Annotated in this window: 32 protein-coding genes (1 of these 32 cut by a window edge); 14 read left to right on the top strand and 18 right to left on the bottom strand. The window is 75.8% G+C overall.

All coding sequences use genetic code 11. From position 1 onward, the window contains the following. The first annotated feature begins 115 nt into the window (after window positions 1-115). The 5 genes from ACZ6EJ_RS12420 (at window position 116) to ACZ6EJ_RS12400 (ending at window position 5,307) form a co-directional block, all read left to right on the top strand. Complete coding sequence (locus ACZ6EJ_RS12420; protein ID WP_469266650.1) at window positions 116-577, top strand: single-stranded DNA-binding protein; 462 nt, start codon at window positions 116-118, stop codon at window positions 575-577. Window positions 578-766: 189 nt separating this feature from the next. Further along, window positions 767-2,323: a TQXA domain-containing protein gene (locus tag ACZ6EJ_RS12415; protein WP_469266648.1), complete on the top strand. Its 1,557-nt coding sequence runs from the start codon at window positions 767-769 to the stop codon at window positions 2,321-2,323. Between the two features lie 199 nt (window positions 2,324-2,522). Next, window positions 2,523-4,187, top strand: coding sequence for an energy-dependent translational throttle protein EttA (ettA, locus tag ACZ6EJ_RS12410; protein ID WP_469266646.1), 1,665 nt, complete (start codon window positions 2,523-2,525; stop codon window positions 4,185-4,187). Window positions 4,188-4,192: 5 nt separating this feature from the next. Beyond that, entirely contained in the window at window positions 4,193-4,615 is a 423-nt protein-coding gene (locus ACZ6EJ_RS12405) for an acyl-CoA thioesterase (RefSeq protein WP_469266644.1), read from the top strand. Beyond that, window positions 4,612-5,307 carry a DUF8010 domain-containing protein gene (locus ACZ6EJ_RS12400; RefSeq protein ID WP_469266642.1) on the top strand — a complete coding sequence of 232 codons (696 nt, stop codon included), beginning with the start codon at window positions 4,612-4,614 and terminating at the stop codon, window positions 5,305-5,307. The genes ACZ6EJ_RS12405 and ACZ6EJ_RS12400 overlap by 4 nt, the downstream gene beginning before the upstream one ends. A gap of 12 nt (window positions 5,308-5,319) precedes the next feature. Here the strand turns inward: ACZ6EJ_RS12400 and ACZ6EJ_RS12395 are convergent, their stop codons facing one another. From ACZ6EJ_RS12395 to ACZ6EJ_RS12380, 4 genes are all read right to left on the bottom strand, one after another. Further along, window positions 5,320-6,321: an ABC transporter ATP-binding protein gene (locus tag ACZ6EJ_RS12395; RefSeq protein ID WP_469266641.1), complete on the bottom strand. Its 1,002-nt coding sequence runs from the start codon at window positions 6,319-6,321 to the stop codon at window positions 5,320-5,322. Beyond that, a complete protein-coding gene (locus ACZ6EJ_RS12390; protein WP_469266640.1) occupies window positions 6,318-9,125 on the bottom strand; it encodes an ABC transporter permease in 2,808 nt (935 codons plus the stop codon). The genes ACZ6EJ_RS12395 and ACZ6EJ_RS12390 overlap by 4 nt, the downstream gene beginning before the upstream one ends. 1 nt (window position 9,126) lies before the next feature. Next, window positions 9,127-12,408, bottom strand: coding sequence for an FtsX-like permease family protein (locus ACZ6EJ_RS12385; protein ID WP_469266638.1), 3,282 nt, complete (start codon window positions 12,406-12,408; stop codon window positions 9,127-9,129). A gap of 211 nt (window positions 12,409-12,619) precedes the next feature. Further along, window positions 12,620-13,108 (bottom strand): MarR family winged helix-turn-helix transcriptional regulator, encoded by a 489-nt coding sequence (locus ACZ6EJ_RS12380; RefSeq protein WP_469266636.1) that lies wholly within the window; start codon window positions 13,106-13,108, stop codon window positions 12,620-12,622. A gap of 162 nt (window positions 13,109-13,270) precedes the next feature. Here ACZ6EJ_RS12380 and ACZ6EJ_RS12375 point away from each other — a divergent pair, with 162 nt between their 5' ends. Continuing rightward, window positions 13,271-13,696, top strand: a complete 426-nt coding sequence (locus ACZ6EJ_RS12375; protein WP_469266635.1) for a Rid family hydrolase — start codon at window positions 13,271-13,273, stop codon at window positions 13,694-13,696. Between the two features lie 236 nt (window positions 13,697-13,932). Here ACZ6EJ_RS12375 and ACZ6EJ_RS12370 read toward each other — a convergent pair whose 3' ends face one another. Together ACZ6EJ_RS12370 and ACZ6EJ_RS12365 are read right to left on the bottom strand one after the other, a co-directional pair. Continuing rightward, window positions 13,933-14,577 carry a LysE family translocator gene (locus tag ACZ6EJ_RS12370; protein WP_469266633.1) on the bottom strand — a complete coding sequence of 215 codons (645 nt, stop codon included), beginning with the start codon at window positions 14,575-14,577 and terminating at the stop codon, window positions 13,933-13,935. A gap of 184 nt (window positions 14,578-14,761) precedes the next feature. Then, on the bottom strand, window positions 14,762-15,163 hold the full coding sequence (locus tag ACZ6EJ_RS12365) for a globin (protein WP_469266631.1): 402 nt from the start codon (window positions 15,161-15,163) through the stop codon (window positions 14,762-14,764). Between the two features lie 100 nt (window positions 15,164-15,263). Here ACZ6EJ_RS12365 and ACZ6EJ_RS12360 point away from each other — a divergent pair, with 100 nt between their 5' ends. Then, window positions 15,264-16,286 carry a methyltransferase domain-containing protein gene (locus ACZ6EJ_RS12360; RefSeq protein WP_469266629.1) on the top strand — a complete coding sequence of 341 codons (1,023 nt, stop codon included), beginning with the start codon at window positions 15,264-15,266 and terminating at the stop codon, window positions 16,284-16,286. Here ACZ6EJ_RS12360 and ACZ6EJ_RS12355 read toward each other — a convergent pair. From ACZ6EJ_RS12355 to ACZ6EJ_RS12310, 10 genes are all read right to left on the bottom strand, one after another. Next, window positions 16,267-17,880, bottom strand: a complete 1,614-nt coding sequence (locus ACZ6EJ_RS12355; RefSeq protein WP_469266628.1) for an FHA domain-containing protein — start codon at window positions 17,878-17,880, stop codon at window positions 16,267-16,269. The two genes, ACZ6EJ_RS12360 and ACZ6EJ_RS12355, sit on opposite strands and share 20 nt — an antisense overlap. Before the next feature lie 337 nt (window positions 17,881-18,217). Next, window positions 18,218-19,549 (bottom strand): PP2C family serine/threonine-protein phosphatase, encoded by a 1,332-nt coding sequence (locus ACZ6EJ_RS12350; RefSeq protein WP_469266627.1) that lies wholly within the window; start codon window positions 19,547-19,549, stop codon window positions 18,218-18,220. Between the two features lie 2 nt (window positions 19,550-19,551). After that, on the bottom strand, window positions 19,552-19,791 hold the full coding sequence (locus ACZ6EJ_RS12345; RefSeq protein ID WP_469266654.1) for a tetratricopeptide repeat protein: 240 nt from the start codon (window positions 19,789-19,791) through the stop codon (window positions 19,552-19,554). Between the two features lie 275 nt (window positions 19,792-20,066). Next, a complete protein-coding gene (locus tag ACZ6EJ_RS12340) occupies window positions 20,067-21,377 on the bottom strand; it encodes a hypothetical protein (RefSeq protein WP_469266626.1) in 1,311 nt (436 codons plus the stop codon). A gap of 854 nt (window positions 21,378-22,231) precedes the next feature. After that, a complete protein-coding gene (locus ACZ6EJ_RS12335) occupies window positions 22,232-23,206 on the bottom strand; it encodes an N-acetylglucosamine kinase (protein WP_469266625.1) in 975 nt (324 codons plus the stop codon). Next, window positions 23,197-24,462: a 6-phospho-beta-glucosidase gene (locus ACZ6EJ_RS12330; protein ID WP_469266624.1), complete on the bottom strand. Its 1,266-nt coding sequence runs from the start codon at window positions 24,460-24,462 to the stop codon at window positions 23,197-23,199. Before ACZ6EJ_RS12330 ends, ACZ6EJ_RS12335 begins: the two co-directional genes overlap by 10 nt. 1 nt (window position 24,463) lies before the next feature. Then, window positions 24,464-25,369, bottom strand: a complete 906-nt coding sequence (locus ACZ6EJ_RS12325) for a carbohydrate ABC transporter permease (RefSeq protein WP_469266622.1) — start codon at window positions 25,367-25,369, stop codon at window positions 24,464-24,466. A 3-nt stretch (window positions 25,370-25,372) separates the two neighbouring features. Beyond that, entirely contained in the window at window positions 25,373-26,314 is a 942-nt protein-coding gene (locus ACZ6EJ_RS12320; RefSeq protein ID WP_469266621.1) for a carbohydrate ABC transporter permease, read from the bottom strand. Between the two features lie 7 nt (window positions 26,315-26,321). Next, window positions 26,322-27,653, bottom strand: coding sequence for an ABC transporter substrate-binding protein (locus ACZ6EJ_RS12315; protein WP_469266620.1), 1,332 nt, complete (start codon window positions 27,651-27,653; stop codon window positions 26,322-26,324). 56 nt (window positions 27,654-27,709) lie between these two features. After that, the gene (locus ACZ6EJ_RS12310; protein WP_469266619.1) at window positions 27,710-28,942 is read right to left on the bottom strand and encodes an ROK family transcriptional regulator; all 1,233 of its coding nucleotides are present in this window, start codon (window positions 28,940-28,942) and stop codon (window positions 27,710-27,712) included. A gap of 282 nt (window positions 28,943-29,224) precedes the next feature. Between ACZ6EJ_RS12310 and ACZ6EJ_RS12305 the strand changes: the two genes are divergently transcribed. Next, window positions 29,225-30,574, top strand: coding sequence for a hypothetical protein (locus ACZ6EJ_RS12305; RefSeq protein WP_469266618.1), 1,350 nt, complete (start codon window positions 29,225-29,227; stop codon window positions 30,572-30,574). Between the two features lie 195 nt (window positions 30,575-30,769). Here ACZ6EJ_RS12305 and ACZ6EJ_RS12300 read toward each other — a convergent pair whose 3' ends face one another. Beyond that, complete coding sequence (locus ACZ6EJ_RS12300; protein WP_469266616.1) at window positions 30,770-31,834, bottom strand: mechanosensitive ion channel family protein; 1,065 nt, start codon at window positions 31,832-31,834, stop codon at window positions 30,770-30,772. 311 nt (window positions 31,835-32,145) lie between these two features. On the opposite strand from ACZ6EJ_RS12300, the gene ACZ6EJ_RS12295 reads away from it, so the two are divergent. After that, on the top strand, window positions 32,146-32,682 hold the full coding sequence (locus tag ACZ6EJ_RS12295; protein ID WP_469266614.1) for an HNH endonuclease: 537 nt from the start codon (window positions 32,146-32,148) through the stop codon (window positions 32,680-32,682). Between the two features lie 162 nt (window positions 32,683-32,844). Here ACZ6EJ_RS12295 and ACZ6EJ_RS12290 read toward each other — a convergent pair whose 3' ends face one another. Next, entirely contained in the window at window positions 32,845-35,895 is a 3,051-nt protein-coding gene (locus ACZ6EJ_RS12290) for a beta-N-acetylglucosaminidase domain-containing protein (RefSeq protein ID WP_469266612.1), read from the bottom strand. Window positions 35,896-36,262: 367 nt separating this feature from the next. On the opposite strand from ACZ6EJ_RS12290, the gene ACZ6EJ_RS12285 reads away from it, so the two are divergent. The 5 genes from ACZ6EJ_RS12285 to alc all read left to right on the top strand — a co-directional run. Beyond that, window positions 36,263-36,574: a hypothetical protein gene (locus ACZ6EJ_RS12285; protein WP_469266610.1), complete on the top strand. Its 312-nt coding sequence runs from the start codon at window positions 36,263-36,265 to the stop codon at window positions 36,572-36,574. Then, window positions 36,575-39,316 (top strand): 4-alpha-glucanotransferase, encoded by a 2,742-nt coding sequence (malQ, locus tag ACZ6EJ_RS12280; RefSeq protein ID WP_469266608.1) that lies wholly within the window; start codon window positions 36,575-36,577, stop codon window positions 39,314-39,316. A 20-nt stretch (window positions 39,317-39,336) separates the two neighbouring features. Next, window positions 39,337-39,567 (top strand): hypothetical protein, encoded by a 231-nt coding sequence (locus ACZ6EJ_RS12275; protein WP_469266606.1) that lies wholly within the window; start codon window positions 39,337-39,339, stop codon window positions 39,565-39,567. Between the two features lie 130 nt (window positions 39,568-39,697). Further along, window positions 39,698-40,618 (top strand): LysR substrate-binding domain-containing protein, encoded by a 921-nt coding sequence (locus ACZ6EJ_RS12270; protein WP_469266605.1) that lies wholly within the window; start codon window positions 39,698-39,700, stop codon window positions 40,616-40,618. Window positions 40,619-40,927: 309 nt separating this feature from the next. Next, window positions 40,928-42,027 carry the 5' portion of an allantoicase gene (alc, locus tag ACZ6EJ_RS12265; protein ID WP_469266604.1) on the top strand. Its footprint extends 55 nt past the window's final position, so 1,100 of the gene's 1,155 nt are visible here — the first part of the coding sequence; the start codon lies at window positions 40,928-40,930; its stop codon lies beyond the right edge, outside the window.

Below are 42,027 nucleotides of genomic sequence, written 5' to 3'. Positions count from 1 at the left end.
CCCCCCCCCCCCCCCCCCCCCCCCCCCCCCCCCCCCCCCCCCCCCCCCCCCCCCCCCCCCCCCCCCCCCCCCCCCCCCCCCCCCCCCCCCGCGACGAGGAAATGGGGGACAGGAAATGAACGAGACCCTGGTGACACTGGTGGGAAACGCCGCCACGGCGGTGGAGTTCCGGGAGACGGCCACCGGAGGAATGGCGCGATTCCGTCTCGCCGTGACGCCCCGGCGCTGGGACCGGGGGAAACAGCTCTGGGCCGACGGGTACACCAGCTTCTACACGGTCTGGGCCTGGCGGACGCTCGCCGCCAATCTGGCCGGCTCGGTCGCGGTGGGGGAACCCCTGGTCGTGCACGGCCGGTTGAAAGTGCGCGAGGAGGAACAGGACGGCCGGCGGCGGACGTTCGTCGACGTCGAGGCCGTCACCGTCGGCCACGACCTCGGTCGGGGGACGGCCGCCTTCCGGCGCGGGGCCAGAATGGAGCCCGATCTGACCGCGCGTCCGGAACGCGTCACCGACGGCGACGCCGAGCCTCTGCGGAAACAGCCGGATCACGCCGAAAAAATGGCGTCGGTGTCCTGAAAGCACTGGTCGTGGGCGGTGTCATGCGATAACGATTCCGATTCGGAATGGTTGTCCCAGGGCCCTGCGGGGGACGGTCCTTCGCCCGTTCCCTAGGATTCCCAGTGCTCATAGGTCACTTGGGTCTGCCGGCGAGGCATTCCCCCGCACGCGCACCACGGGCGACAGCCTCGCCCCGAGGGGAATTCTGTGTTTTCTGCGTCTTCGGCGTCCACCGCACCGTCCGCCACGACAGGGGCGGCCCCCGTCCGCGGCAGAGGGACGGGACCGGCGGGGCGCGGGGACGACGGGACGGCCCGGCGGCGCGGCGGCGGTCGGAGACCCGCCCTCCGCCCGGTCGCCGCGCTGCTGCTCTCCGGGGTCGCGGCGGCGACCGCGCTCGCCGGCGCGGGCCCGGCCGCCGCCGACGACCCCGGCCGGCACCAGGGCGGGGCGGCCGCGGTCCTCGACGGGCTGAAGACGTTCGACAGCGCCGTGCTCCGCGTTCCGGGCGAGGGCGGCGCGCCTGACCGGACCCAGGAGCTGCCCGCCGGGCTGTTCGAGATGACCGTGGACGGCGGCGGCAAGCTCAAGACCTACGGCATCGACCTCCACAACCCCACCCAGGTCCAGGCGAGGTACCTGGAGACCCCCTGGGCCGAGACCTCGCTGCACGGCAACCGGGACGCGGGCCGCGTCCGCTGGATCCTCCAGCACTCCTACCCCCGCGTCGACGACCTCGCCGCCCTCGCCGAGGCCGCCGGGACGGGCCCGCTGACCGAGCGGACCGCCGCCGCCGGCACCCAGGTCGCCATCTGGCGCTATACGGACGGGGCCGACGTCACCGCCAGGGACAAGCAGGCGGAGAAGCTCGCCGACTGGCTGCACCGCGAAGCACGCGACACGGCCGAGCCCCGCGCCTCCCTCACCCTGGAACCGACGGCCGTCTCCGGCCGGACGGGGCAGCGCCTCGGCCCCGTGACCGTGCGGACCGGCGCCGACCAGGTCTCGGTGTCGCCCCCGGTGGACGCGGCGGCCAGCGGCATCGCGATCACGGACGAGAAGGGCGCGCCCGTCACGGCCGCGTCCGACGGCGACCGCCTCTACTTCACCCTGCCCAAGGGCATCGCCGACGGCTCCGCCGCCCTGGCGGTCCAGGGCGCCACCCCGATCCCGGTCGGCCGGGTCTTCGCCGGGGTGAGCCGCACCCAGGCGCAGATCCTGGCCGGGTCGAGCGAGTCCACCGTCACCGCGCGGGCCACCGCCACCTGGGCCGCGAAGGGCCCCGCCCCGGCGGTGACCGCACGGAAGAACTGCGCCAGGAGCGGGGTGGACGTCACGGCCGCCAACCGGGGCGACGCGCCGTTCACCTTCGAGCTGGCCGGCGCCGAGCACACCGTCCCCGCCGGGGCCGCCCGCACGGTGGCGGTCCCCGTCGCCGAGGACCAGGCGTACGACTTCACCATCACGGGCCCGTACGGCTTCCGGAAGACCTTCACCGGGCTGCTGGACTGCGCCACCACGGGCAGCACCCTGCCCGACCGGACCGGCGAGGGCCTCGGCAACGACGTCACCGCGCAGAGCGCCCGGCAGTCCGTCCCGGCCACGACAGGGGCGGTCACCGGGGGCCTGGAGGGCGACCTCGCGGAGACCGGCGGCTCCAGCGTCACCTCGATGATCACCACCCTCGCGGTGGGCCTGCTGGTCGTCGGCGGCGCCACGCTGGTCCTCCTCCGCCGCAGGCCCCCGCACACCCCGGCCGACTGAACGGGCCGCGTCGACGCGAGCCCAGCCCCGGCCCGCCCCCGCCCGCCGGCCTCCCCGGCCCGCCCCGGTCCCAGGGGAGAAGCCGGGCGAGAGAGGGGCGTAGGGGGCATCATCCCCGGACGGGTTTCCTTCCGGGGATGGACGTCAGGCAAGATGGGGTGTATCTGCCCACACCTCTATTGCTGCCGGACGGTTTCTCTTGGCTGAGTTCATCTACACCATGCGCAAGACGCGCAAGGCGCACGGCGACAAGGTGATCCTTGATGACGTCACCTTGAACTTCCTGCCCGGCGCGAAGATCGGTGTCGTGGGGCCCAACGGCGCCGGCAAGTCCACGGTGCTGAAGATCATGGCGGGCCTGGAGCAGCCGTCCAACGGCGACGCGTTCCTGTCGCCGGGGTACAGCGTCGGCATCCTCATGCAGGAGCCGAAGCTGGACGAGGAGAAGACGGTCCTGGAGAACGTCCAGGACGGAGCCGCCGAGATCATGGGCAAGCTCAAGCGCTTCAACGAGGTCGCCGAGCTGATGGCGACCGACTACTCCGACGCGCTGATGGAGGAGATGGGCAAGCTCCAGGAGGACCTGGACCACGCCAACGCGTGGGACCTGGACGCCCAGCTCGAGCAGGCCATGGACGCCCTGGGCTGCCCGCCCGGCGACTGGCCGGTCACCAACCTCTCCGGTGGCGAGAAGCGCCGCGTGGCGCTCTGCAAGCTCCTCATCGAGGCCCCGGACCTGCTCCTCCTCGACGAGCCCACCAACCACCTCGACGCCGAGTCGGTGAACTGGCTGGAGCAGCACCTCTCGAAGTACCCGGGCGCCGTGGTCGCCGTCACCCACGACCGGTACTTCCTGAACAACGTCGCCGAGTGGATCCTCGAACTGGACCGCGGCCGCGCGATCCCGTACGAGGGCAACTACTCCACGTACCTGGACCGCAAGGCCACCCGCCTCAAGGTCGAGGGCCGCAAGGACGAGAAGCGCCAGAAGCGGCTCAAGGAAGAGCTGGAGTGGGTCCGCTCCAACGCCAAGGGCCGCCAGACCAAGTCCAAGGCCCGCCTCGCGCGGTACGAGGAGATGGCGGCCGAGGCGGACAAGATGCGGAAGCTGGACTTCGAGGAGATCCAGATCCCGCCGGGCCCGCGCCTCGGGTCCATCGTCGTCGAGGTGGAGAACCTCTCCAAGGCCTTCGGCGACAAGGTCCTCATCGACAACCTGTCGTTCACGCTGCCGCGCAACGGCATCGTCGGCGTCATCGGTCCGAACGGCGCGGGCAAGACCACGCTGTTCAAGATGATCCAGGGCCTGGAGACGCCGGACTCCGGCTCGATCAAGGTCGGCGAGACGGTCAAGATCTCCTACGTCGACCAGTCCCGCGCCAACATCGACCCGAAGAAGACCCTCTGGGCCGTCGTCTCGGACGAGCTGGACTACATCAACGTCGGCCAGGTCGAGATGCCCTCGCGCGCCTACGTCTCGGCGTTCGGCTTCAAGGGCCCCGACCAGCAGAAGCCGGCCGGCGTCCTCTCCGGCGGCGAGCGCAACCGCCTCAACCTGGCGCTGACGCTCAAGGAGGGCGGCAACCTGCTGCTCCTCGACGAGCCCACCAACGACCTCGACGTCGAGACCCTGTCGTCGCTGGAGAACGCCCTCCTGGAGTTCCCCGGCGCCGCGGTGGTCATCTCCCACGACCGGTGGTTCCTGGACCGGGTCGCCACGCACATCCTCGCCTACGAGGGCGACTCGTCGTGGTACTGGTTCGAGGGCAACTTCGAGTCGTACGAGAAGAACAAGGTCGAGCGCCTCGGCGCGGACGCGGCCCGCCCGCACCGCGCCACGTACAAGAAGCTCACGCGGGGCTGATCGTCTTGGCTCGCCACCTCTACCGCTGCCCCCTGCGCTGGTCGGACATGGACGCCTTCGGCCACGTCAACAACGTGGTCTTCCTCCGCTACCTGGAGGAGGCGCGCATCGACTTCATGTTCCGGCTGGCGCCGGGGGACGGCTCCCCGTCGTTCGCGGGCGGGTCCGTCGTGGCCCGGCACGAGATCGACTACGTGCGTCCGCTGGTCCACCGGCACGAGCCGGTGACCGTCGAGTCCTGGGTCACGAGGATCGGCGCCGCGTCGCTGACGATCGCCTACGAGATCAAGGACGACGACCAGGTGTACGTACGGGCCTCCACGGTCGTCGTCCCCTTCGACCTGGCGGCCGGGCGGCCCCGGCGGATCTCCGCCGAGGAGAAGCTCTTCCTCCAGGAGTACCTGGCAGAGGAGCCCGCCGCGGCATGACCGTGCCCGTGCAGCCGCTGCGGTTCGCCGACGCGGGGGAGGCGGCGGACCTCGCCGCCTTCCTCGGCCGGCTCCTCCACTACGACCGGGCCGCCGCGGTCCGCGTGCAGGCGGGCGGCGGCGACGCGCTGGCCGTGTTCGGCCGCCCGCCCTCCTTCGAGGTCCTGGCCATCCGCACGGCCCGCCTGGACGGACCCCGGACGCTCGACGTCACGGTGTCGGCCGGGGAGCTGCTGGAGTCCCTGGACGTCCCCGGCCCGGAGGGCGACGGCGGCGGACTGCCCGCCGAGGTCACCGGGCCGCCCTGGACCGGTGTCCTGCCCCCTCGGGGCCCGTGGCGGGAGCAGGCGGGGCTGCCCCGGCCGGACGCCCTGCGCTCCGCGCTCGCCGACGCCGTCACCGAGTTCCGCACCCGCGACGAGGCCCTGCCCGCGGACCGGCGCACCCGTGCCGAACGGGACCGCATCGGCCGGGAGATCTGGTCCCGTCCGCTCGGCACGACGGACCTGCCCCTGCGCGCCGTGCACGCCGCCCAGTCCCTGGGCTTCCTGCGCGCCGCCCCCGACTTCCCCGTCACGCTGCTCTCGGCGGGGGGCTGGCTGCGCCTGCGGACCCCGTTCGGCTCGATCGCCCTGCGCCGCGACCCGGCCGCGGGGCTGGGCGCGCTGGGCCTGACCGTCGAGCGCGGCTGAACCGGACCGCCGTCACGGTCCGGCGGAGGTCTCGGGCGGCCGGTGGGCGTCCGGCCAGACGCCGATGTGGTCCCGTTCCAGCTCCAGCAGCACCCGGTGCTCCATGCCCAGCGCCCGCGTGTGGTCCGCGGGCAGTTGGAGCCGGCCGGCGCGGTCGAGCATCGCGTACTCCCTGACCACCTGCGACTCCCGGCCCGTCGCCGCGTCCACCTCCGTGCGGCGCAGCACCTCGGAGGACGTACGGCCGTCGCGGATGGCGACCGTACGGCGCACCTCGTCCGCCACCGCCTGGTCGTGGGTGACGATCACGATCGAGGTGCCCAACTCCTCGTTGGCGCGGCGGAACGCGGCGAAGACCTGCTCCCCGGTGGCCGAGTCCAGCTCACCGGTCGGCTCGTCGGCCAGGAGGACGGACGGGGAGTTGGCGAGCGCCACCGCGATGGCGACCCGCTGCTGCTGGCCGCCGGACAACTGTCCCGGCCGCCGGTCGCGGCAGTCCGCGATGGAGAGCATGGCGAGCAACGACTCGGCGCGGGCGGCCCGTTCGCGCTTGCGGACGCCGCCGCGCAACTGCATGGGCAGGGTGATGTTCTGGATCGCGGTGAGATACGGCAGCAGGTTCCGGGCGGTCTGCTGCCAGACGAAGCCGACCACCTCGCGGCGGTAGCGCAGCCGTTCTCCGGGGCCCATCGACAGCAGGTCGAAGCCGGCCACCCGCGCCGATCCGGCCGTGGGGACGTCCAACCCCGCCAGAATGTTCATCAGCGTCGACTTGCCGCTGCCCGACGCCCCGACCAGGGCCATCAACTCGCCCTCGGACACCAGCAGATCGAGGCCCTGGAGGGCCTGCACCTCCACGCCGTCCGCGGTGAAGACGCGCACCACCCGGTCGCAGGCGATCAGCGCGTCGTGCCCGTACGAGGGGCGGTCGCGGCGGGCGGCCGCGCGCCGCTCCAGCTCGGCCAGCGTCGCTCCGGTCGCGGGGGCTCCGGAGGGTTCGGCGGACGGGGTCATCGGGGGTCTCCTGCTCTGAGTTCGGTGATCGATCCGCGGCGGCTCGCCCACCACGCCTGGACGCACGCGACGGCGGCGGCGAGCGCGACGACCCCGGCGGCCGGGAGCCCCAGCGACCAGAGGTCGGTGCGGAGCGGGACGGGGGCGGTGCCCGACCCGGCGACGCCCGCGAGCGCGAGCGGGACCAGATCGACGCCGGGGGAGAGCAGGGCGATGGTCGCCCAGCCGGTGAACAGGCCGCCCACCGCGGCCAGCAGCGCCTGCGGCATCGCCTCGAACCCCAGCAACCGCCTGCCCTGCCCGGTGGTCAGCCCCATCGTCCGCAGCCGCGCCAGCAGCGCCCGGCGCTCCGGCGCGGTCTGGAGCAGCGAGAGCACCACGGCCAGCAGCGCGTACCCCGCGCCCGCCGCGACGGCCGCGCGGTAGATCCGCTCGGCGCCCGCCTGCACGGGGGTGTCCACGTACCGCCGGCGCTCCTCGGACCGCAGCCGCACGAGGGGGCTCCCGCCGCCGCGGGCGGCCGCCGCCCGCAGTTCGCCGGGGTCCGGGGCGCCGGTCAGGAGCAGCGTGGTGGGCTCCCCGTGGTCGAGGGCGGCGGAGTCGACGATCAGGAAGTCCGTCGGGGAGACGGAGGCCGCCCGCGTGGTCACGCCCACCACCCGCACCCGGAAGTCCCCGGACAGCGTCTCGACGGCCTGCGGCTTCCCGCCCAGACGGGCGGCCACCGCCGGGCTGGCGATGGCGGGCACCACGCGTGCGGGGTCCGGCTCCGCGCCGGGGGCCGGGGCGTGCGCGGGGCCGGCGGCCCGCAGCCGGGCGGCCGGGAACGCGGGCAGCCCGGTGGCGCGCGCCAGCCGGGCGTACGAGGCGGGGTCGACGCCCACCAGGGCCGCGGTCCGCACGTCCGCGCCGCCCCCGCCCGCCCCGGCGGCCGGTTCCGGCAGGCTCACGCTGAACTCGACCCGCACGGGGGCCGCGTCCGCCACGCCGTCCAGGTCGCGCACCGTACGGACCAGGGCGTCGGGCAGCGTCACCCGGTCCCCCCGGCCGCTGATCCGGGCGTCCGCACCGACCGCCGCGAGCGCCGCTTCGTCGCGGGCGTCCCCGATGCCGGCGATCACCGACCCGCCGAACGCCGCGGTGGCCAACGCCAGCAGCAGGGCGAGCAGCGGCAGCGCCCCGCCGGCGGACGAGCGGCCCGCGCGGGCCAGCGCCAGGAAGCCGATCGCCCCCCGCGTGCGGGCCGCGAAGCGCGCGGCGAGCCGCAGGGGCAGCGGGTGGAGCCGGACGAGGGCGAGGGCCGCGATCAGGGCCACCAGCACGGGCGCCGCACTGACCAGCAGGTCGCCGCCGGTCTCGGCCGACGTCCCGCGCCGCAGCAGGGCCGTCACCGCGCCGACCGCGAGCACCAGGAGCGTCAGTTCGCCGACGGTGCGCCGGCGGGAGGGCCGGGCGCTCACCATGTCCTCGCGCGCGCCGTGCGAGGAGGGCCGTGCGTGCCGGAGCACGGTGCGCAAGGGGAGGGCGAGGCAGACCAGCAGGGCGGTGCCGCTCGCCGCCAGCGCCCCCGGCCACCACCGGCCGCCCTCCACGGCCAGCACCGCGAGCAGCAGCCCGAGCCCGGCCGCCGGCGCCACCGTCACCGCCGTCTCGGCGAGCAGCCGTCCGCCGATGCCGCGCAGGGACCCGCCGCGCGCACGGAGCAGGGCCAGTTCGGCGCGGCGGCGGGCCGCGATCAGCGCACCCGTCATCAGCAGGACGGCGGCGGCGACGGAGCCGATGCCGAGGGCGGCGACCGCGATCACCGGGTCGATCGCGTCGCGCATCCGCGCGTCGGCCGCCACGATGTGCCCGAGTCCGGTGTGGACCGTCGCGGTGTCCCCGGCGATCTCCCGCACCCTGAGCAGTCCGGGGCCGCTCTCCAGCGAGGCGACGACGGCCCCCAGCCGGTCGCTGTGGGGGCCGGTCAGCCGGGTGGGGTCGGGCGGCAGCCGCCAGTGGAGGGCCGGTTCGGCGGCCGTGCTCAGCAGCACCGGCCCGGCGTTCTCGGCCAGCAGGACCGTGCCGGTCCAGTAGTGGACGGGGAAGGGGCTCGTGGGGTCCGGCACCAGGGAGGGGGTGCGCAGCAGCGGCTCGGCCGACCAGTAGCTCTCCCGCGGGTCGCGTGGGGCCACGATGCCGGTGATCGTCACGGTGATGGGCCCCCCGGTCGCCGCGGGCACCGCGAGCCTCGCGCCGACCCCGACCTTCAGCTCGGCGGCCGTCTCCTCGGTGACCGCGCCCTGCACCGCACGCGTGTCGGAGGTGACCTCGTCGGGGGTGGCGGGCCAGGCGCCCGCGCTGAGCGTGGCGTGCTGCTCCAGCCCCGTCTGCACCGCGTAGGTGAGCTGGGGCATGAGCGCGTCGGGCCTCGGCAGCCAGGGCTCGGGCGCGGGGACCGGCTTCGTGGTGCTGACGCCGTACGCGGCGGAGGAGGCGTCGGCGCGCAGCGGGGCCGGGAGCGCCTTCAGCAGGTGGCCGCCGACGCGTTCCAGTGCCGGGGCGCGCACCGCCGAGTCCCGCTCGCTCCGCGGCAGCTCGAGGCCGGGGCGCGGGCGGGAGACCTCCACGGCGCTGCGTCCGGCGTCGGCTGTCGCGATGGCGTGCCGCAGCCCCTTGGTCTCGTACGCGTCCACGGCGCGCGGGAACGCGGCGGCGAGGAACGCGGTCACCAGCACCAGCGCGGCGAGGGCCGCCGCCGTGCCGGGCGCGGTGCGCAGCCGGGTGCGGACCCAGGGGGCGCAGGCGCGCTCGTCGTCGCTCATGTCAGTGGTCCCCCTGGTGGCGCAGCGATGTGGCCGGGTCGCCGCGGCGGAGCGCGAGCGTCGCGACGATCACGAGCGGCAGGGCGGCTACGCCGGCCAGCAGCGCGGCGACCTCCCCGGCGGGCAGCTCCACCAGCACCGGAGGCACGGGCCGGTCCGCCTGCCCGGTCAGCACGACGAGCGGGACGACGGCCCGTGTCAGCACGGTGCCGATGGCCGCCCCGATCAGCAGGGCGACGGCGATGAGCACGCCCTGCTCGGCGGCGATCATGCGGGCGAGCGTCCGGCGCGGTGCGCCGAGCGCCCGCAGGACGCCCAGTTCGGCCGAGCGCTCCCGCCGGGAGCCGGCGGCGTTGACGGCGAAGCCGACCGCGGCGAGCGCGGCGGCGACCACCGCGACGGCCGGGAGCGCGGACTGCGGGCCCGCGCCCAGCGGGTCGTCGACCAACGCGCGGGCGGCCTCGTCGCGGACCAGGACCTGCGCGGGGTCGATGTCGGGCAGGGCCCGTACGGCGGCGGCCGCCTTCGCCGCGTCGCCCGGAGCGGTGCTCAGCCACCATTCGGTCGCCTCGATCGTGGCGGTGGGCCGGTGGGCCAGGACCCGGGCGACGGCCCTGAGGTCGAGCAGCAGCGCGCCGCCGTCCGCCGAGGGGTCGGACGCCCCGGCCGTGGTCGGCAGCCGCCGGACGGCCTTGACGAGGGTCGCCCGGACCGTGTTCCCGGCCAGCGTGAGGTCGACCTGCCGGCCCAGTCCGGCGCCGGTGCTCCTCAGGTACGCGTCCGTCGCCACCGCCCGCACGGCCTCGGGGCGGGGGCGGGCGGCGGTGATCCGCAGGGTGCTGGTGGCGAGCGCGTAGGACGCGCCGGTGTCCGCGCCGGTGTCGTACGTGAAGTCCGGCAGCCCCGAGGAGCCGTTGCGCACCGGCGGCTTCCCCGGCCGGCCCTCGCCGAACGCTCCGAGCGTCATGGCGGCGTCCCAGCGCACCGAGGCGGGCGCGGGCACCGGGCGCGCTCCGCCGGACGCGGTGGCCACCCGGACCCCGGCCACCGAGATCCGGCGCCGCTCCGCGTCGCGCGCGGGCGGCGCGGCGTCCACCTCGAAGCCGGTCAGCGCGAGGCCCGCCGCCGCCGGCACCGGGAGCGACACGGGCACCGGGCCGCCGTCGACGGGGACGGGGCCGGCCAGCATCCGGTGCGGGAGCCCGTACCGGTCCTCCAGGAGCACGGTGACCGTCGGCGGGTCCTGCTCCGGGGCGTCGGCCCCGGTGCGCCGCGGCGGCACCGAGGCGATCCGCAGCTCCATCTCCAGCCGGCCGCCGCCCGCCGGGAGGACGAGCCCCGCGCGCGGGGCGGGCCTCGGCGCTATGGCGTCGAAGACCTCCCGGCGGGGCCCGTCGGCGAGGTCGGGGCGCAGCAGCATCCCCTCGTCCGCGTGCGCGGTGTCCAGGGCGAGGACGGCGGCCTTGCGCCCGCCGGAGACCTCCACGTCGGTGCGGTGGGCCGGGGCGGCCTGCCGTACGCCGTCCAGCGCGGCGTACGCCCCGGACGCCGCCGGGCCGTTGCCGGGGCCGCCCACGACGCGGACCGAGGCCCCGGAGCCGAAGTCCGCCTGGTCGGCCTGCGAACGGTTCCAGGACGCGCTCTGGCCGATCGCCAACATGCCCATGGCGACGGACAGGACCAGCAGCAGCACCGGTCCCGCGCCGCGCAGCGGGCGCCGGCCGAACTGCCAGCCCGCCAGCGCGGCGGGCAGCCCGCGGCCCCGGGCGGCGCGCCGTTCGGCGAGCTTCGCGGCGGGCGGCAGCAGCCGCAGCGTGAGGACGGTCCCGGCGAGCAGGGCCAGCGCGGGGGCGGCGACCAGCAGCGGGTCGATCCCGAGGTCGCCGTCCCGGTCGCCGCTGACGGCCCCGCCGCCGGTCTTCGCGGTCTGCCGTTCGAGCTGCCAGTACGCCACCGCCGCGACCAGCAGCAGCCCGAGGTCCGCGCCCGCCCGGACCGCCGAGGGCAGGGGCGCGGCGCGGGCCCCGCGCCCGTCCGACCCGGCCGTCAGCGACGGGGCGACCACGGCGAGGGCGCAGGCCAGCGCGACGGCGGCGGAGACCAGCCACACGGTGCCGGTCGCGCCCGGTCCGGCGTCGAGCCCGAGCCGGGCCAGCGCGCCGCGGTCGGCCAACAGCCCGGTCAGCGGCCCGGCGAGGAGCGGGGCGACCAGCGCGGCGGGCGCGGCGAGCAGCAGCGCCTCGATCGCCGCGAACGAGGTGATCCGGCCCCGCGAACCGCCCCGCGCCCGCAGGAGTTCCCGCTCGCCGCCGCGCTCGCTGGTCAGCAACCGGGCCACGAGCAGCAGGGTGTACGCCGCCAGCACCACCAACTGCACCGCGACGATCGCCAGGGTCGAGCGGGAGACCAGCAGCGCCCGGTCGAGTCGGTCGAGCACGGGGGGCAGCGCGGTCCGCGCGGTGACGCCCGAGGCGAACACCGGTGCCGCCGCCAGGACGCCGGGGGCCTTGGCCGACGCCCGGCGCAGCCCCGGCATGGCGTCGGTGGTCAGCGCGGCGAAGTCGGCGGTGGCCAGCCAGGACGTCTCCCCCTCGCCGAGGCCGCCGGAGGCGAGGACGGCGGGGTCCGTGAGCAGCGGGCCGTAGGTCGTGAAGGCCGCCTTGCGGACGCCGCGCCCGCCGAGCGGGTCCATCTGCCAGTACGGGTCCGCCGGGTCGGCGGCCTCGTAGACCCCGGTGACCAGGACGGGCCGGGGCCGCTCGCGCAGCCGGTCGGTGAGGGTGAGCCGCGCGCCGGGCTCCAGCCGCAGCGCCTCGGCGGCGACGGCCGGCAGTGCGACCTCGACGGGTCCGGAGCGGTGCGCGGCCTCGGGCGCCCTGCCCCCGGTGATCCGTACGCGGGCCGGGTCCAGAGAGGCGAAGCGGGTGAGGTCCGGCTCGCCGCTCCGGGCGGCGGGGGCCCGGAGCCCGCGCGGCAGTGCGTACGAGCCCGAACTCTCCAGCTTCGCCACGGTCACGGGCAGCCCGTCGAAGGCGTCGCGGGCGGTCCGGCGGACGGTCTCGTCGGCTTCCGCGCGCCGGTCGCGGTCCACCGAGGCGGAGACGACGAGCGCGGCGGAGGCGGCCGATCGGTGGGTGAGGGCGTGCCGCAGGGACGCGTCCCCGACCGAGCCGGAGAACGCGGTCAGCGCGGCCAGGACGGAGGTGGTCAGCACGACGGCGAGGGCGGCGGCGAAGAGGAGGAGCCGGTGGGCCCGCACGCGCAGAAAGACGAAACCCGCCACCTGATTCCCCCACAGCCCCGAAAGCACCGCACCCGCACGCCCCCCGGCGTTCCGGTGATGCTGTCAGAGCGCGGGGTTTCTGGTAACCGCCCACCGCAGCACCTTGATGCGATTGTGATCGTTATGCGGTGTTGCAACGTCGGATGTCGACGTGGACAAGTCCCGGTCGATCAGGAACGGTCCAGGAAGGGCAGCGCTGGGTGAACGGCCGTCAGCGGAAGTCGTCGGGGACGATGCGCAGGCGTGCGGCGATACGGGCGAGGGCCTTCTGGTCGGTCGCGTCGAGGGAGTCGAGGACCATGCCGCGCACGGCGCGCAGGTGGGTGGGGGCCGCCTCGCGCACGACGCCGAACCCCGCTTCGGTGAGTACGGCGAGGGTGTAGCGGCCGTCGGCCGGGTCGGGTGTCCGGACGATCCAACCCCGCTGTTCGCAGCGTTTGACGACGTTGGACAGGCGGGAGAGGGACCCGCTGGCGAGGAAGGCGAGCTCGCCCATCCGCAGAGTGCGCCGCGGGGCCTCGGAGAGGTGGCTGAGCACGAGGTACTCGAACAGGCTGAGGCCGTGCTCCTGCCGCAGCGGCGACTCCAGCTTGCCGGGCAGCAGCAGGACGAGGGAGACCAGCCCGGTCCACGCCTCCTTCTCCCGCTCGTCGAGCCAGCGCGGCTCCTCGTCGTCCTCGTGTTCGCCCGTGCCGCTCATGGGCCCTCCCGTGCCGTTCATGGCTCTCCCGCACGCTCGTGGGTCCCGCGCCCCTCCGGCGCGGACGTCATCACTTTACGCGTGAAGTGATCGCCTGGTAGTTTCACTTCACGCGTGAACTCGCGGGGGAGCGCGCCCCCGGCGTCAGGAAGAGGGAGCACCATGAGCACCGTCACCTTCGGCATCGCTCCGGGTTTCGGCGAGAAACTGCACGAGGCCCTCGGCTACAGCGGGGCCGTCCGCGTCGGCGACCGGGTCGAGACCTCCGGCCAGGCGGGGGTGGACGACGACCTGGCCGTCCCCGAGTCGCTGGAGGACGAGATCGTCCGCGCCTTCGACAACGTGGAGCGCACGCTGGCCACGGTGGGCGCGTCGTGGAAGGACGTGATCCACGTCAACTCCTACCACAAGGTCGCACCCGGAGACGACGTCATCGGCGACGACCACAACAGGGTCATGGCCGAGCAGTTCCGCCGCCGCCTCGGCGGCCGCGCGCCGATCTGGACCGAGACCGGCGTCACGGTCCTCGGCCTCGCGGCCATGCGCGTGGAGATCCGCGTCACCGCCGTCGTCGGCTCCGGCGACTGACCCGTACAGCGCACGCGGGGCTCGGGGGCGGACGTCCCGCGCGATGGGGCCGGCCGCGTACCGGGCGGATGGAGGCTCCGGGCCCCGCCCCCCCGTGCCCGTCCGCGCCCAGCACCCGCGGGCGGCCGGCAGGGGGCGGCCGGGCGGATGCCGGCCGGACGCGGCCCCCGCGCCTCGCCGCGAATGCGTCCGGCCGGTCCCGGCGGCACCGGCCTCCCCGCCGCGCGGGGTGGGGGTCAGGTGGGGGTGGGTGTGCGGGAGAGGGCGGTGCGCAGGGCGAAGTAGCCGAGGAGGGTGCCGGATGCGAGTCGTTGGGTGGTCATCACGCGGGGGCGGGCGGCGAGGAAGCCGGACACGTGTGCCGCGCCCAGCATGACCAGTCCGTTCACCGTGACGCCCACGAGGATCTGGACGCCGCCGAGTTGGAGGAGTTGGGCCCAGGCCGGGCCTGCCTGGGGTTCCAGGAACTGGGGCAGGAGGGCGGCGTACAGGAGGGCGATCTTGGGGTTGAGCAGGTTGGTGAGGAGCCCCGTGGAGAACAGGCGGAGGTCGGAGATTGGAGGCAGGTCCGGGGCCGGGGCGAAGGGCGAGCGGCCGCCGGGCCTGAGCATGTCCCAGGCCAGGTAGGCCAGATAGGCGGCCCCCGCGAGCTTCACCGCCGTGAACGCCGGCGGCACCGCGGCGAACAACGCCGACAGGCCCGCGGCCGCCGCCAGGAGGTAGCACACGAACCCCGCGGCCGTCCCGCCCAGACTCACCCAACCCGCCCTGCGACCCTGCGTGATCGCACGGGAAGCGAGATGGATCATGTTCGGACCCGGAGTCAGCGCCATGCCCAGTTCGATCAGGGCCACTCCCCCCACTGCGGCCGCACTGATCACTGGTGGACCCCGATCGTCGGCCGGGCACCGTACCCGGCGCGGGCGCCGCCCGACGGCGACGGGCGGCCGCGACGCATCAGCGGTACGCGCGTCGCCCGCGTCAGGATACGGACCCGCCGTCCGGCGCCTCCGCGCCCCCGGCATCGGCGACCGCCCGCTCGCGTGCGTGCGTCGGCGGGACCGGTCAGTCGGCGGTGTTGACCATCGAGGCGGCGGCGTACGTCAGGTAGTCCCACAACTGCCGCTCGTGCTCGGGCGCGAGCCCCAGCTCGTCCAGCGCGACCCGCATATGGCCGAGCCAGGCGTCATGGGCCGCCCGGTCCACCGTGAACGGGGCGTGCCGCATCCGCAGCCGCGGATGGCCGCGGTGGTCGCTGTAGGTGCGCGGACCGCCCCAGTACTGCATCAGGAACAGGGCGAACCGCTCCTCGGCCGGACCCAGATCCTCCTCCGGGTACATCGGCCGCAGCAACGCGTCGCCCGCCACGCCCTCGTAGAAGCGGTGGACCAGGCGCCGGAACGTCGCCTCGCCGCCGACCTGCTCGTAGAAGGTCTGCTCCTGAAGTGTGCGCGGAATCTCTGTCACCCGTCCATGGTCGCAGACGCACCGGCCGAGTACGGGAGACCTACGACCGCCCCCCGGCCCGCCGCTCGCCTCCCGCGCCCCGCCGCAGGAGAGTGGAGACATGGGCGCAGACCGGAACGGACCCCCCGCCTCCGGGACGGAGGCCGAGGCCGCCGAGGCGCGGCGGGCCCTGGTGCGGGAGATGGCCGCACGGGGCGGGCTCACCGACCCCGCCTGGCGCACCGCCTTCACTCAGGTGCCGCGCCATCTGTTCGTGCCCTCCTACTACGTGCGCGGCGTCCGGGGCTACGAACGCCTCGGGCGGGAGGACCCCGACCCCGAGCGGCGGGCGCGCTGGCTGCGCGGGGCGTACGCGGACACCGCCCTCGCCACCCGGCTTGAGGACGGCGAGGTCGTCTCCTCCTCCAGCCAGCCGTCCCTGATGGCGCTGATGCTGGAAGCCCTCGACGTACGGGACGGGCACACGGTCCTGGAGATCGGCACCGGCCCCGGCTACAACGCGGCGCTGCTCGCCCACCGGCTCGGCGACGGGGCCGTGACCAGCGTCGACCTGGACCCGGAGATCACGGGGCCGGCCCGCCGCCGGCTCGCCGAGGCGGGACACCGCCCGACGGTGGCCACCGGCGACGGGGCGCACGGCTGCCCCGAGCGCGCCTCGTTCGACCGGATCATCGCCACCTGCGCCCTGCCGTCCGTACCGCCGGCCTGGCCGGAGCAGTGCCGGCCCGGCGGCCTCGTCCTGGCGCCGTACGCCACGGGGCTGGTCGCGCTCCGGGTCCGCGCGACCGCGCGGGGGCCGTGCGCCGAGGGGCGCTTCCTGCACACCCCCGCGTACTTCGTGCCCCTGCGCGGAGCGCTGCCGCTCCCGGCGGCCCTGCCGCACCTCGGCGGAGTGCCGCACCGGGTGGCCGGGAACGACCTCTTCCGGTTCCTGCTGACCCTGACGGCGGGCGTCCTCGACCCGCGTGCGGCCCTCTCCCTCTGGGAGCGCGAAGGACGCCCCCAGCGGGAGAGGTACGGCATCACGGCAAGCCGGGACCGGCAGTGGGCCTGGCTCGACGACCCGTGGGGGCCGTACACCTGGCCCCTGGGGGGTGCGCCGCTCAGTCCCGGCGGACCGTGATCGTCGTCCACGCCCCGACGTGCACCCGGTCGCCGTCCTGGAGGGGGACGGGGACGAAGGGCTGGATCGGGTCCTCCGCGCCGTTCAACGTGGTGCCGTTGGTGGAGTTCTGGTCGACGACCGCCCAACCGCCGTCCGGCTGCCGCACCAGCACCGCGTGCTGGTGCGAGACGCCCGGATCCTCCGGCGGCACGGACAGGTCGATGTCGGGGGACTCCCCGGTGCTGTGCCGGCGGCGACCGACGGTGATCTCCTGCCCGGTGAGCGGAAGGCGCTGCTCCGGGGAGTACGCCGGCAGGTTCAGCCCGGTCGCCTCGGGGCCGCTGCGCTCCATCATCGCGAGGAAGTAGTCGCGGTCCGGCGCGATGACGGCGGTCCAGGACGCGGGCTGCCGGGGGCCGCCCCCGCCGGGGGCGTCGGCGTGCCGCTGCTCCTGGCCGTACTCCTCACCGGGTCCCTGGTCCCGGTCGGGCCGCTGGTCCCGGTCCGGCTGCGGGAGTCGGGGCTGCGGCGGCTGGGCCTGGGCGGGCGGCGGCAGCATCCAGTCGTCCTCGCCGTCACCGCGGCCGCGTCGCCGCGGCGGCGCCAGCGGCGCCGACTGCTGGGCGGGTGGAGGGAACGGAGAGGACTGCTGGGCGGACGGCGGGAACGGAGAGGACTGCCGGGGCTCGAACGCGGGCGGCGCGGACTGCCGCTGCGGGTGCTCCTGCTGCTGGAAGGAGGGCGGCGGCGGGTCCTGCTGGAACTCCCGTCGGGGGGAGGGCGGCGGGTCCTGCGGGGCGTCCTGCCGGAAGGGCGACGGCGGGTCCTGCTGGAACGAGGGCGGCGGCGGGGGCCCCTGCGAGAACGAGGGCGGCGGGGGAGGGCCCTGCCGGAACGCGGGAGGCGGCGGCGGGCCGCCCCGGTCGGCGCCGCCCTGCGGGCCGCTCTGCTCGGGGGCGGGCGGCTCGGCGGGACGGTTCGCCTGCGCGGGGCGCTGACCCTGGTGGTCGAAGGCATCGCGCGGTTGGGGCTGGCCCTGGTGGTCGAACGCATCGCGCGGTTGGGGCTGGCCTTGGGGGGCGAACGCGTCACCCGGTTGGGGCTGGCCTTGGGGGGCGAACGCGTCACGCGGCTGGGGCGGACCCTGGTGGTCGAATGCGTCGCGCGGCTGGGGCGGGCCCTGGTGGTCGAACGCATCGCGCGGCCGGGGCGGGCCGTCGGGGGCGGACGGGCCGCCGCCCTGGCCGCCGGGGCCCTGGCGTACCTGGAAGCCGGGCGGCAGGTCGAGTCCGGGCACGGCCGCGCCGGGACCGCTCGGGTTGTTGCGCGGGGCGAGCGGGGTGTACGAGGTCGCCGTGCTGGTGATGAAGTTCCAGCGGCACTCCCCGCAGAACGAGGCCATCGCCTCACGCGGCGTACGGCACTGCGGGCAGAGTTCGGCCTGCGCGGTGGGCGGGCCGCCGTCGGAGTCCCGCGGATAGCCGTAGCCGGGCGCGGGCGGAGGCGGCGGGGGCCTGTCTCCTGCGGGCGCACCACCGGTGGCCATACGGTGTCCGCAGACCTCGCACCAGTCCTCGGAATCCGACGCGTGTCCGTTCGGGCAGATCGGCATGTCGGCGCTTCCCCCTCTCCTCTTCCGGCCGCGGGGGCCGTCGTGCTGTCGATCGCGGCTTCGTTGCTCAGCGAATGCCTGTGGTGACGTCGTCGGTGACGGCCTGGTGACCGCACCGGTTCCTTCGTGACGCGAACGGTCCCGGTGGAGCGCGTTTCGAGTGCTGTCCCGACCGCTTCCGCGACCCTCGCTTTCCGTCGCACAGTACCCGCCGTGCCCTCGGGGGCGTCGACCCCCTTCGCTACGGCGGCGCGACGCCCACCGGACACGCCCCACGGGCGTGGCACGGCGGACGGACCGGGGCGGCCCGGGGGCGGAGCGGAGGCGGCACGGCGGCTCACCCGGTGCCGGAGGCCGCCCCCGTCGCGGTGAACGGGAGCAGCGCCACGGTCACGTTGTCGTGGCCCCCGCCGTCCAGCGCGTGCCCGACGAGCACCCGAGCCCCGTGCAGCGGACGCTCCCCGGCGTCGGCCGGCACGGCGGCGGCCATCTCCTCTGCGGACTCCGCGTAGTTCCACAGGCCGTCCGTGCAGACGACCACCACGCCCGGCCCGTCCGGCTCGAACGCGGCGGTGTGCGGCTCCAGTTCGTAGGAGTCGGCCCCGAGCCAGCCGGTGATGGCGTGGGCGCGCTCGTCGGCGTACGCCTCCGCCTCGTCCATCAGGCCGGCCGCCACCATCTGCGCCGCCCAGGAGTCGTCCTCGGTCAGCCGGGCGGACGGGCCGCTGCGGTCCCGCGGCACCCAGTAGACCCGGCTGTCACCGACCCAGCCGACCACCAGCAGGCCGCCCGCCGTGATCGCGCCGACCAGGGTGCAGGCCGGGGCGTTCTGCCGGCGGCGCTCCTCCGGCTCGGCCTCCCCGGCCGGCTCCCGCGCCAGCGCGTTGACCGCCTCGGACGCGGCGACGATCGCCTCGCGCATCGCCTGCCGCGGGTGCGTGCCGCGCGGCAGCGACTCCAGCAGCGCCTCGTTGGCGGCGCTCGCCGCGGCCGCCGACGCCTCGTCGGGCCGGCTCGCGGAGGAGACGCCGTCGCAGACGATCGCGACGACGGCGGGCGAACCGTCCGGCAGCGCGGTCGCGGAGAGCGCGAAGGAGTCCTCGTTGCGGTGGTGGCGCAGCCCCCGGTCGCTGACGGCCGCCACCGCGTCGAGCTCCCGTTCCACGTGGTCGCGTTCGCGGGTCCGGGCGTGGCCGCACTCCTCGCAGGAGCCGCCGGGGCCCACCCGGCCCGAGCGGCAGGCCGCGCAGGCCCGCGCCCCGCCGCCGGGTGCGGCGGGGGGCGTGGCGGCGCGCTCCGGCGCACGGGGGGCGGGGGCCGCGAGCGGGTAGTCCCCGTCGGCGTCGGCCTCCGGGCCGCCCGGCGCCGCCCGGTCGTCGTGGCGCACCGGCTGCGCCCCGGCGAGCGGCCGGCCCGCGGAGTCCGTGCCGGGCAGGTCCTCCGCCCGGTGCGCGGGCGCGGGCGCGTCGAAGCCGGCGGCCTCCGGGGCCGCGGGCCACGGCACCGGGCCGGGGGGCGCGGGGGCGGCCGCCGAGGGCCGGGCGTCGGGGCGCGCCGGCACCACCGAGAGGTCGTAGCCGCAGGCTCGGCAGAGCAGGTCGCCCGGCTCCAGCGGTTCCTCGCAGCCGGGGCATCGGGTCACGGCGGGCTGCTGGTGGCTCTGAGACATCTTCACACCCACGTCCGGGGGCGGAAACGGTTGGCCCGCTCCACCAGTTCGGTCCTCTCCTCGCCCCGCCGCGCGGGTCGGGCGAGCATCCGGTACGAGCGCTCCGGCCCGGACCGCACTCCCCGCTCGTCCGGTCGGCGGCCGAGAGGGTCCTGCGCGTACGGGGCCGCGGCGGTGGGCCCGCCCGGCGTCGGAGCACCGGGACTACCGGAGGGTACCCAGTACAGCGCCGTCTCCCGCACCTCGACCGGTGACGGCACGCGGTGGACCGCGTCCGGGGCGGGGCCGGTCTGCCCCGGCGCGGCCCGCGGACCGGCCGAGGGGACCGGAGGAGACGTGTCCGCGCGGCCGCCGGGGACGGCGGGGCGGCTCCCGCCCCGCGCCGGGCCGGACCGGGCGCCGACGCGCCCGCGGCCGGCCGCCCGCGCCGGTCGGCGGTGCGCGGCGGCCCCACGCGCATCCCCGCCGCCCGTGCCCGCGCGGCCGCCCCCGCGTCCGGGGCGGTGGTGGCGCGGGCTCACCGCGGCTCACCCGGTCCGCGCGGTCCCAGCAGCTCCGCCGCCGCGTCCCGGTAGCGCTGGACGGCCTGTTCGGCGACGCGCAGGTCGCACGGGGCGCTCCACAGCATCCGGCGCGCCGCGTCGTACCGCTCGACCAGCAGCGGGTCGTCCGCCAAGCCGTGCCGGGCCGCCTTCGCCCGGTACGCGTCGAGCCGCCCGCGCAGCTCCGCGCGGACCGCCAGCGGAGCCGTCACCGAGGTCAACGACGCGCGGGCGCGCAGCAGTTCGTCCTCGGCCTCCCGCTCCAGCGCCTCCAGCAACGGCGAGAGCCGGTGCCACTGGGCGCGCCTGCGGTAGTCCGACGCGGCGGCCAGACGCTCCTGGAGGGCGGTCGGCGGCCCGCTGACGGGCGGCACCTCCGAGGCGGCGATCTTGGCCAGCACCTCGCCGCGCGCCGCCCGCGCCTCCGCGAGGGTCCGGTCGGCGCGGGAGAGCACGTCCCGCAGCCGCACCAGGCGCGCTTCGGCGTCCTGCCGGACCGACAGCACCGCCTCGATCTCCCGCCGCACGTCCTCCAGGGCGCGGGCGGCCCGGTCGTAGCGCGAGGTGTCGGGGCGGCCGCCGCCGGGCGCGGCGCTGCCGGGCCCCGGCGACCAGAACGCCAGCGGGTCGGAGATCACCCGCGCCCGCAGGGCGGTCAGCTCCTCGGTGATCTCCGCCAGGTCGTCCCCGGCCGGATGCTCACCGGGCCGCACCCCCACGGAGTGCGCCAGCGAACGCGTCCGGCGCAGCTCGGCCGCGAGCAGGTCGATCCGGGCGGGCAGCGCCGACCAGACGGCGTCGGCGGCCACCACCGTGTCCAAGGACCGGGCGTACAGCTCGTTCATCCGGGCGACCAGCTCCCGGAGCGAGAAGCGCTCGGGGAGCCGGGCCGGGCCGGCGGCCGGAGGCGGGGCCCCCGCGCCCGGCACGGTGACCGCCTCGCCGCGCAGCAGCTCGGTCAGCGCGGCGAGGTCGTCCGGGCTCGGGTGGCGTCGCCGGGAGCGGATCTCCCGAGCCTCGGACAGCGCCCTCGCGTAGGCGTCGAAGCACCCCCACAGCAGCGCGATCGAGCGCTCCGCCGCGGCCCAGCGCTCACGGGTGACGCCGGTCAGCTCCGCGCCCTCCAGCAGCCGGCGGCCCGCGTGGTCCTGGAGGGCGAGGAGCGAGGTCTCGACGGCCTCGTGCTCCGCGCCGAGCCGGGCCAGCGCACGGTCCGCCTCCTCCCGGTCCATGACCGGGCCGGCGGGCCTCCCCGCGAAGCCGGGGAAGGGGTCCGCGACGCTCATCGATCACCTCTCCGCTCTCCCCGCCGGGCCGGTCGGCCCGGCGGGATCTCCTGCCTCGGTCTGCTCGGTCCGTACGCGCCCCGCACCGGGGGGCCGTTCACCGCGGCGGCGCGGCGCCGGTCGGCCCGGCCGCCGACCGGGCGCGGTACGGCCGCCTCCCCCCGCAGCCCACCGCCCCCGCACCGGGCACCGGGCAGCACCGGGCCGACCCCGACGCCGACCGCGCGCGCCGGCCCCCTCACCCCGCGCCTCCCGCCGTACGCCGGGGCCCCGCGCCCTCCGCGCACGGCGGGCGGACGAAGCGGGCCCCGGACGAAGCGGCGGCCGTCCGGGGCGCTGGCGGGCACGGCCGGCAGCGCGCGGGCCGGGGCGCGGTCGGCACGGCGGCGGGCGGGCCGACCGGCCGTCGCACCGCCCTCCCCGCCCCGAGCGGCCGCGCGCCGGAGCAGCGCCGGGCGCCCGCGGCGCTCCGGCGGCGGGCCGGGACGCCGGAGGGCGCGGACGAGCCGCCGTTCGGCGCGTAGGTCACTCGACCCCCCCTCGGTCGCCGGCGGTCCGTTCCCCGGCCGTCCGGGGGGACTGGTGTCCGGCCAGAAGTATGGACGCGGGGACGGACGCCCGTACCGGGAACGCCCGGATACCGCGCCGCTCCCCGTGCCCGGTCGGCGCGGACGCGGCCGCGGGGGCGACCGGTCCGCCGGACCGTCCGGCGCACGCACCCTCCCGAGACCGACACGACTCCCCATCGGATACACGATCCGGGCCCCCGGTCGGTTCCCCGTGTCACTCGTACGAGGGGCGCCCCACCGCGTCGACGCGGTGGGGCGCCCCTCGGCTCCCGTGGTCCGTCGGCCTCAGACGTACTGCGCGCGCAGCCGCCGGTGGGCCTCCGGCGCCGCGCCCGTGCGGTCCAGGCCCAGCAGGGCCGCCCCCAGCACCGGCGGCTCGGAGACGACGCGCACCGACGCCTTCGGGGCGCGGGCCGCCAGCAGCTCGCCGATCCGGTCGTTCAACTGCGCATGGCGCGCGGCCAGCACGCTGCCGCCCAGCAGCACCGGGGCCTCCTCCTCCAGCAGGTCGAGACGGGCCAGGGCGACCGCCGCCATCACCGCCACCTCCTCGGCCAGCCGCTCCACCAGCGAGGCGGCCACCGGGTCCCCGGCGGCGGCCGTGGCGAACAGCACCGGCGTCAGCTCGTGCCGCCGCGACGACCCCACGGCGCCCCGGTGCAGCGCCTCGATGAGCGCGTACATCGAGGCGAGGCCGAAGTGGTCCGGCAGCGTGCGGGCCAGCTCGGTCGGCTCGCCGCGCCCGTCCTCGGCGCGCGCCGCGAACCACAGCGCCTCCTCGGCGAGCCCGCCCCCGCCGCCCCAGTCGCCGGATATCCGGCCGATCGCGGGGAAGCGCGCGGTCCGGCCGTCCGGGGTCATGCCCACGCAGTTGATCCCGGCCCCGCACACCACCGCCACGCCCCGAGGCTCGTCCACCCCGGCGCGCAGGATCGCGAAGGTGTCGTTGCGCACCTCCACGGAGGAGCCCCAGCCGCGGGCCTCCAAAGCCGCCGTCAACTCGGCCTCCTCGACCGGCAGGTCGGCGTTGGCCAGGCAGGCCGAGACGTGCCCGACGGCGCCGGGCGGACCCGGCAGCGCCGCGACCGCCCGCTCCAGAGCGGCCCCCAGGACGTCGAGCGCCGCCTCCACCCCCACCACGGGCGGTTGGAAACCGCCGCCGCGGGCCGTCGCCAGGACCGTGCCGTCCGCGCCGATCAGCGCCACGTCGGTCTTGCTGTTGCCCGCGTCGACGGCGACGACCGGTATGTTCACGCCCACGCGAGGTGCTCCCGGTTGTGCGCGATGAGCCGGTCGGTCAGGCCCTCGGCGTAGTCGTACTGGCCGATCAGCGGGTGGGCGAGCAGCGCCTTGAACACCCGGTCCCGGCCGCCGCGCAGGGCGGCTTCCAGGGCGAGGTCCTCGTACGCCGTCACGTTGGCGACCAGCCCCGCGTACAGGGGGTCGAGCGCGGGGACGGCCAGCGGCGCGACGCCGTCGTGGCCGACCCGCGCCTGGACCTCGATGACCGCGTCGTCGGGGAGGAACGGCAGGGTGCCGTTGTTGTACGTGTTGACCACCTGGACGGGCGAGCCGCCGCTGCCCAGCAGGGAGGCGGCGAGGTCCACGGCCGCCTCCGAGTAGAACGCGCCGCCGCGCTGGGCGAGCAGCTCGGGCTTCTCGTCGAGCGACGGGTCGCCGTACATCGCGAGCAGTTCCTTCTCCATCTCCGCGACCTCGGCGGCGCGGGACGGCTTGGCGCCCAGCTCCCGGACGACCTCGTCGTGGGCGTAGAAGTACCGCAGGTAGTAGGAGGGGACGACGCCGAGCCGGTCGACGATCCGCCGGGACATGCGCAGGTCGTCGGCGATGGCGTCGCCGTGCTCGGCCAGCAGCCTCGGCAGGACGTTCTCGCCGTCCGGGCCGCCCAGGCGCACGCCGGTCTCCCAGGTCAGGTGGTTGAGGCCGACGTGGTCGAGGTGGACCTGGGAGGGGTCCACCTCCAGCAGCCGGGCGAACTTCCGCTGGAAGCCGATGGCCACGTTGCACAGGCCGACCGCCTTGTGCCCGGCCTGGAGCAGGGCGCGGGTGACGATGCCGACCGGGTTGGTGAAGTCGATGATCCAGGCGTCCGGGTTGGCGCGGCGGACCCGCTCGGCGATGTCCAGGACGACGGGGACGGTGCGCAGGGCCTTGGCGAGGCCGCCGGCGCCGGTCGTCTCCTGGCCGACGCAGCCGCACTCCAGTGGCCAGGTCTCGTCCTGATTGCGCGCGGCCTGTCCGCCGACGCGCAGTTGCAGCAGGACCGCGTCGGCGCCGGCGACGCCCGCGTCGACGTCGGTGGTGGTGGTGATCTTCCCGGCGTGGTCCTGCTTGGCGAAGATCCGCCGGGCGAGGCCGCCGACCAGTTCGAGGCGGTCGGCCGCCGGGTCGACGAGCACCAGCTCCTCGACCGGCAGCGTGTCCCGCAGCCGGGCGAATCCGTCGATCAGTTCAGGGGTGTAGGTGGACCCGCCACCCACTACTGCGAGCTTCATGTCAGCCCTTCACTCCGGTCAGTGTGACGCCTTCGACGAACGCCTTCTGGGCGAAGAAGAAGACGGCGATCACGGGGGCCATGACCAGGACGGTCGCGGCCATGGTCAGATTCCAGTCGGTGTGGTGCGCGCCCTTGAAGGACTCCAGGCCGTAGCTGAGCGTCCAGGCGGCCTGGTTCTCGGAGGCGTAGATCTGCGGTCCGAAGTAGTCGTTCCAGGCGGCGAAGAACTGGAAGAGGGCGATGGCGGCGATGCCGGGCTTGGCCATCGGCAGCACCACCTTGACCAGCGTGCGGAACTCGCCGCAGCCGTCCACCTTCGCCGCGTCCAGGTACTCGTTCGGGATCGTCAGCAGGAACTGCCGCAGCAGGAAGATGGAGAACGCGTCGCCGAACGCCATCGGGATGATCAGCGGCCACAGCGTCCCGGAGAGGTCCATCTGCTTCGCCCAGAACAGGTACATCGGGATGATGACGACCTGGGGCGGCAGCATCATCATCGAGATGACGAGCATCAGCGAGAGCCTGCGGCCGCGGAAGCGGAACTTGGCCAGCGCGTACGCCACGGGGATCGACGACACCACGGTGAGCACGGTGCCGACGCCCGCGTACAGCAGGGTGTTGCGCCACCAGATCAGGAATCCGGGGGTCTCGAACACCTTCGTGTAGTTGCCCCACTCCCAGGTGTCGGGGGTGAGGTCGCGGGTCAGCGCCTGCTGGTCGCTCATCAGCGAGGTCAGCACCACGAAGACGAACGGCAGCACGAAGAACAGCGCGGCCGCGATGCCGAGCGAGTGCACGGCGATCCAGTGCAGCAGCGCCTTGCGCCGGGCGGTGCGCTCGGCGGGCGTGGGCGGTTCCGCCGCCGGGGCGGCGGCCGCGGCGGGCTTGTCGAGGATGTCGGTCATGGCTCAGTCACCGGCCTGGATCAGGTTGTTGCGGCCCCGCATGAGCAGCGCGGTGAAGGCCATGGCCAGGGCGAACAGGATGAGGGCGACGACGCAGGCGGCGCCGTAGTCGAAGCGCTGGAAGCCGAGGTTGTAGACGAGCTGGGGGAGCGTCAGTGTCGACTTGTCGGGATAGCCGGGTTCGAATGCCTGGCCGGAGCCGCCGATGACCCCGGAGGCGACCTTCCCGGCGACGAGCGGCTGCGTGTAGTACTGCATCGCCTGGATGACGCCGGTGACCACCGCGAACAGCACGATGGGCGAGATGTTCGGCAGGGTCACGAAGCGGAACTTCTGCCAGGCGGACGCGCCGTCCAGCTCGGCCGCCTCGTACTGCTCGGTCGGCACGTCCAGCAGCGCGGCCATGAAGATGACCATCAGGTCCCCGATGCCCCAGACCGCGAGCATGGTGAGCGCCGGCTTGGACCAGGCGGCGTCGTTGAACCAGCCCGGCGCCGGCAGCGCCAGGTCCCCGAGGATCGCGTTGACCGGCCCGGTGCCGGGGTTGAGCAGGAACACGAAGGCGAGGGTGGCGGCCACCGGCGGGGCCAGGAAGGGCAGGTAGAACAGGGTCCGGAAGACCCCGGTCCCCGTCTTGATCTTGGTGATCAGCAGGCCGACGCCGAGTCCGAAGACGACCCGGCAGGTGACCATGACGAGCACCAGCCACAGCGTGTTGCGCAGCGACGGCCAGAACATCGGGTAGTCCTGGAAGACGTACGTCCAGTTCGCCAGCCCGTTGAAGGACGGGGCGCCGAACCCGTCGTACTGCGTGAACGAGAAGTAGACCGTCGAGACCATCGGGTACGCGAAGAAGAACGAGAACCCGATCAGCCACGGCGACATGAAGGCCGCGGTGCGCAGTGCCGACCTGCGGCGCTTGGAGCGGAGTGTGTGCGTCGTCATCGGAGGGCTACTTGGCCTTGGCGATGTCGGTGTCGATCTGCCGCGCGGTCTTCTCCAGACCGGCCTTCAGGTCCTTCACCGCGCCCTTCTCGTACTGGTAGCCGAAGTCCTGGAGGGTCTGCTGGTACGTCGACCCGTTGACGGCCCCGTCGGGGGTGTTGGACTTCGGGTGCTGGGCGATGTCCAGGAAGGTCTTGAAGCGGGGGTCGAACTTCAGGTCGGGCGACTTCAGCGCGGCGAGGGTGGAGGGCACGTTGCGGATGCCGTTGGCGAACTGGACGACCGCCTCCGTGTCGCTGGTCATGTACTTGACCAGCTCCCAGGCGGCGTTCTGCTTCTTACTGGCCGGGGCTATGCCGACGATGGTGCCGGAGAGGAAGCCCTTGCCGTAGCTGTCGGCCTCGTCGTCCGCCACGGGCATCGGCGCGACGCCGATCTCGAACGGGACCTTGGCGTCCAGGGCCATTCCGAGCCGCCACTCGCCGTCGAGCTGCATGGCCACCTGGCCGGTGTGGAACGGGTGCTTGGCGCCCCACTCGTCGCCGAAGGTGCCGCGGTACTTCTCCAGCCGCTGGTAGCCGCCCAGCTCCTCGACGAACTTCTTCTGGAACGTGAACATCTCCGCGAACGCCGGGTCCTTGGCGATGTTGGACTTGCCGTTCTCGTCGAAGTACTTGTGCTCCCACGACGACAGGTAGTGGTCGGCGACGGTCTCGTAGCCGTGGAAGTTCGGCATGAAGCCGAGCTGCTGGTAGCCGTCGCCCTTCTTGACCGTCAGCTTCTTCGCCACGCTGACCAGCTCCGACATCGTCTTCGGCGGCGCGGTGACCCCGGCCTTCTCGAAGGCGTCCTTGTTGTAGTAGAGGCCGTAGGCGTCCGTGAGCAGCGGCAGGGCGCAGCGCCTGCCCTCGAACTGGGTGTAGTCGAGCAGGACCTTCGGGAAGGTCTTCTCCAGGTCGAGCTCGGACTTCTCGATGAACGGCTTCAGGTCGGCGAACGCGCCGGAGGAACAGAACTTGCCGACGTTGGAGGTGGTGAAGGAGGAGACCACGTCGGGCCCGTTGGAGCCGCCCGCGCGCAGGGCCTGGTTGAGCTTGTCGTCGTTGATGTTGCCGGAGACCTTCACCGTGATGTTCGGGTGGGCCTTCTCGAACCGCTCGATGTTCTCCTGGACCGCCTTGACCTCGGCGGGTGCGCTCCAGCCGTGCCAGAAGTTGATCGTGGTCTTCGCGTTCGGGTCGTCGGAGGCTCCGGCCTCGCTCTGGCCGGTGCACGCGGTGGCGAGCACCGAGACCGCGGCGACCGCGACGGCGGTGGTGGTGAGACGGCTTGTGCGCATGACGAAGCTCCCAGAGGCAGGGGTGGCGGACGGCGGGCGAGGAAGGCGTGTACGGGTCAGCGCGAGGTGTCGAACACTTCGTCGCGGGTGTCGGCGAGGGCCCGTTCCAGGGCTCCGCGCAGCACGGGGGTGCGGTCGATCTCGCCGACGACCAGACGCGGCCGCGAGGCGGCCAGCTCGGCGAGTTCCGACTGGATCAGGGACCGGAGGGCCTCGCCGCCGGCGGCGACCGCGCCCCCGGAGAGGACGATCAGACCGGGGTCCAGGACGGCGGTGACGGAGGCCAGCCCGGTCGCCAGGCGCTGGGCGTACTGCCGCAGCAGGCTGGTCAGCGCCTCGTCCCGCTCGTACGCCTCGGCGGCCCGTGCCAGCAGCTCGGTGGCGACCGCGGCGTACGGCTGCTGCGGGGCGTCGATGCCCAGCTCCCGCGCGAGCCGGGGCACCGCCTGGGCGCCCGCCAGCTCCTGGAAGCCGCCGCTGTTGGCCTGGACGACCTTGCGTACGAGCGGGGTGCCCGGCACCGGCAGAAAACCGACCTCGCCCGCGCCGCCGGTGAAGCCCCGGTGCAGCAGCCCGTTGATGACGAGGGCGGCGCCCAGGCCGTCCTCGTTCCACAGCAGGACGAAGTCCCGGTGGCCGCGGGCCGCGCCCAGGCGCTGCTCGGCGACGGCGACGAGGTTGACGTCGTTCTCGTACTCCACCGGCATCGGCAGGGACGCGGCCAGCTCGTCCAGCAGGGTGGGGGAGTGCCAGCCGGGCAGGTGCGAGGCGTAGCGCAGCCGCCCGGTGCCGGGGTCGAACGCTCCGGGGGTGCCGATGACGAGCCGGTGCACGTCGGCGCGGGTCAGCCCGGCCTCCTTCACCGCGCCGTCCAGCGCGTCGGCGACCTGCCGCACCACGCTGTCGGTGCGCCGGCCCGGCGTCGCCAGCACGAACTCCCCGACCACCGCCCCGGCCACGTCCGCGACGGCGGCGGCGATGCGCCGGGCGTTCACGTCGAGTCCGGCCACGTGGGCCGCGCGCGCGTTGACCGCGTAGAGCTGGGCGTTGGGTCCGGGCCGTCCTCCGCTGGTCCCCGTGGCGACGACCAGGCCGGCCGCCTCCAGCCGGGCCAGGAGCTGCGAGGCGGTGGGCTTGGAGAGGCCGGTCAGCTTCCCGATCCGGGTCCGGGAGAGCGGCCCGTGCTCCAGCAGCAGATCCAGGGCGGCGCGGTCGTTCATGGCGCGCAGCACCCGCGGGGTCCCCGGTACGCCGGGTGTGCCGGGCTGGCCCGGAGTGGTTCCCGCCATGGTGGATGCACCGCCCTCTGTCAGGAAACTCTGTTAGGAAAGTTTCCTATTTGGTGAGAGGACGGTAGGGCGCAGGTCACCGCACCGTCAATGGGTGCCCCCCGTCCGGCAATCAAAGCGTTATCTGACCACCTTGGCGGGACAACGGCCGCACGGGGCGGCGCCGCGCGGGGGCGGGGGCCGTCGGCGGCGTCCCCGTTGTCAGTGGGTCGCACCATGATGGGCCCCAGTGACGGCCCGCCCCGCAGCGGGGCCAAGCCGTCGGGAGCAGGGGGGGTTGCCGTGCGCGTACCGGTCGCGGGCGAGGTGCACGTCCACTACGGACAGATCTACGTCGAGAGCGATCCGGCCGGCGGGGCCGCGGACGCCTCCGAGGCGTTCGCGGGCCAGAGCCAGGGGTTGTGCGGGGCGGCCGTCGCGGGGGCGCTCCACCTCGTCACCGGGTTGCACACGGGCCGCGTCGGCTTCGTCGTGGAGGTCCACGACGAGGCCCCGGCCCTGGACCCGGACTGGGAGGACGTGGTGGAGGCGTCCTTCCGGCCGCTGTCGGAACGCACGAGTCTGGTGCAGTGGGCGGGCGAGGCCGTGTGGGACCTGGACCTCGCCCGGACCGACCACCGGGTGCGGTACTGCGCCCGAGGGATGGACGAGGGGCGCGCCCGCGACACCCGCGGGGCCGGGTCCCCGCCGGCGGACAGCTATCTCCTCCAGTTCTGGCCCGCGCCGCCCGGCCCGGACCGCGTGGTCCGCGAGGCGTCGCGGGCCGCCGCGACCAGGCGCCGCCACGCCCGCGCGCTGCCGCCTCCGCCCACGCCCGAGCAGCGCGCCGAGGCCGCGCGCCTGGCCCGCCGGGCGGAGGAGCGGGCCGCGGAGGAGCGGCGGCTGCACCGCGAGCGGTGGGAGTGGGGCGGGCGGCTGCCGAGCGAGGAGCTGCGCGGCGCGGGCGGCAACGTGTCCGGTCTGCTCCGCTTCGACAGCGACCTGGTGCACGCCCTCGGGGCCGCGGGCCCCGAGACCCGGCGCGCGGTGGCGTCGCTGGCCGCCCGGCGGGCCTGCGAGGCGGCGGGCCTGACCGGCGTCCCCTGGGTCGCCGATGCGCTCACCGCGTTGGAGCGGGGGCGTCCGCTGCCCCAGCCGTTCGACGACACCGCCCGGATGTGGAAGGCCCTGCGCACCGACCCCCGCGTCCCCGAGCGTTCGGTGCGCGAGGCGACGCCCCCCGAGCGGCCGCCCTACCGCCCGCCGACGCCTCCGACGGCGTCCGGGCCCACGCGGGGCCCGGACACGCGGGCGGACGGCGCCGGGGCGCGGCGGCCTGGGCTCGGCCGGCCGCTGGGGACGGTCGCGCCGGCGCCGCCCGGCGGCGAGGGGGCGGCGCCGGGCGCGGGCGGGGCGGACGCCATCCACGTGGTCGCGTACGGCGCCCGCCCGCCGACCGCCCCCCGGCTGATCTCGCAGCCGCACTTCGCGCTCCCCGCCGTGCTCGCCGCCGCCGGGCCCGCGCCGCTCACGGCGGCCTTGGACGCGGTGTGGCACGCGGTGCGCACGTACGGCGAGCGCTGCCCGGAGCTGCTGGAGGAGATCCGCTCGGCGTGCGGCGGGGAAGTAGGGGGTGAGGAAGCCGGGGGGTGAGGGATCCGGGGCGAGGAAGCCGGGGCGAGGGAGCCGGGGGTGAGCGAGCCGCAGGACAGGAATCCGGGGGTGGGGAAGCCGGGGTGACGGAGCCGGGGGTGAGCGAGCCGCAGGACAGGAATCCGGGGGTGAGCGGCCCGACCACGGAAAGCGCCCCCGCCGGTTCGGCAGGGGCGTCCTCTTCCGCGTACGGAGCTACGGCTTGTTCAGGTTCGTCGGCGGTATCGGCGTCGTCGCCAGGGACTGCGGGGAGGTCGCCGAGGCGTAGGCGGAGGGGGCGGCCACGCCGGCCGTCGGGTCGGCGGGGTCCGCGGACTCCGTCTGGGGGAGCACGCCGACCATCCGGATGCCCGCCTCGTCCAGCGCCTGCTTGATGCGCCAGCGCAGCTCGCGCTCCACGCCGAGCGCCTTGCCCGGCATCGTCTTGGCGGTGACCCGGACCGTCATCGAGTCCAACTGCACCGCGTCCAGGCCGAGCACCTCCACCGGGCCCCACAGCCGCTCCGACCAGGGCTCTTCCTTCGTCATCGTCTCGGCGGCCGCGCCGATCGCCTCGCGCACGCGGTCCAGGTCCTCCGTGGGGCGCACCGTGACGTCGACGCCCGCGGTGGACCAGCCCTGGCTGAGGTTGCCGATCCGTTTCACCTCGCCGTTGCGGACGTACCAGATCTCGCCGTTGTCGCCGCGCAGCTTGGTGACGCGCAGCCCCACCTCGATGACCTCGCCGGAGGCCACCCCGGCGTCGATGGTGTCCCCGACCCCGTACTGGTCCTCCAGGATCATGAAGACGCCGGAGAGGAAGTCGGTGACCAGATTCCGGGCGCCGAAGCCGAGGGCCACGCCCGCGACACCGGCCGAGGCCAGCAGCGGCGCCAGGTTGATCTTGAAGGCCCCCAGGACCATCAGCGCGGCCGTGCCCATGATCAGGAACGAGGCCACCGAGCGCAGCACCGAACCGATCGCCTCCGAGCGCTGACGCCTGCGCTCCGCGTTCACCAGCAGCCCGCCGAGCGCGGTGCCCTGCACCGCCTGCGCGCTGCGGTTCATGCGCTCGATCAGGTTGGTCAGGGCGCGCCGGATCAGGTAGCGCAGCGTGATGGCGACCGCCACGATCAGCAGGATGCGCAGCCCGGTGCTCAGCCAGGTGGACCAGTTCTCCTCTACCCAGCCCGCGGCGTTCCCGGCCTGCTCGGCGGCTTCGCCCAGCGAGCCGGCCGGCTCGGGCGAGGGAGCTGCGGCCAGAAGAGCGGACAGGTGCACGATAGGGACCTCCAGGGGACGACGGGTGCCTTCAACACTAACGAAGCCCAGGGAGTCGATCCCCGCCGTCGCGGGAGGAGAGACGTGTCTCACCGGGACGCCCCGCCGGGGCCGGTCGCACCACGCACGGGTTCGCCCCGGTGGAGCAGCGGCCCGACGCCGGCCGTACGCCGCACGGTGCGGGGAGCGAGGAAAATCCTTCCGGCCCGTTACCCGTACGTGGTGGCGCTTCGACCAGGGCTGAGGAGAGACTGAGATCGGATCGTCCCGGCGCGAGCCACGCGCCGCCGGCGTACAAGGAGGCATCCACCGTGCCGCACGTCCTCGTCCTCAACGCGTCGTACGAGCCGCTCGGCGTCGTACCGCTCCGCCGCGCGCTCGTGCTCGTCCTCGAAAACAAGGCGATCTGCCTGGAGGAGTCCGGCGCCTTCCTGCACAGTGCCACCCGAGCCGTGCCCGCGCCCAGTGTGGTCCGGCTCAAGCGCTTCGTCCGGGTCCCCTACCGGGGGCCCGTCCCTCTGACGCGGCGGGCCCTGTTCGCTCGGGACGGCGGGCGCTGCATGTACTGCGGGGCCGCCGCGACCAGCGTCGACCACGTCATCCCGCGCAGCCGCGGTGGACAGCACGTCTGGGACAACGTGGTGGCGGCCTGCCGCCGCTGCAACCACGTCAAGGCCGACCGCCACCTGCCCGAGCTGGGCTGGCGGCTGCTCCACCCGCCCGCCCCGCCGACCGGCCTGGCCTGGCGGATCATCGGGACCGGGCACCGCGACCCGCGCTGGCTGCCGTATCTGCAGCCGTTCGGCGCGGACGACGTGATGGCCCGGATCGACGGCGTGTCCGCCTGAGCCCCTGCGGTCTCCCGACGGGATCGGGCCGGATCGGGGGGCGGGATCCGGTGCGTGCGGGGACGGGGCGGGGCGGTGAGGAGCGACGGCGGCGGGGGCGTACGTGCCGGGGCCCGCGGGCCCCGGCACGAGGCGAGGAGGGCCCGCGGCGCCCGTACGCGGTCACTCGGCGACCGCGTACGCCTCCACCGACCAGAGGGAGTAGCCGTACCGGGTCGCCCGGCTCTCGCCCCGCACCCGGACGAACCGGGTGTCCGGCGCGTCCATCCGGACCGACTCCCGGCCGCCCCGGCCGTCGACGACCCGCGCGGCGGTGCGCCAGGTGCGGCCGTCGGCGGAGACCTCCACGCGGTAGCGGGAGGCGTACGCGTCCTGCCAGCTCAGCACCGTACGGCCCAGCCGCACCGGCCGCGGCAGCTCCATCTGCCACCAGGCCCCGTCCTCCGCCGGCGAGGACCACCGGGTGGCGGGATCACCGTCCGCGGCGGCCCGGGCCGGGAAGTCGGGGGTCTCGTTCCCGGACGACGAGGCTCTCGCCGTACGCGCCAGATCGGGCCCCGCCGTACGCGGGAAGGCCCGCACGGTCAGCGTGGACTCCTGGCCGCCGAAGGCGAGCGGCACCTCGTACGCGCCCACCGGGGTGTCGGCCGGGACGGTGATGTCCACGGGCACCTCCGTACGCGACCCGCGCGGCACCGTCGTCCGCTCCGGGACCCGCACCTCGATGCCGCGCGGGGGCTTCGCGGTCAGCCTGCCCTCGACTTCGACCGGACGCCGCCCGGCCAGCCGTGCCTCCACCCGCCGGGTGCCGCCGCCGATCTCCGCGTCCGTCTCGCCGCTCTCCAGGTGGAGCGTGGCGGGCGGTTCGTCACCGAACCACGGCACCAGGGCGCGCACCCGAGGGGCGTCCGCGGCCGGGGAGGGCGGCCCGGCGTGCGGGGGGCTCAGACAGGGCGGCGGGGCGGTGCGCTCCGCGGTGACGCGCACCGCGTCCGCCCGCACGCCCTCCACCGCCCGGTGGGTCCAGCCGCTGGGCGAGAGCCGCCCCAGCGTCCGCCACCCCTCACCGGGCACATGGGCCTCCACGACCCCGCCGGCCGCGCCGGGTCCGGGCTCGGCGAGCACCGTGACGGCCTGCACCGGGCGGGCCGCCGCCAGCCGGACCGTATGGCCGTGCGCGTCCCGCGCGACCCGGCCCGAGGAGCGGTCGACGCCGTTCCAGCCGTCGGCGGTCCGCGCCACCCGGTCCAGGAAGGGGTCGAGCACGCCCGTGCCGACGCTCGCCCCGCTCGCCGCGATCTCCTCGCGCAGCGGCTCCAGGGCCAACTGGGCGCGCCAGGCGCTCGCCCCGTCCCCGGACTCCTGGGCCCGGAGCAGGTCCACGGCCAGCTCGCCGGCCCGGCCGTAGCGGGCCAACTGCCCGGTCCACGGACGGACCTCGTCCGCCAGCCGTCCGTCCGCGGGCGTCCGCAGCCGCTCGGGGGCCCGCCGCATCACGGTGAAGGCGGCGCGCAGCCCGTCCGCCGCGCGGGCGCGGGCGGGTGCGTCGGCCGCGCGGGTGCTCCAGAAGGCGTCGATCAGGGGCCGGAGGTAGGCCGACTCCCGCGCGCCGAGCACGGAGGCCGCGCTGTTGCCCGCGAGCGCCAGCAGCGCCTCCCCGGCCTCCGCGTCGCCGCCCGCCAGGTCCGCGACCGCGGCCCGCCAGGACGCGTCGGGGCGGTAGCCCCGTGGGTTCCAGGCGAAGTCGGCGGCGGTGAACAGGGGAACGCGGGAGGCGGAGGGCTGCTCCATCGCATGGGCCAGCAGCGCCGCCGAACCGAACGCCACCGTCGGCTCCCGGCCGGTGTAGGGGCCCAGGAAGACGCGGTCCGGGGCGTAGTCGTTGACCGGGTAGTTGTCCATCGTCACCAGCGGGTGGCGGAAGGCGTCACGGGCCCCGGCCAGCTCCGCCCCGGTGATGGTCCTCGGCACGACCCCCACGCCGGTCCAGGCCACCTGCACCCGCGCGTCCAGCTCGGCCGCCAGCGCGGTGCGGTAGGCGGTGGCCCCGTCCTGGTAGAACTCCGTCGGCAGCACCGACAGCGGGGCGGCCTCCGGGCGCCGTTCGGCCAGGTGCCGGGCGACCGCGCCCGCCACCCGTGCCTGCGCGCGGGCCGCCGCCTCGGGGCCGCTGCCGAAGGTCTCCGCGTCCAGGTCGCAGTGCCACTCGCTGTAGCTGACGTCCTGGAACTGGAGCTGGAAGGCGCGGACGCCCAGCGCCCCCATGGCGTCGATCTTCTCCGTCAGCGCCCGGACGTCCGCGTCGGAGGCCATGCACATCGCCTGGCCGGGGGAGACCGCCCAGCCGAGCGTCACGTGCTCGGCGCGCGCCTTCCGCGCCAGCGCCCGGAGGTCGGCGCGCCGGTCGGCCGGGTACGGATCGCGCCAACGGGCCGACCGGTAGGGGTCGTCGCCCGAGGCGTACAGGTAGTGGTTCTGCTTGGTGCGTCCCAGGAAGGCGAGCTGGGCGAGCCGCTCCTCGTGGGTCCACGGCTGTCCGTAGAACCCCTCGACGATGCCGCGTACGGCGGTTCCCGGCCAGTCCCGCACCGTGACGCCCGCCACCGCGCCGCGGGCGACGAGTCGGCGCAGGGTCTGGACGGCGTGGAAGAGGCCGTCCGCGCCGACCCCGTCCAGCGCGGCCGTGGGCCGCCCGCCGACCTCGCCGACCGCGATCCGGTACCCGCCCGCGGGCAGGTCCGCCCGCTCGGACGCGCCCAGGGCCCGCAGCGCCTCGCCGGCGCCCGGACCGCCGAGGCGGACGACGGGCCCGCGCCCCGGCGCGCGCTCGTGCAGCGTCCGCACGCCCGCCCCGCGCAGGACGGAGCGCGCCTGCCGCACGGCGTACGGGTCGGCGTCCGGGGCGGCGAGCAGGGTGGCCTCGACGCCGAGCGGCACGGCGGGCCCGGTGGTCTCGATGCTCTGCGGCCGGGGCCACACGGACGGCGGGCGGGCGGGGGCGGGGCGGCCGGGAGCGGCGGGGGCGGCGGGGGCGGCGGAACGGGCGGCCGGGCGGTCGGTGGAGCGGGCGGGCGCGGGGGGCGTGGCGGAACGGGCGGAGGGGCGATCGGGGGCGGAGGGAGCGGCCGCGGCCGCCGACGCGACCGGTGCGAGCAGGCCGCCGAGCAGGGCGAGGGCCACGACCGCCGCCTGTCCTCTGCGCCCGATCCGCACGCCGCGCTCCCCTTCCTGACGGAGTCCCCAGGGCCGCTCGCCCCGGCGCCCCGGACCACCGGTGGTCGCTCCGCGGCGGAACGCGAGCCCACTCGCCGAGATGAGGGGGTGTCAACGCGCACGGCCGTTATGACGGATTCGCCGGGAGTGGGAGCCATGGTGGCACCTTCGGGACCGGTGGGCCGTGAGCGTCGTGAGAGGAGGCCGAGACTGGCTGAAAACGGCTCATACCTGGCGTGTGGGGGAACGGAATGTGACCCCGAGCACGTTGTGCTCGTTGCCATGACGCCTGCGCCACGTCCATGTCTGCGGTCACCAGAGCTGGGTAGGGCTGCTGTGTCCTGTTCTCCACGGCCAGGAGGCCACCATGCCCGCTTCCGCGCAGCTCCTGCTCTCCGCCCTCTCCAAACAGGTACCCGACCAGGCCGTTTCCGCGCCCCTGACCAGCGAACCGCCGCTCGCCGACATCGCCTACCTGATCAGCGGCCCCCCGCTCGCCGACGTCTCCCTCCAGCTCGGCGCCTTCTCCTTCGCCGACGCCGCGCCCCTGACCAGCGAGCCCCCGCTCGCCGATGCCACCCCTCTCACGAGCGAGCCCCCGCTCGCCGCCGTCGCCCCTCTCACCAGCGAGCCGACCGCCCCCGGCGTCGCGGGGGGCATGGAGTTCCCTGGAGTCTGAATGGGCTTGTCCCGGCTCGCCGCACTGCACGGTGTCGCCACCTCCTACTCCCCGTCGCCGGATGTCACGGTGTCCGTCCCGGACGACACGGTCGTCGCCGTGCTCGCCGCGTTGGGCGTGGACGCCGGCACTCCGGCGGACGTACGGAAGTGCCTCGCCGCCGCGGAGTCCCGCTCGCGCCTGCTGCCGCCGACCGTGGTGGTCTGGGCCGGTGAGCCGCTGCCGCCCGCGCTGACCGATCTGCCCTCCGGCTCGACCGTCACGGTCGAGCCGGAGCCGTTCGAGGCCCCTGGCCGCCCCGCCGACCGGGCCCCCGCCCCGCTGAGGATGCGCGTACGGGCGAGCGCCGCGGCCCGCGCGGTCGTACCGGTTCCGGGGCCGGGCACCGAGGACGCGCCCGGAGCGCCCGGAGTCGCCGGGGCGCCGGCGCTCGCGGCCGGGGCGCCCGCGACCGTCCTCCCGGCGTTCGGGGCCGCCCGGTCCGCTGCCGTGGGACGCGCCGCGCCCGACGCCTCCGTCTCCGACGCCTCCGTGTCCGGGGGCTCCAGCGCCCCCGCGTCCGGGAGTGCCGCGCCCGCGAGCCCCGCGCCCAGCACCTCCGCCCCCGCCGGAGGCCGCACGCCCGGAGGCCGCGTCTCCAGTGCCTCCGCGTCCGGCGCTTCCGCCTCCGCTTCCGCCTCCGCCTCCGCCTCCGCCTCCGCCACCCCCGCCTCCGTCGGAGGCCCCGCGCCCGCCGGAGGCCCCGACTCCAGCGCCCCCGCGTCCGGAATCAGTGCCTCCGCACCCCCCGCGCCGGGAGGCCGCGCCGCAAGCGCCCCCGCGCCCGCCGGAAGCCCCGCGTCCGGGAGCCCCGTCCCCGCAACCCCCGCCCCCGCCGCAAGCCCCGCGCCGGGAGGCCGCGCCTCCAGCACCCCCGCGCCCGGCGGCCCCGCCCCCGACGCCGCCCTGCCCCCCACCGCCGTCCTCCCCGCCTGGTGGAGCGCGCCGCCCCTGGGCGTCCACCGGATGCACGTGCGTACGCCGGACCAGCGCCGGGCCGCCGCCACCCTCGTCGTCGCCCCTCCCCGCGCCCCGCAGCCGGCCGGGCGGTCCCACGGCTTCCTGGTGCAGCTCTACTCCCTGCTCTCCGCCCGCTCCTGGGGCATGGGCGACCTCGGCGACCTGGCCGACCTCGCCGCCTGGGCCGGGCGCACCCTCGGCTCCGGGTTCGTCCAGGTCAACCCGTTGCACGCGGCCGTTCCCGGCCGCCCCACCGACCCGTCCCCCTACCGCCCCTCCTCGCGCCGCTTCCCCGACCCCGTCCACCTGCACGTGGAGTCCATCCCGGAGTACGGGCACGTCCGCGACCGGGCCGTGCTGGACGACCTCCGCCAGGACGCCGCCGCGCTCAGCGACGCCGTGCTGAACAAGGGCGCGCTGATCGACCGCGACGCCGTCTGGGAGCTGAAGCGCCAGGCCCTGGAGCTGGTCGTCCGGGTCCCGCTCACCCCCGGCCGCCGCGCCGCCTACTGCGACTTCCTGGCCGAGCAGGGCCAGGCGCTGGAGGACCACGCCCTGTGGTGCGCGCTCGCCGAGGTGCACGGGCCCGACTGGCGCACCTGGCCCGCCGGTCTGCGCGACCCCCGCTCCCCGCAGACCGCCCGCGCCCGCTCCGGACTGCTGGACCGGGTCGACTTCCACTGCCGCCTCGCCTGGCTGACCGCCACCCAGCTCGCCGCCGCCCAACGGGCCGCCGAGGACTCCGGGATGCCCATCGGGATCGTCCACGACCTCGCCGTCGGCGTGCACCCGACCGGGGCCGACACCTGGGCCCAGCAGGACGCCTTCGCCCACGGCATGTCCGTCGGCGCGCCCCCCGACGCGTTCAACGCCCGAGGCCAGGACTGGGGCCTGCCGCCCTGGCGCCCCGACGTCCTCGCCGCGACCGGGTACGCCGCCTACCGGGGGCTGCTGCGCGGACTGCTGGCCCACGCCGGGGCCCTGCGCATCGACCACGTGATGGGCCTGTTCCGGCTCTGGTGGGTGCCCGAGGGCCGCCCGCCCACCGACGGCACGTACGTCGCCCACGACTCCGAGGCGATGCTCGCCGTCCTCGTCCTGGAGGCCCACCGGGCCGGCGCCGTCGTCGTCGGCGAGGACCTGGGCACCGTCGCGCCCGGCGTCCGCGAGGCGCTCGCCCGGCGCGGGGTGCTCGGCACCTCGGTGCTCTGGTTCGAACGCGACTGGGACGGCGACGGCCGCCCGCTGGCCCCCGAGCAGTGGCGCCGGGACTGCCTGGCCACCGCCACCACCCACGACCTGCCCTCCACCGCCGCCCGGCTGACCGGCGACCACGTGGCGCTGCGCCACCGGCTGGGCCTGCTCACCCGCCCGCTCGCCGAGGAGCTGGCCGAGGACGCCACCGACACCGCCGCCTGGCTGGCCCTCCTCGCCCGGCTGCGGATGCTCCCGGAGGGCCCCGGCGACGAGGAGGCCGCCGTCCGGGCCGTCCACCGCTTCCTGCGGTCCACGCCCGCCCTGATGACCGGCGTCTGGCTCCCCGACGCCGTGGGCGACCGCCGCCCGCAGAACCTCCCCGGCACCTGGGACCAGTACCCCAACTGGCGGCTGCCGATCGCCGACGCCGAGGGCCGCCCCGTCACCCTGGAGGAGATCGCCTCCTCCCGCCGGCTGCACACGCTGATGGAGGTCCTGCGCCGCGGGGACGCCCGTACGGCACCCCCGGCCGAGCGGGGCCGCTAGCCGTTCGCTACGTTGGCACCGTGGACAAGAAGAACGCTATGCGCGCCGGCGCCGTCGCGGCCGGGACGACGCTGATGATGCTGCTCATGTCGGCCCCGGCCCTCGCGCTCACGCGCGACGACGGTGACGATCCGGGTACGGGTCTGAGCGCGATGGAGACCATCGGCCTCTACGTCGTCGCGCCCATCGGCCTGTTCCTGGTGATCACGGCGCTGGTCATGGTCCTGGACAAGTCCAAGAAGCAGGTCTGACCCCCACACGCACGACGGGTGCGCCGCCGGTGGCAGTCGCCGCGCGGCGCATCCGCGCGTCCGGCCCCGTGCGGGCCGCCCGCCCCGCCGCGCGCCGGCTCCGCCGGTGCGCTCCCGGCAGGTCGCGCCCATGACCGAGTGGGACGTCAAGAAGCTCCGCGTCCTGCGCACCCTGCGCGACCGGGGCACCGTCACGGCGACCGCCCGCGCCCTGTCGATGACCCCGTCCGCGGTCTCCCAGCAGCTCGGCAACCTGGCCCGGCAGCTCGGGGTGCCGCTCCTGGAGCCCCAGGGCCGCCGGGTCCGCCTCACCGACGCCGCCCACCTCGTCCTGCGCCACGCCGAAGCGGTCTTCGCCCAGTTGGAGCGGGCCGACGCCGAACTGACCGGCTACCTGCGCGGCGAGGCGGGCGAGGTGCGGGTCGGCGCGTTCTCCACGGCCGTGCCCGTGCTCGTCGTGCCCGCCGTCCGACTGCTGCGCGCCGAGGACCGGCCCGGCCCCGACGTACGGGTGCGGGAGGCCGAGGCGGCGCAGGCGTACGACCTGCTCACCGCGGGCGAGGTGGACGTGGCGCTCTCCCTGGCCGCGCACGCGCCGACCGCCCGCGACCCCCGCCTCACCCTGCTCCCCCTGCTGACCGACCCCTTGGACGTGGCGCTCCCCGCCGACCACCCCCAGGCCGCCGCGCCCGCGCTGCGCCTGGCCGACCTGGCGGCCGAGCGGTGGATCTTCGGCGGCTCCGGGCCCTGGTCCGAGATCACCACCGCCGCCTGCGAGGCGGCGGGCTTCGTCCCCGAGCAGGCCCACAGCGCCGCCGGGTGGCCCGCGATCCTCGCCCTCGTCGAGGCGGGCATGGGCGTCGCGCTCGTCCCCCGCATGGCGTCGCGGGAGCGCCGCGAGGGCGTGGTGATGCGGGTGCTGGAAGCCGACCAGCCCCGCCGCCACGTGCTGGCGGCCGTCCGGCACGGGGCGGAGGACGGGCCCGCGGTGGCACGGGTCCTCGGAGCGCTCGCGCGGGCCGCGCGGGCGTTCGGCCGAGCCGCGTCCTGACGACCGCGCACCACCGCGCCCGTACGGCGTACCGACGTGTCCGCGGCCGCGCCCCCCGCCCGTACGGCGTACCGACGTGTCCGCGACCGCGCACCCCCGCCCGTACGGCGTGTCCACGGCGCGCCACCGTCCGCACGGGGCGACCGCCGGCGGTACGGCGTGTCCCCGAGCGCACAGCGCCGCGCCCGTACGACGTACCGACGTGTCCACGACCGCGCACCACCGCCGCCCGATCGTTCGGCGGAGCTGAACGGTATGTGCGGAAACTTTCGATGGACCTGACGGGTCGCGCGGTCCGAAGGTGAGGGCATGACCTTCGACGCGAGCGAGACCGCATCCCCGGACCCCGACACCGACCCCCACGCCAACGACGCCGCGCCCTACGGCGGCGGCGACCCCTACGCCGACTACCGCGCGGCCGGGGACCTCCCCTTCACCGACCTGGTCGACCTCGCCGACCGCCGCCTGGGCGCGGGCGTGATCGCCGCCAACGACGAGTTCTTCGCCGAGCGCGAGAACCTGCTGCTCCGCGGGCGCGCCGTCTTCGACCCCGAGCGCTTCGGGCACAAGGGCAAGATCATGGACGGCTGGGAGACCCGCCGCCGCCGCGGCGCGGACGCCGACCACCCCTTCCCCGCCCCCGAGGAGCACGACTGGGCGATCGTCCGCCTCGGCGCCCCCGGCATCGTGCGCGGCCTGATCGTGGACACCGCCCACTTCCGCGGCAACTACCCGCAGCGCGTGTCGGTGCAGGCCGCCTGCGTGGAGGGCGCCCCGAGCCCCGAGGACCTGCTCGCCGACGACGTGAAGTGGGAGGAGATCCTTCCGCCCACCCCCGTGCGCGGCCACGCCGCCAACGCCTTCGCGATCACCGACGGCCGCCGCCGCACCCACCTCCGCCTCTGCCAGCACCCGGACGGCGGCATCGCCCGCCTGCGCGTGCACGGCGAGGTCGTCCCCGACCCGGCGTGGCTCGCCGCGCTCTCCACCGTCGACCTGGTCTCGGTCCTCAACGGCGGCCGCTGCGAGGACGCCTCCGACCGCTTCTACTCCTCGCCCACCCAGATCATCCTGCCGGGCACCTCACGCAAGATGGACGACGGCTGGGAGAACCGCCGCCGCCGGGTCCGCGACACCAACGACTGGGTCCGCTTCCGGCTGGCCGCCCAGGGCGCTCTGCGCGCGGTCGAGATCGACACCGCCTACCTCAAGGGCAACTCCGCGGGCTGGTTCGCCCTCCAGGGCCGCGACGGCGACGACGGCGCATGGTTCGAGATCCTCCCGCGCACCCGCCTCCAGCCCGACACCCTCCACCGCTTCGTGCTGCCCGCCGAGGCCGTCGCCACCCACGTCCGCCTCGACGCCTTCCCCGACGGCGGGGTGGCCCGGATGCGGCTGCACGGCGTCCT

The organism is Streptomyces sp. NPDC041970 (assembly GCF_055588985.1).
This window is presented reverse-complemented; position numbering and strand designations above follow the sequence as displayed.

Coding starts and splice junctions, on each gene's coding strand:
- ACZ6EJ_RS12420 (WP_469266650.1), top strand. CDS start 116: ATGAACGAGACCCTGGTGACACTGGTGGGAAACGCCGCCACGGCGGTG.
- ACZ6EJ_RS12400 (WP_469266642.1), top strand. CDS start 4,612: ATGACCGTGCCCGTGCAGCCGCTGCGGTTCGCCGACGCGGGGGAGGCG.
- ACZ6EJ_RS12395 (WP_469266641.1), bottom strand. CDS start 6,321: ATGACCCCGTCCGCCGAACCCTCCGGAGCCCCCGCGACCGGAGCGACG.
- ACZ6EJ_RS12390 (WP_469266640.1), bottom strand. CDS start 9,125: ATGAGCGACGACGAGCGCGCCTGCGCCCCCTGGGTCCGCACCCGGCTG.
- ACZ6EJ_RS12380 (WP_469266636.1), bottom strand. CDS start 13,108: ATGAGCGGCACGGGCGAACACGAGGACGACGAGGAGCCGCGCTGGCTC.
- ACZ6EJ_RS12375 (WP_469266635.1), top strand. CDS start 13,271: ATGAGCACCGTCACCTTCGGCATCGCTCCGGGTTTCGGCGAGAAACTG.
- ACZ6EJ_RS12360 (WP_469266629.1), top strand. CDS start 15,264: ATGGGCGCAGACCGGAACGGACCCCCCGCCTCCGGGACGGAGGCCGAG.
- ACZ6EJ_RS12355 (WP_469266628.1), bottom strand. CDS start 17,880: ATGCCGATCTGCCCGAACGGACACGCGTCGGATTCCGAGGACTGGTGC.
- ACZ6EJ_RS12350 (WP_469266627.1), bottom strand. CDS start 19,549: ATGTCTCAGAGCCACCAGCAGCCCGCCGTGACCCGATGCCCCGGCTGC.
- ACZ6EJ_RS12340 (WP_469266626.1), bottom strand. CDS start 21,377: ATGAGCGTCGCGGACCCCTTCCCCGGCTTCGCGGGGAGGCCCGCCGGC.
- ACZ6EJ_RS12330 (WP_469266624.1), bottom strand. CDS start 24,462: ATGAAGCTCGCAGTAGTGGGTGGCGGGTCCACCTACACCCCTGAACTG.
- ACZ6EJ_RS12325 (WP_469266622.1), bottom strand. CDS start 25,369: ATGACCGACATCCTCGACAAGCCCGCCGCGGCCGCCGCCCCGGCGGCG.
- ACZ6EJ_RS12320 (WP_469266621.1), bottom strand. CDS start 26,314: ATGACGACGCACACACTCCGCTCCAAGCGCCGCAGGTCGGCACTGCGC.
- ACZ6EJ_RS12315 (WP_469266620.1), bottom strand. CDS start 27,653: ATGCGCACAAGCCGTCTCACCACCACCGCCGTCGCGGTCGCCGCGGTC.
- ACZ6EJ_RS12310 (WP_469266619.1), bottom strand. CDS start 28,942: ATGGCGGGAACCACTCCGGGCCAGCCCGGCACACCCGGCGTACCGGGG.
- ACZ6EJ_RS12285 (WP_469266610.1), top strand. CDS start 36,263: ATGCCCGCTTCCGCGCAGCTCCTGCTCTCCGCCCTCTCCAAACAGGTA.
- malQ (WP_469266608.1), top strand. CDS start 36,575: ATGGGCTTGTCCCGGCTCGCCGCACTGCACGGTGTCGCCACCTCCTAC.
- ACZ6EJ_RS12270 (WP_469266605.1), top strand. CDS start 39,698: ATGACCGAGTGGGACGTCAAGAAGCTCCGCGTCCTGCGCACCCTGCGC.